Annotated in this window: 44 protein-coding genes, 2 tRNA genes and 1 pseudogene (1 of these 47 running past the window's edge); 38 read left to right on the plus strand and 9 right to left on the minus strand. The window is 61.4% G+C overall.

Features of this window, described 5'->3' with window-relative positions; all coding sequences use genetic code 11:
* From tuf to BLQ28_RS21050, 21 genes and pseudogenes are all read left to right on the plus strand, one after another.
* Positions 1 to 298 (plus strand): annotated as a pseudogene (gene tuf / locus BLQ28_RS20955) (elongation factor Tu); the annotation flags it as partial.
* Positions 299 to 319: 21 nt separating this feature from the next.
* Positions 320 to 395: transfer RNA gene (locus tag BLQ28_RS20960), tRNA-Trp, on the plus strand.
* 103 nt (positions 396 to 498) lie between these two features.
* Complete coding sequence (gene secE, locus BLQ28_RS20965; protein WP_093243502.1) at positions 499 to 882, plus strand: preprotein translocase subunit SecE; 384 nt, start codon at positions 499 to 501, stop codon at positions 880 to 882.
* Between the two features lie 3 nt (positions 883 to 885).
* The gene (nusG, locus tag BLQ28_RS20970) at positions 886 to 1,488 is read left to right on the plus strand and encodes a transcription termination/antitermination protein NusG (RefSeq protein ID WP_093243504.1); all 603 of its coding nucleotides are present in this window, start codon (positions 886 to 888) and stop codon (positions 1,486 to 1,488) included.
* A 134-nt stretch (positions 1,489 to 1,622) separates the two neighbouring features.
* A complete protein-coding gene (rplK, locus tag BLQ28_RS20975; protein ID WP_007831051.1) occupies positions 1,623 to 2,054 on the plus strand; it encodes a 50S ribosomal protein L11 in 432 nt (143 codons plus the stop codon).
* Positions 2,055 to 2,753: a 50S ribosomal protein L1 gene (gene rplA, locus BLQ28_RS20980; RefSeq protein ID WP_093243507.1), complete on the plus strand. Its 699-nt coding sequence runs from the start codon at positions 2,055 to 2,057 to the stop codon at positions 2,751 to 2,753. It abuts the gene before it with no gap.
* 265 nt (positions 2,754 to 3,018) lie between these two features.
* On the plus strand, positions 3,019 to 3,555 hold the full coding sequence (gene rplJ / locus BLQ28_RS20985; protein WP_093243510.1) for a 50S ribosomal protein L10: 537 nt from the start codon (positions 3,019 to 3,021) through the stop codon (positions 3,553 to 3,555).
* Positions 3,556 to 3,598: 43 nt separating this feature from the next.
* A complete protein-coding gene (rplL, locus tag BLQ28_RS20990; protein ID WP_093243512.1) occupies positions 3,599 to 3,976 on the plus strand; it encodes a 50S ribosomal protein L7/L12 in 378 nt (125 codons plus the stop codon).
* 295 nt (positions 3,977 to 4,271) lie between these two features.
* Positions 4,272 to 8,396, plus strand: a complete 4,125-nt coding sequence (rpoB, locus tag BLQ28_RS20995) for a DNA-directed RNA polymerase subunit beta (protein WP_093243515.1) — start codon at positions 4,272 to 4,274, stop codon at positions 8,394 to 8,396.
* Between the two features lie 21 nt (positions 8,397 to 8,417).
* Entirely contained in the window at positions 8,418 to 12,650 is a 4,233-nt protein-coding gene (gene rpoC / locus BLQ28_RS21000) for a DNA-directed RNA polymerase subunit beta' (protein WP_093243518.1), read from the plus strand.
* Between the two features lie 96 nt (positions 12,651 to 12,746).
* Positions 12,747 to 13,358 (plus strand): LemA family protein, encoded by a 612-nt coding sequence (locus BLQ28_RS21005; RefSeq protein WP_093243520.1) that lies wholly within the window; start codon positions 12,747 to 12,749, stop codon positions 13,356 to 13,358.
* 111 nt (positions 13,359 to 13,469) lie between these two features.
* Complete coding sequence (gene rsmB / locus BLQ28_RS21010) at positions 13,470 to 14,801, plus strand: 16S rRNA (cytosine(967)-C(5))-methyltransferase RsmB (RefSeq protein ID WP_093245465.1); 1,332 nt, start codon at positions 13,470 to 13,472, stop codon at positions 14,799 to 14,801.
* A 19-nt stretch (positions 14,802 to 14,820) separates the two neighbouring features.
* Positions 14,821 to 15,420, plus strand: coding sequence for a DUF4390 domain-containing protein (locus BLQ28_RS21015; protein ID WP_371126705.1), 600 nt, complete (start codon positions 14,821 to 14,823; stop codon positions 15,418 to 15,420).
* Positions 15,417 to 17,747 carry a sensor histidine kinase gene (locus tag BLQ28_RS21020; RefSeq protein WP_093243526.1) on the plus strand — a complete coding sequence of 777 codons (2,331 nt, stop codon included), beginning with the start codon at positions 15,417 to 15,419 and terminating at the stop codon, positions 17,745 to 17,747. The genes BLQ28_RS21015 and BLQ28_RS21020 overlap by 4 nt, the downstream gene beginning before the upstream one ends.
* Positions 17,748 to 17,835: 88 nt before the next feature.
* Positions 17,836 to 18,537, plus strand: a complete 702-nt coding sequence (locus BLQ28_RS21025) for a response regulator (RefSeq protein WP_093243528.1) — start codon at positions 17,836 to 17,838, stop codon at positions 18,535 to 18,537.
* Between the two features lie 26 nt (positions 18,538 to 18,563).
* Positions 18,564 to 18,639: transfer RNA gene (locus tag BLQ28_RS21030), tRNA-Phe, on the plus strand.
* 928 nt (positions 18,640 to 19,567) lie between these two features.
* Complete coding sequence (locus tag BLQ28_RS21035; RefSeq protein ID WP_218121948.1) at positions 19,568 to 22,780, plus strand: hypothetical protein; 3,213 nt, start codon at positions 19,568 to 19,570, stop codon at positions 22,778 to 22,780.
* 48 nt (positions 22,781 to 22,828) lie between these two features.
* Positions 22,829 to 23,320 (plus strand): N-acetyltransferase, encoded by a 492-nt coding sequence (locus BLQ28_RS32700; RefSeq protein ID WP_143012533.1) that lies wholly within the window; start codon positions 22,829 to 22,831, stop codon positions 23,318 to 23,320.
* Between the two features lie 103 nt (positions 23,321 to 23,423).
* A complete protein-coding gene (locus BLQ28_RS21040) occupies positions 23,424 to 24,947 on the plus strand; it encodes a hypothetical protein (RefSeq protein ID WP_093243532.1) in 1,524 nt (507 codons plus the stop codon).
* Positions 24,940 to 29,373 carry an ATP-binding protein gene (locus tag BLQ28_RS21045; protein ID WP_093243534.1) on the plus strand — a complete coding sequence of 1,478 codons (4,434 nt, stop codon included), beginning with the start codon at positions 24,940 to 24,942 and terminating at the stop codon, positions 29,371 to 29,373. The genes BLQ28_RS21040 and BLQ28_RS21045 overlap by 8 nt, the downstream gene beginning before the upstream one ends.
* Positions 29,373 to 30,815 (plus strand): multidrug DMT transporter permease, encoded by a 1,443-nt coding sequence (locus tag BLQ28_RS21050; RefSeq protein ID WP_093243537.1) that lies wholly within the window; start codon positions 29,373 to 29,375, stop codon positions 30,813 to 30,815. Before BLQ28_RS21045 ends, BLQ28_RS21050 begins: the two co-directional genes overlap by 1 nt.
* Positions 30,816 to 30,948: 133 nt before the next feature.
* On the opposite strand, the gene BLQ28_RS21055 is transcribed toward BLQ28_RS21050, so the two are convergent.
* Positions 30,949 to 31,722, minus strand: a complete 774-nt coding sequence (locus BLQ28_RS21055; RefSeq protein ID WP_093243539.1) for a GntR family transcriptional regulator — start codon at positions 31,720 to 31,722, stop codon at positions 30,949 to 30,951.
* A 247-nt stretch (positions 31,723 to 31,969) separates the two neighbouring features.
* On the opposite strand from BLQ28_RS21055, the gene BLQ28_RS21060 reads away from it, so the two are divergent.
* The 13 genes from BLQ28_RS21060 to BLQ28_RS21120 are packed head-to-tail and all read left to right on the plus strand — an operon-like array spanning position 31,970 to position 44,111.
* On the plus strand, positions 31,970 to 33,217 hold the full coding sequence (locus BLQ28_RS21060) for an ABC transporter substrate-binding protein (protein WP_093243542.1): 1,248 nt from the start codon (positions 31,970 to 31,972) through the stop codon (positions 33,215 to 33,217).
* A 36-nt stretch (positions 33,218 to 33,253) separates the two neighbouring features.
* The gene (locus BLQ28_RS21065) at positions 33,254 to 34,114 is read left to right on the plus strand and encodes a branched-chain amino acid ABC transporter permease (protein WP_093243544.1); all 861 of its coding nucleotides are present in this window, start codon (positions 33,254 to 33,256) and stop codon (positions 34,112 to 34,114) included.
* On the plus strand, positions 34,111 to 35,085 hold the full coding sequence (locus BLQ28_RS21070) for a branched-chain amino acid ABC transporter permease (protein ID WP_093243546.1): 975 nt from the start codon (positions 34,111 to 34,113) through the stop codon (positions 35,083 to 35,085). Before BLQ28_RS21065 ends, BLQ28_RS21070 begins: the two co-directional genes overlap by 4 nt.
* Positions 35,082 to 35,822, plus strand: coding sequence for an ABC transporter ATP-binding protein (locus tag BLQ28_RS21075; RefSeq protein ID WP_093243549.1), 741 nt, complete (start codon positions 35,082 to 35,084; stop codon positions 35,820 to 35,822). Before BLQ28_RS21070 ends, BLQ28_RS21075 begins: the two co-directional genes overlap by 4 nt.
* Positions 35,823 to 35,829: 7 nt before the next feature.
* Positions 35,830 to 36,525 carry an ABC transporter ATP-binding protein gene (locus BLQ28_RS21080; protein ID WP_218121949.1) on the plus strand — a complete coding sequence of 232 codons (696 nt, stop codon included), beginning with the start codon at positions 35,830 to 35,832 and terminating at the stop codon, positions 36,523 to 36,525.
* A gap of 18 nt (positions 36,526 to 36,543) precedes the next feature.
* On the plus strand, positions 36,544 to 38,046 hold the full coding sequence (locus BLQ28_RS21085) for a class I adenylate-forming enzyme family protein (protein WP_093243554.1): 1,503 nt from the start codon (positions 36,544 to 36,546) through the stop codon (positions 38,044 to 38,046).
* 9 nt (positions 38,047 to 38,055) lie between these two features.
* Positions 38,056 to 38,838, plus strand: coding sequence for a citryl-CoA lyase (locus BLQ28_RS21090; protein ID WP_093243556.1), 783 nt, complete (start codon positions 38,056 to 38,058; stop codon positions 38,836 to 38,838).
* Positions 38,835 to 39,152, plus strand: a complete 318-nt coding sequence (locus BLQ28_RS21095; protein WP_093243558.1) for a YciI family protein — start codon at positions 38,835 to 38,837, stop codon at positions 39,150 to 39,152. The genes BLQ28_RS21090 and BLQ28_RS21095 overlap by 4 nt, the downstream gene beginning before the upstream one ends.
* 24 nt (positions 39,153 to 39,176) lie before the next feature.
* Positions 39,177 to 40,061, plus strand: a complete 885-nt coding sequence (locus tag BLQ28_RS21100; protein WP_093243560.1) for an intradiol ring-cleavage dioxygenase — start codon at positions 39,177 to 39,179, stop codon at positions 40,059 to 40,061.
* A complete protein-coding gene (locus BLQ28_RS21105) occupies positions 40,054 to 40,947 on the plus strand; it encodes an NAD(P)-dependent oxidoreductase (RefSeq protein ID WP_093243562.1) in 894 nt (297 codons plus the stop codon). Before BLQ28_RS21100 ends, BLQ28_RS21105 begins: the two co-directional genes overlap by 8 nt.
* A gap of 27 nt (positions 40,948 to 40,974) precedes the next feature.
* Positions 40,975 to 41,364: a nuclear transport factor 2 family protein gene (locus BLQ28_RS21110; RefSeq protein ID WP_093243565.1), complete on the plus strand. Its 390-nt coding sequence runs from the start codon at positions 40,975 to 40,977 to the stop codon at positions 41,362 to 41,364.
* A 12-nt stretch (positions 41,365 to 41,376) separates the two neighbouring features.
* Positions 41,377 to 42,447, plus strand: coding sequence for a maleylacetate reductase (locus BLQ28_RS21115; RefSeq protein ID WP_093243566.1), 1,071 nt, complete (start codon positions 41,377 to 41,379; stop codon positions 42,445 to 42,447).
* Positions 42,444 to 44,111: a GMC family oxidoreductase gene (locus BLQ28_RS21120; protein ID WP_093243568.1), complete on the plus strand. Its 1,668-nt coding sequence runs from the start codon at positions 42,444 to 42,446 to the stop codon at positions 44,109 to 44,111. The genes BLQ28_RS21115 and BLQ28_RS21120 overlap by 4 nt, the downstream gene beginning before the upstream one ends.
* A 549-nt stretch (positions 44,112 to 44,660) precedes the next feature.
* Here BLQ28_RS21120 and BLQ28_RS21125 read toward each other — a convergent pair.
* Positions 44,661 to 46,412, minus strand: a complete 1,752-nt coding sequence (locus BLQ28_RS21125; RefSeq protein ID WP_093243571.1) for an FAD-dependent oxidoreductase — start codon at positions 46,410 to 46,412, stop codon at positions 44,661 to 44,663.
* 119 nt (positions 46,413 to 46,531) lie between these two features.
* Here BLQ28_RS21125 and BLQ28_RS21130 point away from each other — a divergent pair, with 119 nt between their 5' ends.
* Positions 46,532 to 46,939: a YybH family protein gene (locus BLQ28_RS21130; RefSeq protein WP_093243574.1), complete on the plus strand. Its 408-nt coding sequence runs from the start codon at positions 46,532 to 46,534 to the stop codon at positions 46,937 to 46,939.
* A gap of 102 nt (positions 46,940 to 47,041) precedes the next feature.
* Complete coding sequence (locus BLQ28_RS21135; RefSeq protein ID WP_093243576.1) at positions 47,042 to 47,791, plus strand: TetR/AcrR family transcriptional regulator; 750 nt, start codon at positions 47,042 to 47,044, stop codon at positions 47,789 to 47,791.
* Positions 47,792 to 47,856: 65 nt separating this feature from the next.
* Here the strand turns inward: BLQ28_RS21135 and BLQ28_RS21140 are convergent, their stop codons facing one another.
* The 7 genes from BLQ28_RS21140 to BLQ28_RS21170 all read right to left on the minus strand — a co-directional run bounded on the left by BLQ28_RS21140 (position 47,857) and on the right by BLQ28_RS21170 (position 55,131).
* The gene (locus BLQ28_RS21140; protein ID WP_093243577.1) at positions 47,857 to 48,579 is read right to left on the minus strand and encodes an aspartate/glutamate racemase family protein; all 723 of its coding nucleotides are present in this window, start codon (positions 48,577 to 48,579) and stop codon (positions 47,857 to 47,859) included.
* A 230-nt stretch (positions 48,580 to 48,809) separates the two neighbouring features.
* Positions 48,810 to 49,592: an aldolase gene (locus tag BLQ28_RS21145; RefSeq protein ID WP_093245468.1), complete on the minus strand. Its 783-nt coding sequence runs from the start codon at positions 49,590 to 49,592 to the stop codon at positions 48,810 to 48,812.
* A gap of 14 nt (positions 49,593 to 49,606) precedes the next feature.
* Positions 49,607 to 50,596 carry an alpha/beta hydrolase gene (locus BLQ28_RS21150; RefSeq protein WP_093243580.1) on the minus strand — a complete coding sequence of 330 codons (990 nt, stop codon included), beginning with the start codon at positions 50,594 to 50,596 and terminating at the stop codon, positions 49,607 to 49,609.
* Positions 50,597 to 50,620: 24 nt separating this feature from the next.
* Positions 50,621 to 52,075 carry an indoleacetamide hydrolase gene (gene iaaH / locus BLQ28_RS21155; protein ID WP_256327432.1) on the minus strand — a complete coding sequence of 485 codons (1,455 nt, stop codon included), beginning with the start codon at positions 52,073 to 52,075 and terminating at the stop codon, positions 50,621 to 50,623.
* A 134-nt stretch (positions 52,076 to 52,209) separates the two neighbouring features.
* Positions 52,210 to 53,205, minus strand: a complete 996-nt coding sequence (locus BLQ28_RS21160) for a Bug family tripartite tricarboxylate transporter substrate binding protein (RefSeq protein ID WP_093243585.1) — start codon at positions 53,203 to 53,205, stop codon at positions 52,210 to 52,212.
* Positions 53,206 to 53,220: 15 nt separating this feature from the next.
* Positions 53,221 to 54,591: an MFS transporter gene (locus tag BLQ28_RS21165; RefSeq protein WP_093243587.1), complete on the minus strand. Its 1,371-nt coding sequence runs from the start codon at positions 54,589 to 54,591 to the stop codon at positions 53,221 to 53,223.
* Positions 54,592 to 54,633: 42 nt separating this feature from the next.
* Positions 54,634 to 55,131 (minus strand): nuclear transport factor 2 family protein, encoded by a 498-nt coding sequence (locus BLQ28_RS21170; protein ID WP_093243590.1) that lies wholly within the window; start codon positions 55,129 to 55,131, stop codon positions 54,634 to 54,636.
* Positions 55,132 to 55,319: 188 nt separating this feature from the next.
* On the opposite strand from BLQ28_RS21170, the gene BLQ28_RS21175 reads away from it, so the two are divergent.
* Entirely contained in the window at positions 55,320 to 56,201 is an 882-nt protein-coding gene (locus BLQ28_RS21175; RefSeq protein ID WP_093243592.1) for a LysR family transcriptional regulator, read from the plus strand.
* 395 nt (positions 56,202 to 56,596) lie between these two features.
* Positions 56,597 to 57,671, plus strand: the 5' portion of a protein-coding gene (locus BLQ28_RS21180; RefSeq protein ID WP_093243594.1) for an alpha/beta fold hydrolase. The gene runs 197 nt beyond the window's last position; the window shows 1,075 of its 1,272 coding nt (coding positions 1–1,075); it begins with the start codon at positions 56,597 to 56,599; its stop codon lies off the right edge, out of view.

Genomic DNA, 57,671 nt, shown 5'->3' on the forward strand with positions numbered 1-57,671 from the left:
CTCGATCAAGCCGCACACGCACTTCACCGCCGAGGTGTACGTGCTGTCCAAGGACGAAGGTGGCCGTCACACGCCGTTCTTCAACAACTACCGTCCGCAGTTCTACTTCCGCACGACGGACGTGACCGGCGCGATCGAGCTGCCCAAGGACAAGGAAATGGTCATGCCTGGCGACAACGTCAGCATCACCGTCAAGCTGATCAACCCGATCGCGATGGAAGAAGGCCTGCGCTTCGCCATCCGTGAAGGCGGCCGTACCGTGGGTTCGGGCGTCGTGGCCAAGATCCTCGACATCTAAGCCAAGCGTAAAGAGTACCGGAGGGGTATAGCTCAATTGGCAGAGCGTCGGTCTCCAAAACCGAAGGTTGTAGGTTCGATTCCTACTGCCCCTGCCACCTAGGTGGCACCCCGAAAAAGCCCGTCGCGTCCCGACGGGCTTCGGCGTCTCAAGAAGGCGCATTGAATTGAAGGCCGAAAGGCACAGGAAATCAGCCAACCATGGCCACTTCTCAAATCGAAACCGTGAGCACCGGCGCAGACAAGGCCAAGTTGGCCGCGGCTGTTGTGCTGGCAGTGGGCGCCATCGTGGCGTTCTACCTGCTCTCGCGCCAGGGCTCGCTGGCCCAGTGGGCTGCGCTGCTGGTCGGCTTGGCCGCCGCGGTGGGCGCCTTTGGCAGTTCGGAGAATGGCCGTCAGTTGTGGGCCTTCGGCCGCGACTCGTGGCGCGAGGTCAAGAAGGTCGTGTGGCCGACCCGCAAGGAAGCAATGCAGATGACGGCTTACGTGTTCGCCTTCGTGGCGATCATGTCCGTCTTCCTCTGGCTCACCGACAAGACGCTCGAATGGGTGTTTTTCGACCTCATTCTGGGCTGGAGAAAGTAAGCAATGACCGACGACGTAGTTGAAACCACGCCGGAAGAAGAGAACACTCCGATTCTGGCTCCTGCCGCCAATCCCGACCTGCGTTGGTACGTGGTGCATGCCTATTCGGGCATGGAAAAGGCCGTCGAGCGCAACATCACCGAGCGCATCAACCGCGCCGGCATGCAGGACAAGTTCGGTCGCATCCTGGTTCCGACCGAGGAAGTGGTCGAAATCAAGAACGGCCAGAAGCGCACGACCGAGCGTCGCTTCTTCCCGGGCTACGTGCTGGTCGAAATGATCATGGACGACGAGAGCTGGCACCTGGTGAAGCACACCAACAAGGTGACGGGTTTCGTGGGCGGTGCCAAGAACCGTCCGGCTCCGATCTCGCAGAAAGAGGTCGAGGACATCGTCAGCCAGATGCAGCAGGGCACCGAGAAGCCCCGCCACAAGGTGGAGTTCATCGTCGGCGAGTTCGTGCGCGTCAAGGAAGGCCCGTTCACGGACTTCAACGGCACCGTCGAAGACGTGAACTACGAGAAGAGCAAGGTGAGCGTGTCGGTCATGATTTTCGGCCGCTCGACGCCTGTCGAACTCGAATTCAGCCAGGTCGAAAAGACCTGAGCCTCGGGTCGAAAGGCCTGAACCCATTCTGGCTGCGCGTTGTCCGACTCGGCGCGCGGCCTTGATCGAAGAGTCGTTAAACCCCGGGGAGCCTCGGCGAGAGCCAAGGCGATATCACCCGCAAGGAGCAAAGCATGGCGAAAAAAATCGTCGGCTTCATCAAGCTGCAAGTGCCAGCTGGTAAGGCCAACCCGTCACCACCCATCGGTCCCGCACTGGGCCAGCGTGGTTTGAACATCATGGAGTTCTGCAAGGCGTTCAACGCGCAAACCCAAGGCGTCGAGCCGGGTCTGCCGCTGCCGGTGGTCATCACCGCGTTCGCTGACAAGAGCTTCACCTTCATCATCAAGACGCCCCCGGCGATCACCTTGATCAAGAAGGCCATCAAGCTGGAAAAGGGCTCGGCCCGTCCGCACACCGACAAGGTCGGCAAGATCACGCGCGCTCAGCTCGAAGAAATCGCCAAGGCCAAGATGAAGGACCTGACTGCTGCCGATCTGGACGCAGCGGTTCGCACCATCGCCGGCTCTGCCCGCTCGATGGGCGTGAATGTGGAGGGCGTGTAAATGTCCAAGATCACCAAGAAGCAAAAGTCGCTCGCCGGCAAGGTCGACAGCAACAAGCTGTACGCCCTCGTTGAAGCCATCGACCTCGTGAAGGAAGCCGCCACCGCCAAGTTCGACGAATCGATCGACGTGGCCGTGCAGCTCGGCATCGATGCGAAGAAGTCGGACCAGGTGGTGCGTGGCGCCGTCGTGATGCCCAACGGCACCGGCAAGACCAAGCGCGTGGCCGTGTTCGCCCAAGGCGCCAAGGCTGAAGAAGCCAAGGCTGCCGGCGCCGACATCGTCGGCATGGACGACCTGGCTGCCATGGTCAAGGCTGGCGACATGCCTTTCGACGTCGTGATCGCTGCCCCCGACGCGATGCGCGTCGTCGGTACGCTCGGCCAGATCCTCGGCCCGCGCGGCCTGATGCCCAACCCGAAGGTTGGCACCGTGACGCCCGACGTCGCGACCGCTGTCAAGAACGCCAAGGCTGGCCAGGTCCAGTTCCGCGTCGACAAGGCCGGCATCATCCACGGCACGATCGGCCGTCGTTCGTTCGATACCGACAAGCTGCAGGGCAACCTGGCTGCGCTGATCGACGCTCTGGTCAAGGCCAAGCCGACGACCAGCAAGGGCGTGTACCTGCGCAAGGTGGCTGTGTCGTCGACCATGGGTCTGGGTGTCCGCGTGGACACGCAAACCATCTCGGCGAGCTAAAGAGATTTGCCCGACCCCTGAGCTGACGTGAAGGGGGAGGGCGGATGTGGTGGGTCGCGGCGGCTTCGGTTGCCGCGGGCCATCCAAGACCGCTGGTGTGCAGGGCGCTGCACTTAATCGCCGGATCGATCCTTCCGGTATCCAGCGCAGATGGCGATCCCACTGCAAGGAATCAAGGAATTTGATTTTTTGTTCCGAACAGTTGGTCGCTGCATGAAGCGCGATCCCAGGCCCCGGCCGAAGATCGCATTAAAAGGAGTAGACCTTGAGTCTGAATCGCAGTGAGAAAGAAGCGGTCATCAGTGATGTGACCAGCCTCGCCGCTAAAGCTCAAACGCTCGTGATGGCGGAATACCGTGGCATCACGGTTGCCGATATGACCAAACTGCGCAGCGAAGCTCGCAGCAAGGGTGTGACCCTCAGCGTGTTGAAGAACACGCTGGCACGCCGTGCTGTCGCTGGTAGCGCATTTGAAGTCGTCGGCGACCAGATGACCGGTCCGCTGATCTACGGCTTTTCCGAAGACGCAGTGGCTGCCGCCAAGGTGGTGGCCGACTTCGCGAAGACCAACGACAAGTTGGTGATTCGCGGTGGCGCGTTTGGCGGCAAGGCCCTGGACGTCAACGGCGTGAAGCAACTGGCCAACATCCCTTCGAAGGAAGTGCTGCTGGCGCAATTGCTGGGCTTGATGCAATCCCCGATCTCTCGTACCGCCCGCGTGCTCGCGGCGCTGGCCGAGAAGCGCGGTGGTGGCGAAGCTGCACCCGCTGCCGATGCACCGGCAGAAGCGCAGGCCGCCTGAGCCTCGCGTTTGAAATATTCAACCCAATTGTTAGGAAACAAAAATGGCATTCGATAAAGACGCATTTCTGACCGCGCTCGACAGCATGACGGTCCTGGAACTCAACGACCTGGTGAAAGCCATCGAAGAGAAGTTCGGCGTGAGCGCCGCTGCAATGGCCGCTCCGGCCGCTGGTGGTGGCGGTGGCGCCGCTGCTGCTGCCGAAGAGCAAACCGAATTCAACGTCATGCTGATGGATGCTGGCGCGAACAAGGTTTCGGCGATCAAGGCAGTGCGCGAAATCACCGGCCTGGGCCTCAAGGAAGCCAAGGACCTGGTGGAAGCCGCTCCCAAGGCTGTCAAGGAAGGCCTGTCGAAGGCTGACGCTGAAGCCGCCAAGAAGAAGCTGGAAGAAGCCGGCGCCAAGGTGGAACTGAAGTAATTCAGACCCCCTAGAGGGCTGGAGGTGCCTGAAAAGGCCCTCCAGCCTTTGCCGCTTTCAGAGCGCACCCAAAAGCCGGCTCGTTGCCGGCTTTCCCGGAGACCCGAAAGGCTCCGGAAAAGCCAAGAACGAGACGTTTTTTGAGTGTCTTCTGACCCCGACTGCAGAAGACCCCTTGGTTCGGGCGATGTGCAACGCATCGCTGTCCGCCAACGGCTGGTAGTGGCCAGCCGCCAAGCAGTGGTGCCTCGGCACTGCTGACAAGTCGCTGAAGATCTCAAGCACCGGAGCTCTCATGGCCCAATCGTCCGCGTACAGTTACACCGAACGCAAGCGCATCCGAAAAAGTTTCGGTAACCGCGACAGCGTCGTCGAAATCCCCTACCTGCTGCAGATGCAGAAAGACGCGTACACCGCGTTCCTGCAAGCCGGCATCGCCCCCAAACAGCGCACCGTCGAAGGCCTGCAGGCCGCGTTCGACGCCGCCTTCCCGATCGTCTCGCACAACGGTTTTGTCGAGATGAAGTTCCTCGAGTACAACCTCGCGAAGCCGGCTTTCGACGTGCGTGAATGCCAGACCCGTGGTCTGACCTTCGCCTCGGCCGTGCGCGCCAAGGTCCAGCTCATCATCTATGACCGCGAGTCGTCGACGTCGCAGTCGAAGGTGGTCAAGGAAGTGAAGGAACAAGAGGTCTACATGGGCGAAGTGCCGCTCATGACCGACAAGGGTTCGTTCATCATCAACGGCACCGAACGCGTGATCGTGTCGCAGCTGCACCGCTCGCCGGGCGTGTTCTTCGAGCACGACAAGGGCAAGACGCACAGCTCGGGCAAGCTGCTGTTCTCGGCCCGCGTGATTCCTTACCGCGGTTCGTGGCTCGACTTCGAGTTCGACCCGAAGGACATGCTGTACTTCCGCGTGGACCGTCGCCGCAAGATGCCGGTCACGATCCTGCTGAAGGCCATCGGCCTGAACCCGGAATCGATCCTCGCGAACTTCTTCGTGAACGACAACTTCCGCCTGATGGACAGCGGCGCGCAGATGGAGTTCGTCTCCGAGCGCCTGCGCGGCGAAGTCGCGCGCTTCGACATCACCGACAAGTCGGGCAAGGTCGTGGTCGCCAAGGACAAGCGCGTCACCGCGCGCCACACCCGTGAGCTGGAACAAGGCGGCACCACGCACATCAGCGTGCCCGAAGACTTCCTGATCGGCCGCGTGATCGCACGCAACATCGTCGACGCCGACTCCGGTGAAATCCTGGCCAAGGCCAACGACGAGCTGACCGAAGCGCTGCTGAAGAAGCTGCGCACCGCCGGCGTTCAAGACGTTCAGGTGATCTACACCAACGAACTGGACCAGGGCGCGTACATCTCGCAAACGCTGCGCATCGACGAAACCGTCGACGAGTTCGCAGCGCGCGTGGCCATCTACCGCATGATGCGCCCCGGCGAGCCGCCGACGGAAGACGCCGTGCAAGCGCTGTTCCAGCGCCTGTTCTACAACCCGGACACGTACGACCTGTCGCGCGTCGGCCGCATGAAGTTCAACGCCAAGGTCGGCCGCGACGAATCGACCGGCCCGATGGTGCTGACCAACGAAGACATCCTGGCCGTGGTCAAGATCCTCGTTGACCTGCGCAACGGCAACGGCGAAGTCGACGACATCGACCACCTGGGCAACCGCCGCGTGCGTTGCGTCGGCGAACTGGCCGAAAACCAGTACCGCACCGGCCTGGCCCGCATCGAGAAGGCCGTGAAGGAGCGTCTGGGTCAAGCGGAGCAAGAGCCGCTGATGCCGCACGACCTGATCAACAGCAAGCCGATCTCGGCCGCGCTGAAGGAATTCTTCGGTGCTTCGCAGCTGTCGCAGTTCATGGACCAGACGAACCCGCTGTCCGAAATCACCCACAAGCGCCGCGTGTCGGCCCTTGGCCCGGGTGGTCTGACGCGTGAACGTGCAGGCTTCGAAGTGCGCGACGTGCACGTGACCCACTACGGCCGCGTGTGCCCGATCGAAACGCCTGAAGGCCCGAACATCGGTCTGATCAACTCGCTGGCCCTGTACGCCCGCCTGAACGAATACGGCTTCATCGAGACGCCGTATCGCCGCGTGGTGGACAGCAAGGTCACGAACGACATCGATTACCTGTCAGCCATCGAAGAAGGCAAGTACGTCATCGCCCAGGCCAATGCGACCCTGGACAAGGACGGCGTGCTGACCGGCGACCTGGTCTCGGCGCGTGAAGCCGGCGAATCGATCCTGGTCGGTGCCGAGCGCATTCAGTACATGGACGTGTCGCCCGCGCAGATCGTGTCTGTGGCTGCTTCGCTCGTGCCGTTCCTGGAGCACGACGACGCGAACCGCGCGTTGATGGGCGCCAACATGCAGCGTCAGGCCGTTCCTGTGCTGCGTCCCGAAAAGCCGATGGTCGGTACCGGTATCGAGCGCGTCTCCGCGGTCGACTCGGGCACCGTGGTCACGGCCACCCGTGGCGGTATCGTCGACTACGTCGATGCGACCCGCGTCGTGGTGCGCGTGAACGACGCCGAAGCGGCAGCCGGTGAAGTCGGTGTGGACATCTACAACCTGATCAAGTATCAGCGTTCGAACCAGAACACCAACATCCACCAGCGTCCGATCGTCAAGCGCGGCGACAAGATCGCCAAGGGCGACGTGGTGGCTGACGGTGCATCGACCGACCTCGGCGAACTGGCCCTCGGCCAGAACATGCTGATCGGCTTCATGCCCTGGAACGGCTACAACTTCGAAGACTCGATCCTGATCTCGGAACGCGTCGTCGCCGAAGACCGCTACACCTCGATCCACATCGAGGAACTGGTGGTGATGGCCCGCGACACGAAGCTGGGCGCAGAAGAAATCACGCGCGACATCCCGAACCTGGCCGAGCAGCAGCTCAACCGCCTCGACGAATCCGGCATCATTTATGTCGGCGCCGAAGTGCAGCCGGGCGACACGCTGGTGGGCAAGGTCACGCCGAAGGGCGAGACCACGCTGACGCCTGAAGAGAAGCTGCTGCGCGCCATCTTCGGCGAGAAGGCTTCCGACGTGAAGGACACCTCGCTGCGTGTGGACCAGGGTTCGCAAGGTACCGTGATCGACGTGCAGGTGTTCACCCGCGAAGGCATCACGCGCGACAAGCGCGCCCAGCAGATCATCGACGACGAGCTCAAGCGTTTCCGCCTCGACCTGAACGACCAGCTTCGCATCGTCGAAGCCGACGCGTTCGACCGTATCGAGAAGCTGCTGACCGGCAAGGTCGCCAACGGCGGCCCGAACAAGCTGGCCAAGGGCACCAAGCTCGACAAGGCCTACCTGTCGTCGGTCGAGAAGTTCCACTGGTTCGACATCCGCCCGGCGGAAGACGAAGTGGCGACGCAGCTCGAGTCGATCAAGAACTCGCTGGAGCAGACGCGCCACAGCTTCGACCTCGCGTTCGAAGAAAAGCGCAAGAAGCTCACGCAGGGCGACGAGCTGCCCGCGGGCGTGCTGAAGATGGTCAAGGTCTACCTGGCCGTCAAGCGCCGCCTGCAACCTGGCGACAAGATGGCCGGCCGCCACGGCAACAAGGGTGTGGTGTCGAAGATCGTTCCAGTCGAAGACATGCCGCACATGGCCGACGGTACGCCGTGCGACATCTGCCTGAACCCGCTGGGCGTGCCTTCGCGGATGAACGTGGGCCAGGTGCTCGAAGTGCATCTGGGCTGGGCCGGCAAGGGCATCGGCCAGCGCATCGGTGACCTGCTGCAGCAAGAGGCCAAGGTGGCCGAGCTGCGCAAGTTCATGGAGCAGCTGTACAACGGCTCGGGCCGCAAGGAAGACATCAGCTCGCTGAACGACTCCGAACTGCTCGAAATGGCAGCGAACCTGCAGAACGGCGCGACCTTCGCGACGCCTGTGTTCGACGGTGCGTCGGAAGAAGAAATCCGCGGCATGCTGAAGCTCGCCTACCCGGACGACATCGCCAAGCTCAAAGGCCTGACCGATACGCGCACGCAGGCGTACCTGTTCGACGGCCGCACTGGCGACCAGTTCGAGCGTCCCGTCACCGTCGGCTACATGCACTTCTTGAAGCTGCACCACTTGGTCGACGACAAGATGCACGCCCGTTCGACCGGCCCGTACTCGCTCGTCACGCAGCAACCGCTGGGCGGCAAGGCGCAGTTCGGCGGCCAGCGTTTCGGGGAAATGGAAGTGTGGGCGCTGGAGGCTTACGGCGCCGCCTACGTCCTGCAGGAAATGCTGACCGTGAAGTCCGACGACGTGCAAGGCCGTACCAAGGTGTACGAGAGCATCGTCAAGGGCGAGCACTCGATCGAAGCCGGCATGCCGGAATCGTTCAACGTGCTGGTCAAGGAAATTCGTTCGCTGGGGCTCGACATCGAGCTCGAGCGTTCTTAATTTGAAAAGGGAAAGAGTCTTATGAAATCGCTACTCGACCTGTTCAAGCAATTCACGCCCGATGAGCATTTCGATGCCATCAAGATCGGCATGGCTTCGCCCGAGAAGATCCGTTCGTGGTCTTTCGGTGAAGTGAAGAAGCCCGAGACGATCAACTACCGCACGTTCAAGCCCGAGCGCGACGGTCTCTTCTGCGCCAAGATCTTCGGCCCCATCAAGGACTACGAGTGCCTGTGCGGCAAGTACAAGCGCCTGAAGCACCGCGGTGTGATCTGCGAGAAGTGCGGCGTCGAAGTCACGCAGACCAAGGTGCGTCGCGAGCGCATGGGTCACATCGACCTGGCCGCGCCCTGCGCCCACATCTGGTTCCTGAAGTCGCTGCCGTCGCGTCTGGGCCTCGTGCTCGACATGACGCTGCGCGACATCGAACGCGTGCTGTACTTCGAAGCCTACGTGATCACCGACCCCGGCATGACCCCGCTGAAGAAGTTCGGCATCATGTCCGAGGACGACTACGACGCGAAGCGCAAGGAATACGGCGACGAATTCGTTGCCAAGATGGGCGCCGAAGGCATCAAGGACCTGCTCGAAGGCATCGAGCTCGACAGCGAGATCGAACGCCTGCGCGGTGACCTGACCGGTTCCGAAGTCAAGGTCAAGAAGAACTCCAAGCGCCTGAAGGTGCTGGAAGCCTTCCGCAAGTCGGGCATCAAGCCCCAGTGGATGGTGCTGGACGTGCTGCCCGTGCTGCCGCCGGACCTGCGTCCGCTGGTGCCGCTGGACGGCGGCCGCTTCGCGACCTCCGACCTGAACGACCTGTACCGCCGCGTCATCAACCGCAACTCGCGTCTGCGCCGCCTGTTGGAGCTGAAGGCTCCGGAAATCATCGCGCGCAACGAAAAGCGGATGCTGCAAGAGGCTGTCGACTCGCTGCTGGACAACGGCCGCCGTGGCAAGGCCATGACGGGCGCCAACAAGCGCGCGCTGAAGTCGCTCGCCGACATGATCAAGGGCAAGAGCGGCCGCTTCCGCCAGAATCTGCTGGGCAAGCGCGTCGACTACTCGGGCCGTTCGGTCATCGTGGTGGGCCCGACGCTCAAGCTGCACCAGTGCGGCCTGCCGAAGCTGATGGCGCTCGAGCTGTTCAAGCCCTTCATCTTCTCGCGCCTCGAAGCCATGGGCATCGCGACGACGATCAAGGCTGCCAAGAAGGAAGTCGAATCGGGCACGCCGGTGGTCTGGGACATCCTGGAAGAGGTCATCAAAGAGCACCCGGTCATGCTGAACCGTGCGCCTACGCTGCACCGTCTGGGCATCCAGGCCTTCGAGCCGATCCTGATCGAAGGCAAGGCCATCCAGCTGCACCCGCTCGTCTGCGCGGCATTCAACGCCGACTTCGACGGTGACCAGATGGCCGTTCACGTGCCGCTGTCGGTGGAAGCGCAAATGGAAGCCCGCACGCTGATGCTGGCCTCCAACAACGTGCTGTTCCCGGCTTCGGGCGAACCGTCGATCGTTCCTTCGCAGGACGTGGTGCTGGGTCTGTACTACACGACCCGCGACCGCATCAACGGCAAGGGCGAGGGCCTGATCTTCTCCGACATCGGTGAAGTGCAGCGCGCGCTCGACGCCAACGAAGTCGAGCTGACCGCCCGCGTCGCCGTGCGTATCACGGAGTACACGAAGAACAAGGAAACCGGCGAATTCACGCCGTCGACCTCGCTCGTGGACACCACCGTGGGCCGCGCGCTGCTGTCCGAGATCCTGCCGAAGGGCCTGCCGTTCTCGAACATCAACAAGGCGCTGAAGAAGAAGGAAATCTCCAAGCTCATCAACGTCTCGTTCCGCAAGTGCGGCCTGAAAGAGACCGTCGTGTTCGCCGACAAGCTGCTGCAAAACGGCTTCCGCCTGGCAACCAAGGCCGGTATCTCGATCGCCATCGACGACATGCTGGTGCCCGCTGAAAAGCACGGCATCATCGAGCGCTCGGCCAAGGAAGTGAAGGAGATCGAGCAGCAGTACGTCTCCGGTCTCGTGACCTCCGGCGAACGCTACAACAAGGTGGTGGACATCTGGGGCAAGGCCGGCGACGAAGTGTCGAAGGTCATGATGGCCAAGCTCTCCAAGGAGCGCGTCATCGATCGCCACGGCAAGGACGTCGAGCAGGAGTCGTTCAACTCCATCTACATGATGGCCGACTCGGGTGCCCGCGGTTCCGCTGCGCAGATTCGCCAGGTGGCCGGTATGCGGGGCCTGATGGCCAAGCCGGACGGCTCGATCATCGAGACGCCCATTACCGCGAACTTCCGCGAAGGCCTGAACGTGCTGGAGTACTTCATCTCCACCCACGGTGCCCGTAAGGGTCTGGCCGACACGGCGCTGAAGACGGCGAACTCGGGTTACCTGACCCGTCGTCTGGTCGACGTGACGCAAGACCTGGTCGTGACCGAACAGGACTGCGGCACGCACAACGGCTACCTGATGCGCGCGATCGTCGAAGGCGGTGAAGTGATCGAGTCGCTGCGCGACCGAATCCTGGGCCGTACGGCTGCGGACGACGTGCTGCATCCGGAAAACCGTGCGGTGCTGCTGAAGGCCGGTTCGATGTTCGACGAGGACACCATCGAAGAACTCGAGGCGCAAGGCGTCGACGAGGTCAAGGTGCGTACCGCGCTGACCTGCGAAACCCGCTTCGGCATCTGCGCGACCTGCTACGGCCGCGACCTGGGCCGTGGCGGCCTGATCAACATCGGCGAAGCCGTCGGTGTGATCGCTGCGCAGTCCATCGGCGAACCCGGCACGCAGCTGACGATGCGTACCTTCCACATCGGTGGTGCCGCTTCGCGCGCTGCCATCGCTTCGAGCGTGGAAGCCAAGTCGAACGGCTCGATCGGCTTCAACGCCACGATGCGCTACGTGACCAACAGCAAGAGCGAGCTGGTCGTGATTTCGCGTTCGGGCGAGATCGTCATCCATGACGAACACGGCCGCGAGCGCGAGCGCCACAAGGTGCCGTACGGTGCGACCCTGACGGTCAAGGCCGACCAGCAGATCAAGGCTGGCCACGTGCTGGCCAACTGGGACCCGCTGACCCGCCCGATCATCACGGAATTCGCCGGCAAGACGCAGTTCGAAAACGTCGAGGAAGGCCTCACGGTCGCCAAGCAGGTGGACGAAGTGACCGGTCTGTCGACCCTGGTCGTGATCGACCCGAAGCGCCGCGGCGCTGCCAAGGTCGTTCGCCCGCAGGTCAAGCTGATCGACGCGCAAGGCCAGGAAGTGAAGATTCCGGGTACCGACCACTCGGTGACGATCGGCTTCCCGATCGGCGCTCTGGTGCAGGTGCGCGACGGCCAGGACGTGGGCCCCGGCGAAGTGCTGGCGCGTATTCCGGTCGAAGGCCAGAAGACCCGCGACATCACCGGCGGTCTGCCGCGCGTTGCCGAGCTGTTCGAAGCCCGTTCGCCGAAGGACAAGGGCATGCTGGCCGAAATGACCGGTACCGTGTCGTTCGGCAAGGAAACGAAGGGCAAGATCCGCCTGCAGATCACCGATCCGGAAGGCACGGTCTGGGAAGACCTCGTGCCGAAGGAAAAGAACATCCTGGTGCACGAAGGCCAGGTGGTGAACAAGGGCGAATCCGTGGTCGACGGCCCGGCGGACCCGCAGGACATCCTGCGCCTGCTGGGTTCGGAAGAACTGGCGCGCTACATCGTGGACGAAGTGCAGGACGTGTACCGCTTGCAGGGTGTGAAGATCAACGACAAGCACATCGAGGTGATCGTTCGCCAGATGCTGCGCCGCGTCGTGGTCGACAACATCGGCGAGACCGGCTACATCTCCGGCGAACAGGTCGAACGCAGCGAAATGCTCAACACCAACGACGCCCTGCGCGCCGAAGGCAAGATCCCCGCGACGTTCACCAACCTGCTGCTGGGTATCACGAAGGCGTCGCTGTCGACCGACTCGTTCATCTCGGCTGCTTCGTTCCAGGAAACGACGCGCGTGCTGACCGAAGCCGCGATCATGGGCAAGCGCGACGAGCTGCGCGGCCTGAAGGAAAACGTCATCGTCGGCCGCCTGATTCCCGCAGGCACCGGCATGGCGTACCACCAGGCCCGCAAGGTCAAGGACGCCATGGACGAGGCCGAGCGCCGCGCCATCGCCGAGTCGGAAGCTGCCGAACTGGCAGGCTCCGGCGAGAGCGATGTGACCAGCACGGCCGACGCCAGCGAAGGCGCCGCGACCGAATAACTGGTTAGCATCACCGGCCATGACCGGTACCCCACGCCCCCCGACCGCTCACGGTTGGGGGGCGTTTTTCTTTGTGTTTTCCATGGGACTTTGTCGATGAGCCTGTTGCCCGAATCGTTGGCCAGCTGGATCGTGATCGCGGTGCTGTTGTTCTGGTTTGTCGGCGCTTACAACCGGTTGGTGCGTTTGCGCGCGGCCGTGCTGCAGTCTTACGTCACGCTCGACGCCGCATTGAGCAAGCAGTTGGACTTTGTCCAGGCGAGCATCACCGCCGCGGCGCCGGCCGAGGCGCCGTCGAACGAACTGTTGTCGTCGATCGCGCCGCTGCAGGCTTCCACCACCCAGTTGGCCACGCTGCTGGGTGCGACGCGACAGCGCCCGCTCGATGCGGGCGGCATGGCCGCGCTGGCCACCGCGCTGCGGGTGTGGATCGGCGCATGGCAGCGCCAGCATCCGGATGCGGTGACGGTCTTCGAGGCCGACGGCACGCTCTCGCGTCCGGCGCAACCGCAACCCGGCGCCGTGACCGCAGCGGTGGTGTCCAGCACCACTGAGCCGATCGCATGGCCCGAGCCGTCGGCTGCCGCAGAGATTGCACGTGGCCAGTTCAATATTGCGGTGAAGCACTACAACGCCGCCATTGCCCAGTTTCCGGCGCTGCTGGTGGCATGGGCCGTGCGTTTGCGTGCGGCCGCGCCCTTGCTTTGACACGGACTTCTTTCTTTACCTTTCGAGGCGTCCTGCCTTTGGCTCGCCCATTACCATCGCCTCAACTTGGCTGAACTACCTTCCGACTCTTCCAGCAACGCCGCGCCGCTGCTGCAACCGCCGCTGTGGCGCCAACTGCAATTGACCGCGGCGGCGCTGGCGTCGATCCGCGCGGGCACCTCGGGCTCTGTGGCGTTCGATGCCGTCGAGCCCGCGTTGCGGCCGGGCGTGCAGGCGCTCGGCTTCCAGGTGCTTCGCTGGCTCGGTCGTGCCGAAGCGCTGCGTCGCCACCTGGCCAAGCGCACGCCGCCGCCGTTGCCCGACGCCTTGCTGTGTACCGCGCTGGCGCTGGCCTGGGATGCCGAACGCGCACCCTACGAGCCCTTCACGCTGGTCGACCAGGCGGTCGAGGCGGCCAAGCGAAACCCCGCCACCCGGGCGCAGGCCAGCTTCATCAATGCATGCCTGCGCCGCTTTTTGCGGGAGCGCGACGAACTCGTCGCCATCACCGACAGCGAGCCGGTCGCGCAATGGAACCATCCGCGCTGGTGGATCGAACGCCTCAAGCGTGACCATCCGCGTGAATGGCAACGCGTGCTGGGGGCCGATAACGCGCAGGCGCCGATGACGCTGCGCGTCAATGTCCAGAAATCCAACGCGGCTTCCTATCTGTCGGAGCTGGAAGCCGTGGGCCTTGCCGCCACCCGTGTCGGCCCCAGCGGCCTGCAACTGGCCCGCGCGCGGCCGGTGCAGCAGTTGCCCGGTTTCACCGACGGGGCCTGTTCGGTACAGGACGCCGCCGCCCAGATGGCCGCGCCCTTGCTGCTCGAAGGCCTGCTGCCCGCCAAGCCGGGCGCCGCGCCGCTGCGCGTGCTCGACGCCTGCGCCGCACCCGGCGGCAAGACCGCGCACCTGCTCGAACTGGCCGGCCCGGATGCCGTCGAAGTGATCGCCCTGGAGGTCGATGCCGTCCGCAGCCGCCGGATCGACGAAACCCTGGCCCGCCTCGGCCTGAAGGCCAAGGTGGTGGTGGCCGATGCCGCGCGCCCCGCCGACTGGTGGGACGGCACGCCTTTCGACGCCATCCTGCTCGATGCGCCATGCACGGCTTCGGGCATCGTCCGCCGTCATCCCGATGTCCGCTGGCTGCGCCGCGAGAGCGACACCGCCCAGCTGGCCGCCCAGCAGGCCGCGCTCCTGGCTGCGCTCTGGCCGCTGGTACGGCCCGGCGGCCGTCTTCTTTACTGCACCTGTTCCGTCTTCCGTGAAGAGGGTTCGCAACAAATTGATGCGTTTCTTGTACACAACACCAACGCACGATTGCAGCCGTCGCCGGGCCATTTGCTGCCTCAAAGCGGGGCGAATGCCCGTGGCGTCCCGGACAATCCCTCTGGTGACCACGACGGCTTCTTCTACGCCCTGCTTGAAAAGCACCCGCACTGAGCGGCGCTGGCCGGTCCTGCTGGCCGTGCTGCTCTGGGCCTGGGTGATCTGGACGGCATGCCTGCCCGCGCCGGCGGCGGCCCAAGGCCGGCCAGGTGCCACGATCACGCAGATGCGCCTGGAGCAGGCCGATGACGGTGTGTACCTCGGCGCGGCCGTGCAGTTCGAATTGCCCTCGCTGGTCGAGGAGGTGCTCGACAAGGGCATCGCCATCTACTTCGTGGCCGAGGCCGAGCTCTTCCAGGAGCGCTGGTACTGGACCGACCGCAAGGTCGCGCAAGTGCAGCGCCACATGCGGCTGGCCTACCAGCCACTCACGCGGCGCTGGCGGCTCAATGTGTCGCCGCTGCCCATCACCGGCGCGGTCGGCATGGGCATCTCGCTGAATCAGAATTTCGACACCCTCAGCGACGCGCTGGACGCCATCAAGCGCATCGGCCGGCTGCGGCTGGGCGACGTGGCCGAGATCGGCGACGAGCCGTTGCACCAGGTGACCTTCCGCTTCCGGCTCGACACCTCGCAACTGCCGCGTCCCTTCCAGATCGGCGTCGTCGGCCTGGCCGACTGGAACATCTCGGCCGAACGCACCGCGCGCCTGGCACTGGAGAAACAACGGTGAGCACCAAACCGCGCAGCGGCGCGGCGGCCACGCCCGCCGCCAGCCGCTCGCGCGCGATGCGCTGGGCCGTGGGCGTGGGGGCCGCCATGGTGACGGCCATCGGCCTTGTGCTGATGTTCCTGCTGGCCCAGGCCACCAACAACCGCGAGCTGTACGAGCGCAACTACGTGCGCCTGTTCGGCATCAACGTCGTGGTGGCGGTGCTGCTGGTGCTGGTGATCGGCTGGGTGGCCTTCCGGTTGCTGCGGCGCTTGCGCCAGGGCAAGTTCGGCAGCCGCCTGCTGATCAAGCTGGCCGCGATCTTTGCGCTGGTGGGGGTGGTGCCGGGGGCGCTGGTCTACGTCGTGTCCTATCAGTTTGTCGAACGCTCGATCGAGAGCTGGTTCGACGTCAAGGTCGAAGGCGCGCTCGACGCGGGCTTGAACCTCGGCCGCGCCACGCTTGATTCGCTGTCCGACGACCTGGCTGTGAAGACCCGCAGCGCCAGCGCGCAACTGGCCCAGGTGCCCGATGCGAGCGCAGGCCTGGTGCTGGAGCGCATCCGCGACCAGCTCGAAGCCAGCGACGTGGTGCTCTGGACCGGTTCCGGACAGCTGATCGCCGGTGCCGGCGCCTCGCGCTTCCAGCTCAACCCCGAGCGGCCGACCACCCAGCAGTTTCGCCAAGTCCGGCCGGAGCGGGCCATCGCCCACATCGAAGGCCTCGATGAAACCGCGGTGCCCGGCGCCGCGGCGCCCATCGCGAGCGTGCGGGCACTGGCCATGGTGCAGCGGCCGGGCTTCGACTTCGACACCGCGCCGCGCTATCTGCAGGTCACGCGACCGCTGCCGCCGGCCGTGGTCAAGAACGCGCTGGATGTACAGGAGGCCAACCGCGAATACCAGGAGCGCGCGCTCGCACGCGGCGGGCTGCGCCGCATGTACATCGGCACGCTCACGCTGAGCCTGTTCCTGGCCGTGTTCGGCGCGGTGCTGCTGGCCGTACTGTTCGGCAACCAGCTCGCGCGGCCGTTGCTCGTGCTGGCCGACGGCGTGCGCCAGGTGGCCGCCGGCGACCTGCGGCCCACCGCGGTCCTGCAAGGAAAGGACGAGCTGGGCGGCTTGACGCGCTCCTTCGCCGTCATGACCCAGCAACTGGCGGACGCCCGCGGCGTGGTCGAGAAAACCATGGGCGAACTCGATGCCGCCCGGGCCAACCTGCAGACCATCCTGGACAACCTCACTTCGGGGGTGATCGTGCTCGACGCCAAAGGCACCGTGCTGTCGACCAATCCGGGCGCGACCCGCGTGCTGCGCGCACCGCTGGCCGCCTACGAAGGGCAGGCACTGATCGACGTGCCGGGCCTGGCCGATTTCGGCGCCAAGGTGCAGCAGCAGTTCGACGAGTTCCAGGTCGAGCGCATGCAGCACGGCCTCGACCACTGGCAGCATGCCTTCGAGCTGCACGCCAGCGGCGCCGACCTGCCGCAGCAAGACGGTGCCATCAACATCGTCGCGCGTGGCGCCGAGTTGCCCGGGGCCGCACGGCTCCTGGTGTTCGACGACATCTCCGAAATCGTGTCGGCCCAGCGCGCGCAGGCCTGGGGCGAAGTGGCGCGCCGGCTCGCGCACGAAATCAAGAACCCGCTGACGCCCATCCAGCTATCGGCCGAACGGCTCGAGATGAAGCTCTCGGGCAAGGTCGCTCCGCCCGAGCAGGCCATCCTCGTGAAGTCGGTGAAGACCATCGTCGACCAGGTCGATGCCATGAAGCGGCTGGTGAACGAGTTCCGCGACTACGCGCGCCTGCCCGCAGCCGATCTCAAGCCGGTCGACCTCAATGCCCTGCTGGTCGACGTGCTCCAGCTCTACAACGCCGAGAGCCTGCCGATCACGCTGCGCTCCGAGCTCGACGAGCGCTGCCCGCCCATTCGCGGCGACGCGCAGCAGATCCGCCAGGTCATACACAACCTGTTGCAGAACGCCCAGGATGCCGCCGAGGCTGCCGCGAGCGGCACGGGCAAGACGGGTGAAGTGGTCGTTCGCACGCGGCTGGGCGATTCGGGCCAGCGCGTGCGGCTGACCGTGCAGGACAGCGGCCCGGGTTTTGCCGAGAACATTCTCAAGCGCGCCTTCGAGCCGTACGTCACGACGAAAACAAAAGGTACCGGTTTGGGCCTTGCCGTCGTCAAGAAGATCGCCGACGAGCACGGCGCGCGCATCGAGCTTTCGAACCGCGTTGTCGACGGGGCTGTGGCAGGGGCGCAAGTCTCGCTATCATTCGCGCTGGCAAGCGAGTCGCGCGCAGCGGCCGCTCACACCGAAGATTCGAAGTCTTCCGCCGTCTGAGCGCGAGCAAATACATCGCTCGGGCGATGGACGGGCCAGCGGACCCTACCTACTTTGCAGACACCAGCGCATACAACAAGCAGCACTCATGGCAAACATTCTCGTGGTCGATGACGAGCTGGGCATCCGGGACCTGCTCTTCGAAATTCTCAATGACGAAGGTCACAACGTGGAGCTAGCGGAAAACGCCGCCGAAGCCCGCGCTGCGCGCCAGCGCGCGCGGCCCGACCTCGTGCTGCTCGACATCTGGATGCCCGACACCGACGGCGTCACGCTGCTCAAGGAATGGTCCACCGCCGGCCTGCTGAGCATGCCCGTCATCATGATGAGCGGGCACGCCACCATCGATACGGCAGTCGATGCCACGCGCATCGGCGCCTTCGCATTCCTCGAAAAGCCGATCACGCTGCAGAAGCTGCTGAAGGCCGTCGAGCAGGGCTTGGCCCGCGAGAGCGCACGCCGCGCCGCCGCTGGCGTGGTGCCCGCGCCGGTGGGTGGCCACCAGCCGGCGGCCATCACGACAACGGGCGATAGCCTGCTGATGGCATCGCTCGCCTCGGTGCCCGTGCCCGACGCCGGCCCGCAGTCGACCCAGAGCTTCGACCTCGACCGTCCGCTGCGCGATGCGCGCGACGGTTTCGAAAAAGCGTACTTCGAGTTCCACCTTGCGATGGAGAACGGTTCGATGACCCGCGTCGCCGAGAAAACCGGCCTGGAACGCACTCATCTTTATCGCAAACTCAAACAACTTGGTGTGGATCTTTCAAGAGGGCGCAGAAGCGCTGTATAATTTGAGGCTGCACACAATGCAGCCGAGGCCCGGTAGCTCAGTTGGTAGAGCAGCGGATTGAAAATCCGCGTGTCGGTGGTTCGATTCCGCCCCAGGCCACCAAATTTTCCTTTTAGGATCAAGTAGATAGCCCAATCTTCCTAGGTTGGGCTTTTTGCTTTCTGGCGTCGTGTAGGCACCATGTAGGCAAACTAGATCATCTCAAAGCAACGCGTTTCCATGACCTATGGCGAGCGGGCATTGCGTGTGGTTTGACCTAAGGCATGCCAAGCTCGCGATTGGTAGGCCACAGCGCACGTGGGAATGCATCAAGTTCGATGCCCTCGTCGTCGGAGGGGGGCTAGCACGCTGACTCTATCCAGTCGTCGGCGTCCTGAGAGATGGTCGCGATGGACAGTTTCATTGATCCAGGAATAATGACCTGAGCGGGGGCACCCTCCCACTGCAACGGTTTGGCCTTGAAGTCGACGGGACGCAGGTTCATGGACAGAAGCGCCGGACGGATGATTAGGACGGCGTTGATGTCAAGGGCATCAAAACGTCGACCGTCCTTGACGACGTAACTGCCCCTGAAGGGGTGAACCCGAACGGTATGTGATCTGTCTTGGCCAAGATGGCGCCTAGGTTTGCCGTGCGGCCTCTTCGCAATCGCGAAAGTAGCCGTGGTAGCTGAAGCGGGCATATCCGAAGGGCGACTACGCGGGCGGTTGCGATCGAGAGTCTGTAGCCAGCGAACTCATGGCCTTGTCAAATTGCAGTCATTGCACTGGTGCTTTACCCGTTGTGCCGAACGTCGCAGTTGCGTGTGTAGCTCATGCATTTGAGCTGCTGCTGAAAGAAACTGGTTGTGGCCACGAAAGTGCATCAACTTTGTCGCGCCTAACCGCAGTTTTCACTCAATCTTCAACTTGTACCGTTGCCGCACTTCGTCGGAGCGGCCGCAAACCTCGTCTGAAATCGAAAACTGGCAACTTCTTGCCTAGGAGGCAGTTGCTGGATTCCTCTATGGCAATCCCCTACTATTGAACCCATGAGGAATAACGCGGCGGGAAAAAGTGAGGGCATCGAACAGGTGCAACCAGCTGGAGTTTGGCCCTCCAAATTCATGCGCGAGCTTCGTCCGGAGATCTATTCGGACACCAAGGACAGGGAGGCCTATGTTTTAAGCGCCCCGGTTCTTGAATACCATTTGGATTCCATAACCTCCCGCAATCAGACGCACGATTTCGAAGTGTTCTGCCGCAAGCTCTGCGAACGAACCATCTGCCCAAATCTACGCCCCCAAACAGGCCCCGATGGCGGGGGCGACAGCAAAGCTGACACAGAGACTTATTCGGTTGCCGACGAAATCTCCGGCCTAACCTATGTAGGCGTTGCCAATGGCTCTGAAAAATGGGCCTTCGCCTTTAGCGCCAAATCAGCCTGGGCAGATAAGGTGCGCAAAGATGTCCAGGGGCTTATCGACACCGGCAGGACGTACGACCAGATCATTTGCGTTACGAGCCGCTTCGCCAAATCCAAGAACCGTGCGGCGCTCGAGCAGGAGCTTTCCGAGAAATACGGCGTGCCGGTGACGATCCATGACCGCACATGGATCGTCAAAGAAGTCATTGAGAACGCCCGTATCGACCTTGCCGTCAACTACTTGAAAGTCGGCGAAACCATCAAAGCGCCGACGAGGCTCGGCCCGAAAGATTACTCCCGTACCCAGCAGCTGGAGGACGTTGAGCGGGAGATCCAAGACCCCGAAGCTTTTCGCGGCATGGAGCAGCAACGTGCCATGGAGGCCCTTGTAGCCGCCAAGCTTTCCAGGGCGCTGGAAAGGCCGCGCGTCGAAACGGAAGGCCGATTCAGCCGCGCCATCCGCCTCGCGGAAGCCCATGGCAGCTTCAGGCAAAAGCTTGAGGCCGAGTATGAAAAAATCCGGACCGATTTCTGGTGGTTCGATGATTTCCAATCGCTTAACGCTGCATACGACCACTTTCAGGACCGAGCGATTCAATCCGACCATGTCAAGAATCTGGAGTTCTTGTGCAACCTCAATCAATTGCTTGTGAACGCCCTCATTCACAAGCACCTGACGCCGGCGGAGTGTCGCCTTGGCGAGCGGACAGCCAAGCTGGAGCAGGCGCTGACGTTGATTGCCGATGATCCAGATCGACCGAACAACAGTCTGGAGGCGCAAACCGCACTCCTGCGCATCGCGCTCAACAAGCTCATGCTGGCTCACAAGCCCGACGAGCTGCCAAGCATATGGAAGGGCCTAACCGTAATTCTGGAGAAGGCTGAAGGCCTTGGAGAGTTTGATGCCGATGGCTTGGTCTCTTTCATCGAGGCTGTCGGCAATCTAGGTGGCAACGATCACGTATACGGCGCGCTCGTCGAGAAGCTTGCCGAATTTATCGGCGCACGAAAAGGCGAAGGGGAAGGGGCGCTCGTTCTCCTCAAACGCGCCCAGAAGCTGGATTTTTCGGCCCGTTTTGACATGATCCGTTGGGCAGGCAAGGCCGCATTCGGCCTGTCGAAACGGGAATACGCCGATTCCCTCATCGATGCGATGCACCTTCTCACTCTTGGCTACCGCAGCGCGGGTTTGCTCTGGGCAACGCGAGCAAGCTGCATTTTTGCTGCGGCATCCTTGGTTATTCAGGGTGAGGAAGAGCATCAGTTGCCGCGCGTCTTCACGGTCACGACGAAGGTCTGGGCCTGGACGGCGCTCGAGCTTTGCCACTTGCCTGATTGCCTTCAGGCGATTCAGCTGATGAACGGTTGCATCGCTTCGATGCCTTTAGCCGAAGAGGAAAAGTCGAAGATACGGAGCGAGATCCAGGAACTGGATACCGCTTTGGGCTGTTACTTTCTCAACCTCCAGGAAGACGATCTTCGAAAGCTCGAAGCAATCCCCGACATCCTGGAGGCATTGGGCCTGTTCATGGCCCGGACCGGACTGCTTTTCTCGCTGGGATATAGCGATCTGCTTCGTGAGGACGGGAGCCTGCCGAGGGAAGAGCCGGACGAAAATGTGTGGCAGATCCTCGCGATGTTGAAGAGCCAGGCTCTTGCCGAGCGCCTTCGCGGTCCGCTCATCGTGAACAGCGAAGGCCCGCAGATTTTTGCGACCACGATTCTCGGCATGAAAGTCGAGGTCTTGATTGACGGCAGCGAATCCATCGCTGTCGCGGAGCTGGTGCTCGGTTCGCTAGAGGCCTTCTTTGCGACCATCATCGAGCAGCGCGTGGTGCCTCACACCGAGCTATTCCGGATCACTATCGCCCAGAGCGATGGCATCCAGGAGCCCGTTGTCGAAGCAAACGCGCTCGATATGACGTGCACGATCACGTGGCCGCGCGGGTTTCCAGTCGCACAGCTGGAACGCCAGCACGACGTGCGGAAATTCTTTATGTCTGTTTGCGGTCACGTACTCAGCACGGCTTGCATTGTCGAAGACATGGCGGCGTTGCTCGAAAACCTGTTCAGCGATGCAGCCGCCCAGCAGCGCATGATCATGATCGCCACGGCGCAGAACAGCTATCGCCGCTTGACCTCTCGCGGTTTCACACGACTAGACGATTGGAGCAACCTTGTCCGGCGCTCCTATCCATTTCGCGGGCAACAGACGGAACTGCCGCGTATTGAACGTCCCGCGAGAGGAGAAACGTCGGCGAAGCCGGATACCGGGATGCCTGAGTTCAAAGATCACAAAGAGGTGGCCGTCAGCTCTGTGATCAACGTCCACGCATGGGATCAAGCGAAATGGCGCGGCTGCGGCTATCTTCAGTTCGGAAATCAACATCCCCCTGTGATGGCGGTGCTTTTTGAGAACGAGGCTGCTGCGCGAAAGATCTTCGAGCACTGGCGCGAACGCTTCGGGTCTGTCGATGCGAATGAAGAACTTGCCGTCTCGATCATCCGTAACCTGCCGCAGGCCAGTCCCCATCACTACTGCATTCAGTTTTCGTCCAGCCTTGCCGAAGCGGGCATGAAATCGCCGCGTCCTGCGTTCATGGCGACGCGCTCCATGACGATGGAGCCGGGGGATGGTGTCAACCTTGAGAATTTCCTGAATTCATACCGACAGTTCAAAATCTTCAACCTGATCCCCGCCGTACTTGCCTCGTCTCCTAGGTTCCTCTTCGAGCTTGGAATCCTCAAGAGGAATTTGACGGTCAAGTCGGCATCGGACGTTCGCGAAAACGATGTCGAGTGGATGGCACTCCGTATTCATGGCAAAAAGGCAGTCTGAACGAACTTGTCCCATCTACACATACGTCCAAATTGCTGCCTAGACAGCATGAATCAAGTCACTGTCAAGTCCCCCGCGGATTGCGGCGCCGCTGAGCTTCGTGATTTCGTTTCGCTAGTCATCCAAGGTGGCGAAGTCTCTCCGCTCGGCCTGTCAGAACGTGTGGCCAACGCGAGAAGTCTCAGTTTTCTGCGTCGCGACGGCGCGCTTGTAGGCGTCGCAGGTCTCAAGAGACCTGAAGCTAGCTATCGCCGCCGAATTTCCTTGCGTGCTCAGCTCGAACTCTCGGAAGATTCGCTTCCGCTTGAGCTTGGTTGGGTTTTCTTGCTGTTCAGCGTGCGTGGCGCAAGGCTTTCGTTGCCCCTCTGCGAGCCTCTGATTCAAGCGGCAGGCTGTGCCGGCATCTTCGCGACGTCGCGTACCTCAAATGTCGGTATGCACGCGACGCTCGCCAAGCTTGGCTTTCGGCGTGTGGGGGAAGATTGGTTTTCCAAGCAGGCCACACAAAAACTCTGCCTCTTCGTGAGAGATGCCACCTAACCCGTCGGTCGAGCAGATCTGCGCCGGCGGGCTACGGTTTCTGCCTCACCTGCCGTAAGTTCGGCGCGCATGGCCTCCGCCTCACCCATTATCTGCACTCCCAATGTCAGAGTTATTTTCGCGCGATGAGATCGAACTGAGGCTAGCTGAGCTGCAATCGCGTATCGGTTCTGCGCTGGCGCCATACGAGGCAAGCGCGGCCGCACGGGATCTGCTGGAGCTGCTGCGTGCCGTCGAGGAACTCATCAACCTGGGCACGGTTGATTGGGACGATGACGTCTTTGAGGAGCAGCTGTACGGATTTCCGGTCTTCCAGAGTGGCCAACATTTGCTCCGGCTCGCGCATGTCCGCAAACACCTTGCGACACGATTCGACAGTGCGCTCGTCGCCCGGCTCTCGTTGCTGATCCTTCAGGGGTCTGACATTGGCGTGGCCTTCGCACGCCATGGAGTACTGGAGGCAGCGAGCGGCTTTCTATCGGTGGCCGCGATGATGGGCTATCTCCAATCGCGACGTCGCCACCTCGTGGGCCTGCTGCATTTGGTCCCGACCGCATGCCGCGGCTCTCAGCTCCTCAAGCTGCATGAGGCGCTCAACGTCTTCTTGCCCATTGTGGAGTTCAGCGCTGCGCCGATGATGGGTGCGCAGTACGCCTTGATGGTGAAGCTTGCGCAGGAGCGCCTAGGCATTCCGGAGGATCCGGCAGCTGAGGTGGCGATGTTGGACAGCCTTTTCCTGGAGCCGGAGCGTGCCTCCATCTTGGAGATGCACGAGTCCACAGATGGGTTGCAGTTGCTTGAGGCCAAGGAGCCGATTCGACCCGACCGGCTGTTTTCGGCCGCGGAGTTGAGGAACGATATCCTGCACACCGAAGCGCTGTACGCCGAATTCAACCTATGCGACACCGAGTTCGCTGTCGCGGCGGCGCTGGTGCGCCGTCTGTCCAAGGACTTCGTTGACGATGATTATTGGATTCGTATTTCCCCCACAGAACTGGCGACGCTGACTGCTGAGGCGGGTGCGTCGCCGGCTCTCATGGCGGCGCTGACATGCGAGGCCACCACATACATGGAGTGCCTTTCGACCTATGCGCCATTCGTTCTGGTTGACGGTCGTTACCTGTCTACGGTTTCACTGCTGAGCCGCTTTATCTATTCTTGGCGGGCGCAGGTCCTTGAGCGCAAGAAGCGCTTCCAGATCCGGGCGGGCTTCATCTTCGAGGACTCGGTCAGGGCTGCGCTGGAAAAGCAACGGTTTGTCGTGCAGGACATCGTTCGCATCAACCGGCAGGAATTCGATGTCGTGGCGCTGCGGGACAACGTTATCTGGAACGTCCAGTGCAAGAACAACTTTATCGGGCTGTCTCGCGTCGACTCCGATGCTGTCGCCTTTGCCCGATACAACCGAGGCCTTGTGATGTCGTACGAGCGGGCGCTGGTGAAGGAGCGGAACCGCGAGCACCTGTTGAAAATGAAGCTGGCCAGCGGTGCGGTGCAGCACATGGTCGTGTCCCGCTTCCCGGTGGTGACGAATAATCTCCGCATCGTCGTTTTCAACCACATCGCGCATTTCGCGACGCGGGCCGACGCTGTACTGGCGGCCGAAAGGCCTGCGATCAATGACTGAGAACATCAAGAACACGGCGATCACCAGTGCCGGCTACCTCTATCAGAACCGGCACGGCCTCAGGGTCCTGTGTGATTGGTTGGACGCACCGACCCGCTACACCCGAGTGAAGTTCGAGTGCGACGACGAGGTCGAGGCGCCGACGGGGTTGGACGATATCGTCATCGAGCGCAGCGATGGCCGTCAGGACCTGCAGCAGGTCAAGTTCACGCCGAACCCGGACGTGCATCTGCTCTCCTGGGATTGGCTGCTCGAGAAGACCGGCAAGACCGCGCGATCGCGGTCGATGCTGCGCAAATGGTTCGACGCCTTCAAGAAAGTGGAAATAGCGCGAAGGGGCGAGTTCTCGCTCAAGACGAATCGCCGACCCGACGTCGAGATCGAGGCCTGTCTGGAAGAGGGCAAGATCGTGTTCGCCAATGTGCCTGAGCCCAGGCGCTCGACGCTCATAACCGAGCTAGGTAGCGGACCGGACTGCGAAGTGTTTTTTGGCCAGTTGCAGATCCGGCACAGCGATAAAGGCTTTGCCACGCTGGAACAGGAAGTCGATGCCCGCTTACGGCCTCATGGCACTCCGGAGGGCATTGCGGTCCTGAAAAACCGTGCGCTGAACTGGGCGACACAGAAGAAGCTGCCGCTGCCCGATGGCTGGATCACGTTGGCCGAGGTGCGCGCGATCTTGCAAGCGATCCCGCCAACGCCGTTGCCCGAAGACTTTGCTGTGCCCAAGGGGTACGAGGTGCCGGATCTGGGCTTCCACCAGGGGTTCGTCGACGACGTGCTGGCGGCTGCCGGCAAGGCGTTGGTTCTCACGGGTCCGCCCGGACGGGGGAAAAGCACTTACCTGAGCGCGCTGTGCGATACGCTCGCCGATCAAGGCGTTCCGACGGTCCGCCACCACTATTTCCTGTCCACGACGGAACGCGGACGTGACCGCGTGCACAGCCATGTCGTCGAGGAATCCATCAAATCGCAGGTCAAGCGATTCCATCGGGATGTCCCGAACACGGGCGGCGGATTGCGCGCGCAGCTGGAGGCATGTGCGGCGCACTACAAGACCCTCAACAAGCCCTTTGTCCTGATCCTCGACGGCCTTGATCACGTCTGGAGGACCAACGCCGAGGATAAGCGACCGCTGGACGACCTTTTCGCCCAAGTGGTGCCGTGCCCCGACAACATGGTGCTGCTGGTGGGCTCACAGCCGGTCGCCGACGCCCAGCTTCCGGCGGATCTGCTGGTCGCCGCTCCAAAGTCCGGATGGCGGACGCTGCCGGCAATGTCCGGTGATGCCGTCCTGGCCTATCTACGCAAGGCAGTTAGTGAAGGCAGGCTTGATACCGGCTTTGACCACGAAGAGACTGCTGAGCGGGAATTGCAGAGCGCTGCCGCCACGCTCCGCGCGAGGACCAACGGTCATCCCCTGCATGTGATCTACGCCAGCGCGGAACTCGAGCATACGGGGGGGCAGCTCACGGTCTGGGCTGTGGCGCAGCTCAGCGGCGAGCTGGGTGAGGACGCGAGATCCTATTACGCGTCCCTCTGGGAACGACTGACCCCGAGCTTGAAGGACACCCTGCGACTGGTCTGCGCCTTCCCGTTCTTCTGGCCGAGGACGGCCTTTGGCCAGATCGCCGATGCGGTCAAGCTGGCGGTGCCGGAGGTGCAGAAGGTCGAACATCTACTGCACTCGTCAGCAGCCGGCCTCAAGGTTTTCCACGAAAGCCTGGCGGTGTACGTGCGATCCACCGACGGGTATGGCGACCGGGTCGCCGAGCTGATGCCCGAGGTCGCGCTTTGGCTGGAGACATTGGCGCCTCCCGCATTGCGCGTGAACTGGCTCTGGACAGTACAGGCCAAGCTGGGTGACCCAAAAAACCTGATCGCGGGGCTGACGCGCGACTGGGTCTTGCTTCGGCTGGAGGAGGGATATCCCGAGTCCCTGTTCGAGACACTGCTCACTGACGCGATGATTGCTGCGCTTGACACATCACGATTTGCGGACGCCTTCCGGCTGCAGCATCTCAAGGCGCGAATGGTCGATGGCAGCCAGTATCAGATACAGGCCGATGACATGGCCAGCCTAGTCTCGTTCACGCTGGCGTTGGCCGCAGACGCCAGCGTTGTCCGTGAGGCCATCTCTTCTAGGCACGAGGCCGACACCCTGCGGGTTGCAGCCCTGGGCCTGGCTCTGCGCGCCCGGGGAGAACATGTCATCGCCGAAGTCTGTGGCGACGAAGCATTGCGCCGTTTCCAGGGGGCCAGCCGCTTCTCAAATGAGTACCTGTCGAGCAGCGGCCGGGATTCATTCAGATTTCTCGCCGATGCGTTCGCGCGGCTGGGCGCCATCGGCGGCACCGCCGATGGACGCGCCCGGTTGGTATCGAAGGGGCATCGCGACACATGGCTGCCGTTGATTCGGCGAATGGTTGAAGAAGGGGAGTTGGATGAGTTGATGACACTCGCCACGTCGCTATCCGACGGCAGGCGCAAGGACATCGTGAGCGACGCTTGCATCCGTGCAGCGGCACGCGCCGGAGCAAGCGTTGTCGAGCGAGGAGATTTCGCTTCCTTGGCCCGCACGCCCCTCGTCGCAGCGGTGGAGGCAGCGCACACGCAGGTTTCCAAGCCGCTCAGTGCAGCGATCCCGATCGATTGGCTGGGCAGCGACTACGACCAGCGCAAGCGTGATCTGGCCGCGCTGACGCACCACTGGTTCTTCAGCGCCGTGCACATGGGTTTGTGGATGGCCGCGGAGGGCCAGACTGAGTTCAGCTACATGCGCGCCCCAATCTACGACGGCCGGGAAAACATCACCGATTTCCTCGACGCGCTAACCGGCGTCGCGAGCCAGGTTGCTCATCATTGGTGGCGTAGCGAGTTCGTGGACTTCCACGAGCTTTACGAGTTGCTGGATCCGGTCCAGTTCCAGCCATTCCGGCAAAGCTATGACCGTCAGTGGGCGGCTAGTGAATTCAGGGCGGCGCTGCATCAGATCGCCTGCGATATTCTGCTTGGCAGCGTGCTGTTGGACGGTCGTGACGATCCTGACTTGAGTGAGGAGACGATAGCGGCAGCTGGAGCCTACGAATGGTTCGACGGCATGTCGTTTCGCGAGCAATACTTCGGCGGCCGGCTCACTAGGATGTCCGACGACGCAACTGCGGCCTTCGTGCAGGGGCAGCGCGTGCTATTCGAAGCTGAGGTCCGTGAAGAAACCAGCGTGTATCTGCAGGCGCCCTTGCAACTGTGCGGTATCGCGCTCGCCCATGGTCTGACGACGCAGGCGCGTGAACTCTGCCGACAGACCTGGGAGCTGGTGACCGGCTACTCGCACCGCAAGGATCCGACCTTGGGCAATACGGTTGACGCAATCGCCTACCTGGTAGAGGCTGCGCCGGCGGAGGCCCAAAGGTTGCTGGCGCGACTGGGTCCTCAAGTACATGCCGTCATGGAGTACACCGACGGCAAGGGGACCCGTCATGTGCTGGCCGAGACTGACGCACTGCTGGCGCGGCTCAAACCTTCGGCCCTGGTGAGGAAATACGAGGAGCACATGGCCGCAGGTCAATGGTCCCACGCGGAAAACAGCTTGAATGCCTATGTCGAACAGGGCGTCAGGGCCGGGTGGCCGATGGATGCGCTTATGCGTACCGGCCTTCATTCAGAGATCGGCGATAAGCTCGGGCAGCTCGCTCGCGGCGGGGTTGCAGGTGCGGCTGAGCGCATGCAGATCCTGACGGAGCATGCAGGATGGGATATCGGTCGACTGCGGCGAAAAGATCGCGGCACCGGCACCGGCACCGAGAACTCAAGCAATAAGCCGTTCGATGTGGATGTCGCGGCGTTCGAGCCCGAGCAGTCCGGCGAGCTGATGGAGAAGATGGCGCTGGATTACGACGAGCGCAGGACCGTGCTGCGAGCCTGGTTCAAGTACTGGGCAGATAAGGGTGAGGGCCAGCGGCTGCTCAATGCGCTCGACTCCTCACTGCTCTCCGGGGAAGGCGGCACACGCGATTTGCTGGTTCTGTCCGATCTGGCTTTTCACACGCGACGCAAGCTGAGCGGGCCGAAGGCAGCCTGGAAGTACCTCGTGCAGGCACAGATCAACGGCGGTGGTTGGATCGCGTTCATGGAAGGCGCCCAGAAAACCTGCGCCAGGCTCGACCTGGTGGTTCAGTTCTATCCGACACGCTGTGACGAGTTCGTTATTGCGACGACCTATGGCCCGTTTCCAGACCCTGAGAGGCCACGCATAGCGCCCGACGAGACGATGGTTTACTTCTATGTGAAGCAAGGACGCACTGCCGATGCGGTCCACTTCGCTGAGACCATGGTCGATTGTGTGATCGACGACACGAGAACGCTGCCGCTTCCGACGCCACGCTGGGCTATCGAGCTCACGGCGGCTGCCGATGAGGCGGCCTGATGGATGAGCTTCGCATCCTCATCACACGACTTGGATGGCCGGCGACGTCCGCCCGATGGTGGACCATGCAGGTGCTGGCGGCGCGCCTCGGCGATCAGGATGCGGGCGCTGCGACTGAGCATGCGCTGTTGACCTATCTGCAGGGGCGCCAGCTCGAAACCGAAGTGATCGAAGCGCTTTGTATCTTCTGGATGGCCGCGCGGCGCCACGGCTACGCACCGGTTGCGGAAGTGTCGCGCAGCATTCCCAAGCCATCGGTGCTGTCCAACCTTTTCCTGGTTGATCTCGGGTTGCCCGCATGTGCCATTGACGCCGACCTGTGCGAGGTGCCGCAGGACTTCGAGATTGCTGGCGATTTCCAGGGCATACAAGGTGTGGAACTCCCCAGGATTTTTCAAACGACTCTCAGAAGGCTGGAGCGTCAAACTGGTCGTCCGTACGTGCGACAGATGGCCTTCGAGTGGGCGCGGAACCGTTCGTCCTATCAGGACACACCGTTGCAAGGCGATGCCGGACATTTCATTCGCCCCCTCGGCGAAGGCTTTCACGCCCACCTTTCCGCGCGCGCTGCGCAGCGCGCAATTTCTGCTTACCTGCGCACGCTGGCTGTGGCACAGCACATGTGGCGTCAGCCACAGGACCTGGTGCGGGAGACTGCGCTTTGGGCACTGCCCATTCATCCCACACTCGCCTTCCTGAGGCCGGAGCGACCTGCATGGATGCCGGTGAGGTGCGAACTCGTTGGCGAAGCGGCGCCCGTCGAGGCCGAACTCCGTCGCTTCGTCGAGCGCGTCGCGCTCGCTCGACCTGGCGACGAGCTGATTGCGCTCAGGTCGCCGATCGAGATGACGATGGGGCGTTGTGTGGAGTTGTCGTTGGTGCGATGGCTACAGGCCCCAGGGAGCCGGATTGCTGAAGGCGACCTGGCCACTTATCTCGAAGCATTCTGGGATCACGGCCTAACGCTTCGGAGCCTGGGCACCGACCCGCTCGCTGTAATCACCCTGATCGAGTCCGCACCATTGACACGCCTGTTGGATGGCAAGTCGAGAGCGTTGCCGCTGGCCGGAACGATGGATCTCGCGCGCATGGGCTACCTGCAGCACGACCTCTATCCGTCGCATCTTCTGCTTCCGACGCTAGCAGGAGCCGCGCGCTTCGATGTTGCTCCCTTTGCTGCAGGGCTCGAAATCCGGTCAGCCGAGAAGGTTTTAGCCGACTATGCCTATTGGAATGCGGGCTGGGGACCGGTGTATCCGAAGCAATTGAGTGGCAACTGCGGCGCGGCGCTCGTATCACGTGGCACAGACTATCGCGCGCTTCAGGGTGGGGAGGGCGAGGCAGTTCGATCGTTCTACCTTTGGCAGGTGCGTACGCTCCACCGCAGTGACACGTACAGTGCGTTCAGCGAGACCACGAAGTCGGGGGCATTCTTCGTCTAGCAAGCGAGCTTGCCGAGCGACATCCTGAAGGTCGTGACCACTAACAAGAAATAGGGGCCGTACTTGCCTCAATGACCCAAGGACCATCCAAACATGGGCTCCGACCCACGCAAGGACGAATTTCAACAGCCTGTTAGACGGAATTCGAGGAAGAAAGCGCGAACGCCATTGAATAGCTGAACCTCTCAGCCGGATGCAGGCCGGTCGTTACTTCGACCAGTTCGCTGTTTAGATAGTAGCGCCGCACGATAAACAAGCCTGCAGATCCATCGGCGACATCTAGCGTTGTTGCGTTGGTACCGATGATCAGCGCACCGTGGATGTCCTGCTCGACTCTCGTGATCTGCACGTCGTAGGTTTGCTCTATCAGGGAGTGGACGGGGGTCTTGGGTCTGGCTGTCAATCCGCGAAGTTTGCTGTAGCGGGATGCGACATAGATCGCAACGATAGCGATAGCCACTCGCTCTTGATCGCCAAGGTAGCGGACGCCGGAGAGTCGCAGCACTTTTTCGCCCGGCGCACAAGAGAGAAGTTCGCAGATCTGGCCTTCTGCAGCAATCTGCTGTTTCTCCGTAACTACAAGCTCGGTGCCTCGAGCGTACTGGCTGAGATCTGCAAACGTTCCCATCGTCTGCACATAGCTCGGCGCAGGCGTGGAACGAAGGACGGTTGTTCCAATTCCTTGCTGCTTTGACACAAGCCCGATCCTGGTGAGCCTGCCGACGACTTGTCGGATCGCATAGCGGCTCAAACCCGTCTGCTCACAGAGCTCGGTCTCCGACGGCAAAAGAGCACCTACCGGCCATTTACCCGAGGCGATCTCCCGCACAAGCGTCTTCTCGAGGCGTGTGGTAGCTGAGTCTTCAGGGCGAGGCCCTGGAATTGGTTGTGTCAGGGCGCCGGTCATTGCGAATGCGTTCGATTCTTCACGCTTGGTCAGGAGCTAAGTGTAAAGGGACCCAGTTGCAAGGGGGGTGCCCGCGTTCCCTCACGGACCCCGCAGAAAAAGCGTTGACAACTTGCTTCGGGGCTCTGTACATTGCAGCTTATTCGAATGTTTGAATGTTCGAATGATAGCGAGTAACGACAAAGCGATGCGATCTCACGGTTGATGAGTCCGAACCGAATCGCCGCGATCAAAACCTGGAGACGACATGCCTTTATCGCCGAGCACGCTCGTACGCGCCGTGAGCGCGCTTTCCCTCACCCTTCTGTCGTGGACTGCGTTGGCGCAGCAGGAGCCACTGCGGATCGGTCTTCTTACCGTCAAGACGGGGGTCTTGGCCGGCCCGGGAAAGCAAATGGAAGACGGTCTGCGCTACTTCCTGAAGGAAAGGAGCAACCTGCTTGCGGGCAGGCAGATCGAGTTAGTAGTGGCCGACAGCGTAGGGCAGGCAGCGGTTGCCCGTAGCAAGGTGCAGGAACTCGTCGAGCGGAGCAAGGTCGCGGTGATCATCGGACCGCTTGCCTCTACCGAGCAGCTCGCTATCGACGACTATGTTAGAGAGGCCAAGGTGCCGAGCATCATGTCTTCTGCATTAGCTGAAGACCTCACGCAGCGGATGGTAAATCCGTGGATGATCCGTGCGACGGGGACAAGCGGCCAACTTGCTCATCCGCTTGGCGATTACGCGGCCAAAACTCTTGGCTACAAACGCATTGCCATCATCGCGACAGACTTCGCATACGGTCATGAAGTGACTGCAGCGTTTCAGCGGGTGTTCGAAGACAGCGGCGGCAAGATTGTTCAGAAGATCTGGGTGCCACCTACGGCGACCGACTTTGCTGCGTACGTCACGCAGATAAAGAAGGATATCGATGCTGTCTACTCCAGCTTCTCGGGGGCTAGCGCCAACGCTTTTGTGCGGCAGTATGCAGAGTACGGACTGAAAGCAAAGATTCCCCTCTTGGCAAGCCAAACCACGGTGGATGAGAGTCTTCTCAAAGAGCAGGGGAGCAACGCGCTCGGCATCATCTCCGGCGCTATCTACTCCGCAGCCATTGAGTCCCCAGAGAACCAAAAGTTCGTGGCCGAATTCCGTGCGCAAACTGGTGCAGAGCCTGGCTTTTACTCTGTTGGCGCATATACCGCTGGACTTCTTCTCGAGGCAGCGCTGAAGACCACAAAGGGCCGCACGGATGACCGTGAAGCGCTGATGAGGGCACTACGCACAGCCAGGGTCGAGGCAAGCCCGCGTGGTGAGATTGCGCTCGATGCGTACGGGAATCCAGTGGCGTCTTCTTTCATTCGAAAGACCGAGCGCAGAGAAGGCCGGCTGCAGAACACAGTCATCAAGACCTATCCCAGTCAATCGCAGTTCTGGACATACGACCCGAAGAAGTTCCTTGCAGATCCTGTCTATTCCAGGAGCTTTCCAGTCGCCAAGAACATCGAGCAATAGTTGCTCCCAGCCCAAGAAATCAATTGAGGTAGCACGATGACCTTCTGGTTGCTGCAGGCGTTGAACAGCATTGCGTTCGGCGGAGTTCTGTTTCTCTTGTCGGTGGGCCTGTCGCTCATCTTCGGGCTCATGAGGATCCCCAATCTCTCGCACGGAGCCCTCTTCATGCTCGGGGCCTACGTCGGCTATGCAACTCTATCGGCAGGAATGCCCTTCTGGGTCGCCGCCATTGCGGGCGCTGTAGCCTCAGGTGCAGTGGGAGCCGCGATGGAGTTCTTCCTTCTTCGAAGGCTGGCATCGAACGAGAAAGCCCAAGTCCTACTGACGATCGGCATGACGTTCATCATCTCGGATTCGATCATCGGGATCTGGGGAGGGGATCCTCGCTCCATTGATGCGCCCGAATTTCTGCGCGGTGCGGTGGATATTGCGGCGATCACGGTCCCTCCGTATCGGCTTGCGCTCGTTGCTGTCGCTTGCGTCGTTGCCGTCTCTCTCTGGGTTGCTATAGATCGCACTCGCATTGGTGCGATGCTGAGAGCAGGAGTGGACGACCGGAATATGGCCCGTGCCGTCGGAATTCCTGTCTACCGTCTCTTCACTCTGGTGTTCACGCTGGGGGCGGCTTTGGCTGGATTGGGTGGGGTGCTTGCTGGACCAGTGCTTTCGGCTTATCCGGGTCTTGATCTCGATATGCTGCCGCTCGCGCTGATCGTTGTCATCCTGGGAGGAGTCGGAAGTCTCGCGGGAGCTTTATTGGGAAGTGTAGTGATCGGATTCATCTACACACTCGGACAGGCCCTTCTGCCAGATCTTGCATATGTGATTCTGTTCTTACCGATGGTGATCGTGCTTGCTGTTCGTCCACAGGGTCTTTTCGGAAGGGCGGCTGTATGAATCGCTGGCTTCTTCTCATACCCGTCGTCTTGTACGCCTATGTGCTCGGTGCCGACGACTACTACGTGATGTTCGCTACGAGAGCAATGATCCTGGCGATCTTCGCGTTGAGCCTTAACTTGCTAGTCGGCTACGGCGGCCTCATGAGTCTGGGGCACAGCGCATTCTTTGGTATTGCCAGCTATACAGTAGCGTGGCTCATTGTGAAAAAAGAATGGAACCCGGGGGAGGCTGTACTTTGCGCGCTCGCATTATCTACGTCTGCAGCTGGATTGTTCGGTGTTCTCGCGTTGCGCGCTCGCGGCATAGGCTTTCTCATGATCACGCTCGCGCTTGGGCAGATCGTGTGGGGTATTGCAGTGCGATGGGTCGATCTGACGGGTGGCGACAACGGCATCCGAGGTGTAGTCCGCCCCGTAGTTTTCGGGGTTGAACTGGACGATGCGCGCAGCTTCTATGCGTTCACCGGAGCTATCTTCTTCGGCGTCTGCGTCGCGATAGGCTGCATCGTTCGCTCTCCGTTCGGCGCCAGCCTACGTGGTACGCGAGATCAACCCCGGCGTATGAGTGCCCTCGGATTCAATGTATGGCTGATCCGCTGGTCTGCGTTCGTTTTGGCAGGGTTCCTTGCAGCAGTGGCAGGAATCCTTGACGTCTACCTGAACAAATTCGTGAGCCCGGAGGTGGTATCGCTCTCGCTCTCTGCGCAGGCATTGCTCATGGTCATAGTGGGCGGTAGCTCTACGTTGATGGGGCCAGTTCTGGGGACGATCGTTGTGCTGGTATTCGGACACTTCGTGGCCGCGGTTATCGATCGTTGGACCACCGCACTCGGGGTTCTCTTCGTAGCCATCGTGATGTTCATGCCGGATGGGTTGCTTCCAGGTGCGCTCAGATTGTGGGCGCGATCGAGAGGTGGTGCCGAAGGGGGATCCACTGTGCGTACGCCCATTGCCGAGGAGCGCGCATGACCCCAGCTCTGGAAGTGACCGGCCTTACAAAGAACTACGGTGCTCTGAGCGTCATAAAGGACTTCTGCATCCGAGTTGCGCCGGGAGAAAGAAGACTGATCCTGGGGCCCAATGGCGCGGGAAAGACCACGCTGTTCAATCTCATCAGTGGCGATATCTCGCCAAGCGCAGGAAGCATTCGAATGTTCGGGGAGGATGTTTCGCGTCTCGCAACGTCGCGTCGGGTGAGCTTCGGGTTGGCTCGCACCTACCAGATCCTCACGCTCTTCCCGAACGACACCGTGCTGCACAACGTCAAGCTCTCATTGCTCGGGAAGAATCGAATTCGCTGGCGGGTATGGCAGGACTTCGATGCACTAGAAGATCTGAATGATCGCGCAATGGCTGTGCTCGAGAAGGTGAATCTGGCGCCGCTTGCACGTTTGCCGCTGTCTTCTACGTCCTACGGCGAAAAACGCCGGCTGGAGATTGCACTTGCTCTCGCACAGGCGCCACGAATACTCCTCCTGGACGAACCGCTTGCTGGCCTTTCTTCCGGTGAGCGGGAGCATGTTCGGGCACTCCTCGAGAAAGTGCCACGCTCGATCGCAATCGTAATGATTGAGCACGATATGGATGTTGCGCTTTCATTCGCCGAGAACATCTCCCTAATTCACTATGGAAAGCTCATCGTCGATGGAAATAGGGCTGATGTGGCTGCCCATCCTCGAACGCGGGAGATCTATCTTGGTCACTAGTGCCCTCATGTTGGAACGGCTCAACGTCTTCTATGGTGAGAGCCATGTCCTTCACGACCTCTCATTCAGCGCTGCAGAGGGACGAGTCCTAGCGCTGCTAGGCCGCAATGGCGTCGGGAAGAGTACGTGCATCAACGCTATTGCCGGTTTGCTGCCAATGCGTTCCGGAGAGACCCGTGTATTCGGCGCCCGAATCAATGGTCTCGCGCCCGAACGAATTGTCGCGCTCGGGGTTGGACTGGTGCCTCAAGGGCGGCGTGTGTTCTCGACGCTCACCGTCAAAGAGAACCTCCAAGTGGCGTGGCGTGCAACTACAGCTGAACGCAGATGGTCACTTGAGAGAGTCTATGAAATGTTCCCGCGCCTGAAGGAGAGGCAATCGAACCTGGCGGTCAACCTTTCCGGGGGCGAGCAGCAGATGTTGGCCATCGGGCGCGCACTCATGACAAATCCACGCCTACTGCTGCTCGATGAGCCTTCTGAAGGTCTAGCACCACTGGTGGTTCGGGAACTAGGCCAAAACCTGATGCGCCTCAAGGCCGAGGAACTCTCCATCGTAGTCGTGGAGCAGAACGCTGCGCTCGCCCTCGACATCGCGGATGACGCCGTGATCATGGGTTCTGCGCAACTCGCATGGACAGGGAGAGCGGCGGATCTGAAAGCCGCACCCCATCTACTAAATCGCCATCTCGGCGTTTCTTGAAAATCATTGCAGGCTTATATGTTTCCAATTCAGTTTTTTTTCCGGGCCGCTGAGCGTTATCCAGACAGAGTGGCGGTGAAGTCTTCGGAAGAAACCATCACGTATCGGCAGCTCGTGCATCGCGTTGCGGCAAGCGCTGCGGGAATTCATGCCGCAGATCCAACCTATCAGGCTCGCATTGCTGTAGGTGGAGCCAACTCAGTCCATCATCTGGTTGCGATCCTCGCAACGTTGGCCGCGGGAAATATCTGGGTCCCCTTGAACCCGCGCAACGGTACACCGGAGTTGTTGCGGATGGTCGAATTTACGTCACCATCCCTTCTCCTTGTCGATCGAGATTTGGCACTGAGGCTCAAGGATTGTGGGCAAAAGATGGTAAGTCTGGAGCGAGGTCTTGAGGGGTGGAGTCGTCAATTCATGGACGAGAGGGTGCCAGTGCCAACTGGCGCACTCAGCGATGTTCAGGCGATCAAATTCACTGGTGGTACCACCGGCGTGCCAAAGGGCGTGATGCAGACCTATCGGGCTTGGAGCACCACAATCGTGACGCAATGGCGCGAGTTCGGCTTCGATGAGAACGATAGATTCCTGATCTCGGCGCCTCTGACTCATGGCGCATCAACCTACCTTCTTCCGATCCTTGGGGCAGGTGGCATGTTGGTATTTCCAGATGAACTGAAGCCAGCGGCAATCCTCGAAGCCGTCCAGAAGCACGGTATCACCACCGTCTTCATGCCTCCGACCCTGATCTACGCAGTGGTTCACGAAATGGAGTTGAACCCGCGCGACACGCAATCACTGAAGCGATTGATATACGGCGCCGCTCCCATGCCATCACAAAAGGTGCGCGAGGTGCAGCGTGTTCTGGGGAACGTGCTAGCCACCACCTATGGGCAAACTGAGGCTCCGCAGATCATCGCGTGCCTGGGCTCTCAGGAACTCGCCGATCCACGAAATATCGCGTCGGTCGGTCGGCCCACACTAATGACGGACGTGAGGATCATGGGCAAAGAAGGGGAAATGCTGCCCCCAGGGGAGGAGGGCGAAGTGGTTGTGCGCGGCGACCTGGTGATGGCGGGGTATTGGCGCATGCCCGAGGAGACTGCGTCCACCATTCGAGACGGCTGGCTTCATACGGGTGACATTGGACTTTTTGATGAGCGCGGATTCCTTTTTCTCAAGGATCGGGCACGTGACGTCATCATTTCAGGAGGATTCAACGTCTACCCGAGCGATGTTGAAGCTGTTTTGGGACGACATCCCGCGATATTCGACTGTGCCGTCTTCGGCGTTGAGGACGAGAAGTGGGGAGAGGCCGTGCATGCGGCCGTGACCCTAAGGCCAGGCATGCACGTGGAGAAGGATGACCTGATTGAGCTGGTGAAGGCGGAACTGGGGTCTGTGAAAGCTCCAAAGGAAGTGCATGTTCTTGAGGCGTTGCCCAGGAGCTCGGTTGAAAAGACGTTGAAGTCTGAGCTTAGGAAATCCGTCCTGAATGCAAGAAGCACAGCATCAAGCTGAAAGAGCCGCATGAAAAATATCCCGACAACTGCACTGTGTCGCCATGAGAACGAGGCTATCTGGTATCGCGAGCAAAATCTCGTCGAGGATCTGCTTGGAAAACGAAGTTTCACAGATGTTCTTTTCGAACAGATCCTCGGACATCGACCAAATCAGAACGAGGTGGTTCTGGCGGATGCCGTACTCGTCATGCTGATGGATCACGGCTTGACGCCCAGTGCGATCGCTGCCCGGCTTACCTATATGAGCTCCCCGGAGAACATTCAAGCTGGTGTTGCCGCGGGTCTTTTAGGTGTTGGCAGTCAGTTCATCGGCACCATGGAGGACTGTGGACGCATCCTGGCAGATTTGCGTGGCGCACCCGACTTGCAAATTGCTGCGCAAAAAACAGCTTCTCTCTATCGGACGGAGCGGCGCTCTCTGCCCGGATTTGGACACCATCTGCACAAGCCCGACGATCCGAGGGCGAAAAGCCTGATTGAGTTGGCGAGAGTGATGCAAATTGCCGGCGCGAATGTCACCGCGTTGCTGGCTCTCTCTGATGCTGTCGATGCCGCAGTGGGAAGGCACATCACTATCAACGCCACAGGAGCGGCCGCTGCAGTACTAGGTGACCTTGGCGTTCCCATTGCGGCGATGCGTGGCTTTGCCGTGATCTCACGTGCCGCCGGACTGGTTGCACATCTGGTTGAAGAGAGTAAGAAGCCATCGGGTCGATTTATCTGGGAGCTCGTGGATCGGGAGATTCCGTATGTGGCCGAGACTCCGTTAAAGAAGGAGATCAAATCATGATCTTCGCGATCTTCTGCACGGATCGAGCGGGGACCTTTGAACTGAGAAGAAGCATTCGACCCACGCATCGAGACTACCTTCATTCAGCGAAGGGTGCCGTTCGCTTAGTCATGAGTGGGGCAACCCTCTGCGAGGACGGTAAGACCATGAATGGTTCGTTGATCGTCGTTGAAGCGGAATCATTTGCCGATGTCGAGAACTTCGCGGAGAACGATCCATATCGGAAGGCGGGCCTCTTTGAGAGCTGGTCGATACGACCTTGGGATTGGACTTTCGGAAATCCTGCCGGCACACCCTCTATCAATCCTCTCTGAATCGATCATCTTTAGGAGAAATGCATGCGTAATTTGAATGAAAGCAATATCACGGAGGCGGTTCTGGAGAGCTTTTCCGCCACGTCCGACGATCGCCTGAGAGAGATTCTTGGTGGCTTGATCCGGCATTTGCATGATTTTGCGCGAGAGGTGAATCTCACGGAAGAGGAATGGATGAAGGGTATTCAGTTCCTGACCGCCACCGGTCATATGTGCGACAACGTCCGGCAGGAGTTCATCCTGCTATCGGACACGCTGGGGCTCTCTCAACTTGTCGTGGCACAGAACAACAGTCGTCCCCACAGTGCCACCGAACAGACCGTATTTGGTCCGTTTCACGTTGAGGGTGCGCCGCTCCTTCCGAGCGGGACCGACATCGCAAATGGACGACCCGGCAGCCCATGCTTCGTCCAGGGCAGAGTCTCAGCCCAGGGCCAACCGGTGGCCGAGGCGCGTGTCGACGTATGGCAGTCCGATGGCGATGGCTTCTATGACGTGCAAGACAGTGATTGGAAAATCGAAGAAACCAGTTTGCGTGCGACCTTCATCACGGACGCGAATGGATGCTTTTCGTTCCGCTCACTCTTGCCTGCAAGCTACCCCATACCAACAGACGGACCGGTTGGGGCGATGCTGAGCGCCACCGGGCGACATGCCATGAGACCGGCCCACATCCACTTCATGGTCGAGAGGCCGGGATTCGATCGACTTATCACTCACGTATTTGTCGAGGGAGATGAATATCTCGAGTCGGACACCGTCTTTGGCGTGCGCAGTACGTGTGTGGGAAATTATGTGCGTCGCGAAAACGAACGAGCACCGGATGGAAGCCTGGTAGAAGGACCGTTCTACACGCTCGACTACGAGTTCGTGCTAGATCCGGTTCGCACGGAGGTGTCCCATGGCTGAACGGATTGGCTGGATTGGTGTCGGGAAGATGGGGTTGCCAATGGCGACACATCTTGTCAAAGCAGGCCACCAGGTGCTGGCGTTTGATCCTGTTCTCGAGAATATTGCGGTCCTGGAATCACGAGGTGCCCAACGCGCCATTTCTGCCAAGGAGATAGCGCGCACAGCGAGCGTTATTTTCATTTCGGTGCCCGATGACCAAGCTTTGCGCGCCGTTGCTCTCGGCGAAGAGGGACTTATTGCGCAGGCCGAGCCGGGTACTGCGCTGGTTGATACAAGTACGGTTTCTTCCGCTGTTTCTGCTGAAGTAGGGCGAGAGGCGACCGCCCGAGGCATCGGCTTCATCCGCGCGACGGTCTCGGGAAACAACCACTTGGCGGAGGCTGCAATGTTGACGGTCCTGGCCTCCGGACCTCGATCGGACTTCGAGCGAGTGCTCCCGTTCCTTCGGCTGTTTGGCCCACACCAGCACTACGTGGGCGGCGACGAACAGGCGCGTACGCTCAAGCTCGCTATCAATCTCATGGTGGCAGGAACGGCCACGTTGATGGCAGAAGCTTTGACGCTCGGTCGTTTAGGTGGTGTCGAGTGGAATGTGATGCTGGACGTGCTTGCTGGTAGCGCGGTAGGTTCCCCGATCGTCAAAAGCAAGGCGCAGCAGCTGAAAGCGAGGGATTTCTCGGCGACGTTCACTGCGCGTCAACTCGCGAAGGATCTCGATCTCATCCTTCAGTCCGGGAAGGCTCTGGATGCCGCGATGCCGCTGACGGCGCTGGTGGCGCAGATGAATGGTTCGGTCATCGAAAACGGCATGGCCGATGAGGACTACATCGCCATCGTGAAAGTCATCGAACTACTTTCAAGGCATGGAGTGCAAGCGCCGTAAATTCGTTGAAAACTAAGGAGAAGAACGATGACAAGGAACGATGAAACTATCGAAAGAATCCGTCAGCTTGATGACGAGCGCTATGCAGCAATGGTGGCGAAGGATGTTGATTCGTTAGAAAAATTGCTGGACGACAAGCTGATCTACATGCATTCGAGCGGAGTGGCGGACACCAAAGCCACGTACATCGAGGGCTTGAGCACGGGAGTGTGGGACTACCACGGCATTGATCGTGAAGAGCTTCGGCATCAGATTGACGGAGACGTCGCACTGATGTTCAGTAGGCTCTTTATCCGGATGACGAATCGCGGAACCTACAAAGAGTTTGGAAGCCACGCGCTCGCAGTCTGGGTCAAGAAGAGCGGTATCTGGCGACTGTTGGCGGTGCAGTCCGGCGGCTTGCCGCCTGTCGGCTAGGAGTCGTCCCAGATGCAGCCATTTTCCTATGAACAGAATGCCTCTCGTGTGCTTTTCGGAAACGGCACACGCAAGCGATTGAAGGCGGAAGCCGAACGGCTCGGTCTTGCAAGAGTTCTTGTACTCTCCACGGCGGCGCAGTGCGAAATCGCAGAGCAGATGCGATCGCTCCTTGGTGATCTCGCCGTCGGCGTTTTTTCCGAAGCTGCCATGCACACCCCTGTGACGGTAACCGAGCGAGGGATGGCGTGTGTGCGCGAGCTTGATGCAGACGGGGTCGTGGCGATCGGTGGAGGATCGACTGTCGGCTTAGGAAAGGCTATTGCAATTCGGACGGGCCTTCCGCAAATTGTTCTGCCAACTACCTATGCAGGCTCGGAGATGACGCCGTTGATCGGCGAAACTTTCTTGGGTGTCAAAAAAACGCAGCGTACAAGCGATGCGTTGCCAGAGGTCGTGATTTATGACGTTGACCTCACGCTTTCTCTGCCGATCCCAATGTCAGTCAAGTCCGCACTGAATGCAATGGCTCATGCGATCGAGGCACTGTACGCTCCTGACGGAAATCCGATCACCGCGCTCGCTGCTGAGGAGGGCGTACGGGCCGTTTTTAGCGGGATTTCTCGGCTTTCCCTCGGCGCCGATGACGGTGAAGTGCGCTCCGAGTTGCTCTATGGCGCATGGCTTTGCGGAAGATGCCTGGGCGAGGTCAGTATGGGGTTGCACCACAAGCTTTGCCATTCCCTCGGCGGTGCGTTCAACCTCCCTCATGCAGAGATGCACGCCATTCTTCTCCCATATGTCCTCGCGTTCAATGCGCCGGTGATTCCTGACGCAATCACGCGACTGAGGCATGCGTTACGGAGCGACGATCCGGTGCGGACGCTATTTCAGCTGCAAAGAACCTGTGCGGTGCCGCTCGGGCTGCGTGAGATCGGTATGCCGGTATATGGAGTTACGCAGGTCGTTGATCAAGTGTTGGCCAACCCCTACAAAAACCCTCGCGAGCCCAAGCGTGTTGAGCTGGAGACACTGCTTTTGAGAGCGTGGGCCGGCGAGGCAGAGGGAATTGCCGCGCGATGACGCAATTCGACTTTCTCATTGTTGGCGGAGGCACCGCTGGGGCGGTGCTGGCATCACGGCTTTCAGAGGACCGCGCTTGTCGCGTGCTGTTGGTTGAAGCCGGGGCCGACACGCCGCCGGAGGCGACGCCCAGCGATATCAACGACACGTTTCCGAGTTCCACGCTGAATCCCGATTACTTCTGGACCGGACTTGAGGCAACGCTCACTCGGGGCGGTTCGTCGCGGCCGTATCCGCAGGCACGGATCATGGGCGGTGGCTCCAGCATCATGGGGATGTTCACGCTGCGCGGGATGCCGGATGACTACGACAGCTGGGGCCGTAGGGGGGCGGGCACATTCTCATGGAAAGAGGTCGTACCCTTTTTCGAGAAGGTCGAGGGCTATCCATCGTCAGCAGGAAGAAATTCTGGAACGTATCCCGTGCGACGCACGCCGCGCGAGGAATGGCCGGCTTTTGTTCACGCAATGGAACGCGCGGCCGGCAGTCGCGGTTTCCCTTTCGTTCCAGACATGAACGCTGCGCCTGGAGACGGCTTTTTCTCCATGCCCGCCAGCCGCGACGAGACTGTCCGTTCAACCAGCGCCGGGGCATATCTGACTAGGGAGGTGCGCTCGCGATGCAATCTGACAATCATGCCAAGCACGCGTGTCACGCGTCTGGCAACGGAAGGTAGGCGCGTTATCGGCGCTCATGTGGACCGCAATGGAATGTCTACCACCATTTCCGCCGGCAACGTAGTTCTGAGTGCGGGTGCGATTCACTCCCCCGCACTCATGATGCGATCGGGCATTGGCGACGGGGGGGCGTTGTCCGCTCTGGGTATTCAAGTTGCCGCCGAACTTCCTGGCGTGGGGCGCAATCTGCAGAATCATTGCTACATGTTTTTTGCGTTGACATTGCCTCGTGGGAAACGGCTACCGCATGCGCTGCGGCGATTCGCCGTCGCTGGGCTGCGCGCATCCTCCGGCCTTGCAGATTGCCCTGCCGGTGACCTCATGCTGTTCATGCTGGGGCGGGTGAGCGGAAAGTCCTTTGGCACAGATGTGGCCATGGTGGCTCCGGCACTGTATTCCCCGTTCTCCAAGGGACGCGTGACGCTTGCGGCTGCCGATGCAAGCCGGCACCCGCGTGTTGAGTTTTGCATGCTTGACGATCCGCGCGATGCGCCGCGTATTGTGATGGCTGCAAGACTAGCCGAGAGCCTGCTGCGCGATTCATTGGTCGCGGCCTCCTACAGTGAGGCCATGCTGTTGCCCGCAGGAATGGCGATGAACCAGTTCAATCGCGGAGGGTTGATGGGGGCCTGTATTTCGACGGGCGCTCAGTTGGTACTGAATGCTCCTGGTCTCTTGCGTCGAGCTGCAATGCGGCTGGCGTTTAAAGGCGGAAAGTTCTTGTCAGCCTCCCATTCACAATCTCTTTCCGAGTCTGATCTTCTGTCCGCTATATCGCCGATGGGGCACCCGGTCGGTACGTGCGCAATGGGTGAGGTCGATGATCCCTATGCAGTTGTCGATTCGAACTATCGGGTGCATGGCGTCGACAACCTCTTCGTAGCCGATGCCTCAGTCATGCCCACTATTCCCAGCGGAAATACGAACTTGCCGACACTGATGCTCGGAGAGCATGCAGCGCACAAGATTCAACGATTGAAGCTATAGGCACACGTTCGACGGGTCTTGGTGGGACGCTTGGGCACGCTGGCCTACGATCGGGCGACCTGCCGCGGCTGTACATATGAGGCTACCTAAGCGCGATCCACTCGTCGTGTTGGCCGGAGCCCGAGTGCCGCCGCAACGGGAAGTGCATGTGGCTGCTGGGGCGCTTGGCGCCGGATCATAAGACCATCGCCGAGTCCAGGCGCCAGGACTCGAAAGTTGGTACCCAAAGACCCATGCGAACTCGAAGGACATCCCCGAAGGACGCCGATTCAGCTGGCCGGTCGCATCACCGAGTTGCAGCCTCATCAATGACAAGCTTCCACCCCATCCTAGTCTGCGACTGTCGTCGAGATAAGACGACTGCGGGCGTACGTCGGTACCAGCAGCCTCGGCCTCGATGCGCAAGTCAATGCAGAGCGTGCAGCGGCATGAGAAGAAAGGCGCCAACGAGCAGCATGCCGAACTTTTCGCAGCGTCTTCGAATTTTGCGTTTCTCCTTTGAGGCATCGAAGGCCGATGTGGCTCCCGGAGCCACGAATTCCTACCGCATCAGGGGACCAACTCCAACTCGGCGGCCATCAGCGTGCGCTCTGGACCAATCGTTGCGGTCGGATACTTCGAGTGAACTGCAAGATGGCGCCCCACGATGTAGCCAAAGGTCATGCCTGGGCCCAGTGTTGCGCCTCCGCCTGGGTAACTGCCTCCGAAGATGCTCGCCATATCGTTGCCTACCGCATAGAGTCCCGAGATCGGTCGGTCCTGCCCATCGAGGACGCGGGCCACCTCATCGGTCTTCAGTCCGCCGAAGGTGCCGATGTCCCCCGGCATGATGCGTACGGCGTAATAAGGTCCCAGACCCACCGGTCCAATGCAGGGGTTGGGCGCATGGGTTGGATCGCCTTGGAAGCGTTCGTAGGCGGTTTCTCCCTTGTGGAACTCCGGGTCCTTGCCCTCTCGCGCTGATTCATCAAAGCGAGCAATAGTTTGCGGCAGTGCATGCGCATCGATGCCAGCCTTGTGCGCGAGCTCTTCCAAAGTTGCGCCACGCATCAGGTAGCCCGATCGCAGGTATGGGAACAGTGGTACGGGGAAGGGCTTGGCAAAACCGAGGCCGTAACGGCGCAGCGCTTGGTGGCTGGCGATCAGGTAGGTGGGCTGGCCGCTTTTGATCAGGGCCGCACCGAAGGCGTGGTAGTTGGTGCCCTCATTAGTGAAGCGCCGGCCGTCGGCACGGACCGCGATGATGCCTGGCTTGCTGCGATCCATGATGTGGGTAATGCGAGTGCTGCGTCCGGAACCTAGAGGGACTTCCGATACTGGCATCCACGAGCCGAGGTTCGGCAAGCTCATGTCGGTTTTTCCGCCAATCGCTTCGGCCATGCGAAGACCGTCTCCCGTGTTGGCTGCCGGCGCCATCGTTAGGTGGTCGTTGGCCGATGGTGCGTGGGGAAATACCTGCCGACGCCTTGCCATGTCGCTGGGAAATCCGCCAGTGGCGAGCACAACGCCATGTGTGGCACGCACACGTGTTGGTACGCCTTCGTGCATCACCAGTGCGCCGCGGACTTCGTTCCCGTCGATCAGCAGCTCAGTCACGGGCGAGTCAAGCCACACCGGGATGTCGAGGTCGAGCATCGACTTGTAGAGCCGCGCGGCCAGTGCCGCACCGTTGAAAAGCCGCATGTTACGACCATGTAATGCCAAGTCGCGTCCGTACTTTGCAAGGCGTTTAAGCGTATACCAAGCCGATGTCGCCGAACGCAACGCGTTCAGGAAATGGCGCATGTCAGGACCTGAGCCAAAAGTTAGTCCGACGAACGTCATGCCGCGGATCGGCGGGGCCAGCAGCGAGGCATGGCGGCCGAGCTCGCGCGCATCGTAGGGTTCGGGAAAAATGGGCCGACCGCCCATCGAGGCCCCGTCAGCTTCGGCGTGATAGTCGGGGAAGGCGCTGCCGAGCACGAAGCGAACCGCGGTTTCGCGTTCGAAGAAATCCACCATCTCCGGTCCGTACTTAAGGAAAGCGTCTACGCGAGGGCCGTCGAAATATCTTCCGGCCTCACCTTGTACATAGCGTCGTGCTGCCTCAGCCGAGTCGACGATGCCCGCGCGATGCGCAAGAGGATTGCAAGGTACCCAAAGGAAGCCGCCGGAGAGCGCCGTGCTGCCGCCGAACACTGGTTGCTTTTCTACCACCAGCACGCTCAATCCCTGTTTGCGTGCGGTCAACGCTGTGGCCATACCGGCTGCACCCGTGCCGACCACGAGTACGTCAAAGCTCGCCTCTGCAATTTCTTTCATGTCCTTGTCCTGTCTCGACGTCGTTGATGTTGACAAAGTAGACAAGTATTTGACTATTGTGTCAATTATGGGTTCAATCGATCGTGTCCACGATCTGTGGCGACTGAGAAGGAAACTCTGTGAGTCAAACAATCAACCAGGCGCTCGAGACAACGCAGCGAAGCTGGAACGCCGCGGCCAGTGAGTGGGACGCGGATGCGCTGGCGGCCCTCTACACCGAGGATGCTGTGCTGTTTGGGGGATTGCCTGGGCAGTCGATTGGTCGTGAGGCTGTGAGAGGCTATTTCGGCTCGTATACCGGTGTGCTGGCGTCCACTTCGCTGACGCTGTTCGACCAGGTACTGATGGAGTTGGGGCCCGAACTGTATTTTGCCCAGGGGTACTGTCGCTTCGAGTTCATGCACGTCAGTGGAAAAAGGTCCTCCACTGTGATGCGGACCACCTGGGTACTGGTGCAGCATGACGGCAATTGGAGGATCCGGCTGCACCACTTCTCGACAACGCCAGAGAGGCCGCCGATCGACTAGTAGGGGGAATGCTTGGCGGTGCGGCTTGAGGTCCGGCAGTGTCCGCTTGAGTGCCGATTGAATATGATGACCTGGCCCGAACACAGCTCCATGAGCCCACCCATGAAAAAAGATTCGACCGCGGCTAAGCCACGGCCCAGCCGCAACGACGCGCAGCGCCAGACAATTCTCGATGCGGCGTCGCTGCTGTTCATCGAGAAGGGCTTCGGGGGAACCAACTTCAACGACATCGCGGATGCGGTGGGTGTCACGCGCACGGCGCTCTACTACTACTTCCCGAGCAAGGAGACGATCCTCGAGGCCCTGACCGAGGACATCACCGAGAAGGCCGGCAAGCTGGCGCAGACCGTGTCCCGTCGCGACCAGATGCCTGCGGACGAGGCGTTGCGTCAATTGATCTTGCGCCACGCCGGACTCATCCTGTCGCATCCTGTGCAGTTCCGCGTCGTCGAGCGTAGCGAATCCGATTTGCCCGAACTTCGCCGTGCCGCCGCTCAGAACGCACGTCGCGCTGTGCTGGATCATTTCGTTGCTGTGATACAGCGAGGCATTCAATCGGGCCTGTTCCGGCACACCGATGCCCATGTCGCGGCTTTTTCCATCATCGGCATGTGCAATTGGTGTGCTTGGTGGTTCGACGACAGGGGGGCAATGTCGGCGGACGCAGTGGCAGCCTCGCTTGCCGACTTTGCGCTGCGTGCACTCTCCGCTGGCGAGCCGTTGCAGGCCGGCGGTGCAGATCCGCTGCAAGCGGCCGTCGACCAGATTCGCGATGCATTAGGGGTTCTCGAAAAGCAGATCAAGCCGGCTACACGTCGTGCGTCGGCAGCGATAGGCTCGTCGCCAAAATAAGGGGGAATGCGCCGACCCTCGTCAAATCGCGCGAGAGGGGCAAGAGACGTCATGGAGACAACACATCACGTGATGTCGAATGCGGCTCTAGCAATGGCCTGAGCATGAATAGTTGCACTGTCGAAGATCGGAACTGACTTTTCTGGCAGCCTGTGCTTGATCAGAGAAAAGTCGGTGCATCCGAGAATGACCGCCTCGGCGCCAGCTGAACTGAGCTCTAGAACGGATTCTGATATGACCGCAATGCTCTGAGGGCTAACGAGGCCCCAGAGGAGTTCATCAAAGATGATGCGATCGAGTTGCTTTTGCAGTGCGTCCGAGCATGAGATCAACTCAAAGCCGAGTGTTTGACTCATACCTTGATACAGACCGGAAGCTTTGGTTCGAGAGGTTCCAAGTAAGCCAGCCTTCCGAACTCCGGCATCTGCCACGCGGTGACATACAGGCTGCACGATGTCGAAGATCTGCACTCCGATTTGTTGTTGAATTTCTTTGGCGAACGTGCTTCCAGTATTGGATGTAACAGCAATAAAGTTCGCACCTCCATCTAGGAGGCGAAGCGAAGCGTCGCACATGAGTTTGGCTATCGCGGCCGAGTCGTCTTCCAATGTTTGGTTCAGGAGTTGACGAAGATTCAATGTATAAAGAAGCGATTGAAAGCTGTCGTCTTCGGAGCTAAGCGGCGCGGCTTGTTCATGCATTGTTCGGTAGTAGATGATGTTGGCTTCGACACCCATACCGATGAGTCCTGGGACTCGCTTCTGCCCTGTATTTGGTTTGAAATTCATTCTTGTGCACGTGGTCGTCGGATACAAATAGGGGGGCCTGCGAGAAACCTCAGGGAGTACTTGCCCGAAAGGCGTCGCTATTTGTGCGATGCGTGATCGCTCGATGCTTGGCAACACAAAACCGGTCGCTCCTGAGAAAGCGCTGCGGCTTTGCGGAAGGCGAGACGATCAATCCATGTCTTGGGCTCGTGTCCACACGCCGAAGTCTTCCTGGCAGAACAGGTGTTGGATCACCCGAGGAAATTCGCCTGCGGATGACCCGCCTGCAGCGCACGCCGGGCATACATCGCGAAGGTCGCCGCTACGATGCTCGGTTTCAGCAGGAAGTCGTGAGACTCCTGCGCCAGCGCATCCGCCACGGGCCGGATGGTGCCCGCCGCTGCTGCCATCAACTGGCGGCGCGCGGCCTGTTCCAGCAGCACCGCCATGTAGGTGGCTTCCTCGACGTTCGCGCAGGCGGTCAGCAGGCCGTGGTGCGCGAGCAGGATGCTGCGCTTGCCACCCAGCGCGCCAGCGATCACTTCACCTTCCTCGTCGGCAATCGGCAGGCCCGGCCATTCCTTCAGGAACGCGCAGTCGTTGAAGAAGGGCGTCTGGTCCATGTGCGCGACCACCAGCGGCTCCTCGATCATCGAGAGCGCCGAGGTGGCCGGCGGATGCGTGTGGATGATGCAGGCCACGTCCGGCCTCGCGCGGTACACCCACATGTGAAAACGCGTCGCGGGGTTTGCCATGCCTAGGCCTTCGAGCAGCCGGAGCTCGTCGTCGACCACGATGATGTCGTCGGGCACGATCTCGTCGAAGGCCAGGCCGATCGGCGTGGTCGCAAAGCGCCCCTCGCCGAGTCGGACGGTCATCTGGCCGGCGAGTGTTTCGCAATGCTCCTGCTGCGCGAGGTAGCGGCAGGCAATGGCCATCTTCTGCGGGATGCTCCAGTCGGGTGTCTGCCGAAGCGGCGCGCCGAGTTGGCTGTTGACGGTGTCGCGCAGTCGGGCGCGTGCGGTGTCGTTCATGGGAAGGTCCGATGTCATGCGATGCAGGTGGCAATGAAGCGCTCCGAGCGCTCGGCCGCGCGGCGTGACAGTTGGGTTGAAAGGAAGGTGAAGCCGTGGATGCCGCCGGGGTAGACAGCCAATTCGCCTGTGTTGCCGGCCGCAACCCACTTCATGTACATGAAGAGGTTGTCGTCCAGCAGCGGATCGGCCGTGCCGATGGTGAAGAGCGCGGGCGGCAGGAACCGCAGGTCGGCATAGAGCGGCGACACCACCGGGTCATCGGGCTCGAAGTTCGTCAGAAAGCGCGACAGATGCACCTTGAACGTCGGCAGGTTCAGGATCAGTGTGTCGTGACCCTGGCGCATGCTGGGCGTCAGCGAAAGGTCGTAGCCGCCTTGCGAGAGGTTCAGGCCCGCCAGCGCGGTGTAGCCGTGCCGGTCGCGTAGGCGCAGCGCGCAGAAGGTACTGAGCGCCGCTCCGGCCGATTCACCGCCGATCACGATGCGGTCGGTTCCGTAGGTCTCGCGCGCGTTGCGCACCAGCCACCACGCGGCCGCTTCGCCATCGGCGGCAGCGGCCGGCAGCGGGTGTTCGGGCGCGAGACGGTAGTCGACGCTGATAGCAACGACACCTGCGTGGCGGGCGATGCTCTCCAGCATGCCGTCCTGCCCGCGCGCGGAGCCCAGGCAGAAGCCGCCACCATGGAAATGCAGATACACGCCGCGCACGGCCGTGCCCGCGGGCGGAAAGATCTGCCGCAGCAGCAAGGGGCCGCCGGGGCCGTCGATGAAACGGTCTTCGGCGCGCAGTTCCGCGCTTGCTAGGATCGGGCTCACGATGCCGCCGCCCGGAGGCATGCTGCGTTCGATCTCCAGCGGCAGCTCCCAGCGCGCCGGCAACTCGGAGGTAGCCTGGCGCAGCCGCTCGTTCATATCCCGGGTTTCGGAGTCGATGGCCGCATCCGCAAACATGCGGGGATCGATCTGGATCAGGTGTGCCGTGGCGTCTTGGTTGGGTGTCATCGGTGTCATGGGTGGTAGGGAAATTCAGAGGCGTGGCGCTGGCGGCTTGCCCAGCAACTGCTCGATCGCGAGGCCGATAGCCAGCAGCCGCCGGTCGCTGCCCAGCGGGCCGTCGATCTCCAGGCCCACCGGCAGGCCGCCCGCCGTCATACCGGCGGGTTGCGCGAGGCCCGGAATGCCAGCGTTGCTGCCGGGATCGACATTGCGGATCAGCACCTGGAAGAGCGCGGCCGGGCCACCGGGTTGCGGCACGCCGTTGATTTCCACCTTGCCGGTGAAGGCCGGGTCGATCGGGGGCGGTGCGATAGGGCAGGTCGGGAACAGCACGCCTTCGACGGCATGCTTCGCGAAATAGTCCTTGTAGAGCGCGATGAGCTTTGGCCGGTGCACCTGGATCGCCTCGTCGTAGGCCGCTTTGGGCATGGCCTTGGCGATGTCGAAGATGCCCTTCACGTCGGGGCTCTGGACCTGCGCGATCACCTCGTCAAGCGTGAGCCGAAGGCCTTCTTCCTTCAGGTACGCCGTGAGGTCGCGGCGATAGAACTCGTAGAGCGCGACCGGCATCGAGACGCGCTCGTTGAGCTCGGGCACGCCTTGCAGGTCAGCTTCGACGAACACCACGCCAGCTTCGCGCAACTTGCGCACGGCGGTGTTCATCACCGCCTCGACTTCAAGGTCGAGGTTCTCCCAGAAATAGGCATGGGGCAGGCCGAGCCGGAGGCCGGCGAGCTTGGCGGAGGTGAGTGGGTGTGTCGGTTCACCGGTGACTACAGCATCGAGCAGCACCACATCGGCCACCGTGCGCGCCATCGGGCCTGGCGTGTCGCGCGTTCGTGAGATCGGCACGATGCCTTCGCCCGGATAGCGCCGTTCCGCGCCGCCATTGCCTACTGAGGGCCGCAAGCCCACAAGTCCGCAGAATGACGCCGGATGCCGCACGGACGCGCCAGTATCGGTGCCCAGCCCTGCCGGTGCGATGCGTGCCGCGATACCCGATGCGGTGCCGCCGGACGAGCCGCCTGGAATGCGGGTGGTGTCGTACGGGTTCTTCACGAAGCCGAAGGCCGTATTACTCGAGGTGCTGCCGAAGGCCAGCTCATGTAGATTGGCCTTGGCGAGCACGATGGCGCCCGCGCGGAGCAGCGGCTCTAGCACCGGCGCGTTCTTTTTCGGCACGGAGTCTTTCAGCGCCGGTGTGCCGGCCGTGGTACGGATGCCCTGCGTGTCGATGTTGTCCTTGATATAGAGCGGCAGGCCGGCCAGTGGTCCGAGCTTGTTGCCGCGCGCTCGCGCTGCGTCCACGGCACGGGCCGCCTTGAGTGCGCCGGCGGCGTTGAGCGTGATCCAGCTATTGAGCGAGTGCAGCGCATCTGCGCGTGCCAGCAGGGCATGCACGTAGGCCTCGGAGGTCAGCGCGCCGCGCTCGAAAGCAGCGAGTGCCTCGACTGCGGTGAGTTCAGACATCTCGGCGGCCGACATTCCAGCGGCTGACTTCTTCGGCAACTCGCCGCCTGCGAGTGCGGGGCCAGCGGTTACGGCGAGCGAAGCACCGGCTGCCTTCAGGAAGCCCCGGCGGTCGTGAGGTGTGGTTTTGTGCATCGAGTCTCCGTCTGTCAGTCGAGTGAGATGCCGCGCTCGCGAATCAACTTCGCATAGGCGATGCGATCGTCGTTTGCAAGCCGCGCGAATGCGTCGGGGCCGTCCTGAAGTGGCACGAAACCAAGTTCAATGATCTTGCTGCGCGTGTCGGTCTGCGTCATCACCTGTGCCAGCGCACCGGCGAGGCGAGCCTTCGTATCTAGTGGCAGAGCAGCGGGGCCGACCAATCCAATCCACGGCGTCGCCTCGAATGCTGGAAAGCCAGATTCCGCAAAGGTTGGCACGCCTGGCAGCGTCGGGTTGCGCTCACGCGTAGCGATGGCAAGGGGCTTGAGCGTGCCTGCTCGGATGTGCTGCGCGCTGGTGTTCACGTCGATGAACATCAATGGCACGCGGCCACCCAGCACGTCCTGCACTGCCGAGCTCGCACCCTTGTATGGCACATGCACCACCTCTACGCCGCTGGCCTGCTTGTAGGCCTCCATGGCGAGGTGCAGCGGGTTGCCGATCCCTGCCGAGGCATAGGCGTAGGTGCCGGGGCTGGCGCGCAGAAGCGCGGTCAGTTCCTTCAGGTTCGCGGCCTGCACCGACGGGTGCACTACCAGCAGTAGCGGAATTCGCGCGACCAGCCCGATGTATGCGAAGTCCTTGGCCGGATCGTAGGCCATCCGCTTTTGCAACGCGGGGTTCACTGCGAGCGCGCCCACGTCGAGCACACCCACCGTGAGGCCGTCGGGCGTGGCCCTTGCCACCACGTCGGCCGCGATCATCCCCGAGGCGCCAGGTCGATTGTCGACCACCACGGCCTGGCCCAGCAGCGTGCCCATGCGCTCGGCCACCGCGCGCGACAGAGTGTCGACTGCGCCACCCGGCGAGAAACCGTTGATCAGCCGTACCGTGCGCGCGGTGTTTGGTGCAGGCGGCGCTGCCTGCGCCAATGCACGGCGAGCGCCCTGCGTGGCCAGAGAAAGCGTGAACAGGGCGGCGGGAAACAGGTGGCGTCGATGCATGGCGGGGCTTTCGTTTCAGATAGGTTGCGGAGCGGGCGATGAACCTCGTGAGCGAAACAACATGCGGTACGACGCTGCGAACAGCACCATGCTGCACAACGTGGCCGGCAGCGCCACCAGCGCCAATGCCCGGCCCACGGAAATCGGATGGCCGCTGCCGAGCCCGTCGCTGACAGCACCCACCAGCAGCGGCCCCAGCCCCGCGCCAACCACGCTGAACAACAGCGCCTGCAGCGCCATGCCCTGCGCCCGCATGCGGTTTGGCAGCACGATCTGCGCCGGCACCGGCCCGAGGCTCATCACGCCGCTCAGGAAGAAGATCGCGCAGCCATACACCGCGAGCGAGGCGGTGTAGCTGACGGCAACGAACAGCCCCAGCACGCTGCCCAGCAGGCCGATCAGGCAAATGCCCGTCACGCCGTAGACCCGGCGCAGCGGGTTTGCCGGACTGCCCGCGGTGGCCAGCAGCGAGGCCAGCACGGTGCCGCTCGCGCCGCAGACGATGAAGATCGGTCCGAGCGTCTGGCCTGCGCTGGCCGGCGCGAGGGAGAACAGGCGGATCACGTGTGTCGGAAACCACGCCGCGACGCAGAAGAACACGATCACCGCGCAGGTCAAGCCAAGCGTACAGACCAAGAAGTAGCCGTGCTCGGTGAACAGCACGTGCACTGTCTCGCGGATGCTGCGCACGCGATCGACATCGTCCGCGCGGCCCGACAGCAGCACTGTGCTGCGCCGTGCCGGCTCGCGGATCAGCAGCGCCACCGCGGCCGCCAGCAGCAAGCCTGGCGCTCCGACCACGAGGAACACGATCCGCCACGGCTCGAGCGCACCCAGCCTGGGCACATCAACCGAGGTGACGTCGCCGAAGTGGCCGAGCACAGCCGCCCCCAGCACCAGCGCGAGGCCGCCGCCGATGAAGGGCCCGAGGATGAAGAAGCCCGTGGCCCGTGCGAGCTTGTGCCGCGGAAACAAGTCCGAGAAGATCGACATGGCTGCCGTCGGCAACCCCGCTTCGCCAATCGCCGTGGCGGCGCGCATGGCGAGCAGGCTGGCAAAGGACTTCACCACTCCCGAGCCCATGGTCGCGAAGCTCCACAGCCCAACGCAGACCCACGCGATGCGGGCGCGCCGGCCGCTGTCCACCAGCCACGCGATGGGCACGCCCGCCATGGCGTAGAACAAGCCGAAGGCCAGGCCCTGCAGCAGGCCGATCTGCGTATCGCTCAGGCCCATCGACGCCTTCATTGGCTGTACCAACAGGCTGATCACCTGGCGGTCGATGTACGAGAAGACATGGCAGGCAAGGAAGAGGGCGACCACCAGCCAGGGGTAGACGGGAGCGTGGGCGGGCTCAGGGCCGGCGGGTTGTGGGGCGAGTTGCATGGAGCTTGTCTCTTTGTTTTTTTCGCGCGGGCTCAGGTGGCGCTAGCGCACGCGCGAGCCCATCTCGCGGTCGGCTGCTGCGCCCTTGATCACCTGCGTCAATTCGTTGAGCTCGGCGATGCGGCCGTTTTCGATCCGGAAGAAGGCCAGCACCTCGGCCTCCATCGATTCACCGCTGGTCTTGACGATGTGCACGCGGTGGCGGTCAGCGAGAAGCCCTGGTGTGTAGGCTGCATCGATCACCTCGAAGCGCAACGACTTCGTGGCGCTGCGCAGAAATCCGACATGCGTCAGGAACTCGTCGAAGCGCAGCGTCTTGCCGTCAACGTTCTGTACGTAGCCTTTCGAGAAATAGCGGCGGATCTGCACGTCGTCGTTGAAGGTGTCGGTGTAGAACTTCTCGACCGCGCTGCGCAGTGCGGCGCCCCGCAGATCTGTCCAGCTCGTGTCGAATCCCCCGGATGGGTCCGCTTGCGCCGGGGCAATCATCATCAGCGTGATCGGAATGAGGGCGGCGAATGCGCGCAGCGTGCGATACATGGGCAATCCGTGGGAAGGTGAAACGAATAGCCATGCTCTCCGTTTGCGCTCTTGGATGAAACGGACTCGGGCACAACACAGAGATAACCAGATGTTATTGCTGGTGAGTCGCCCGGCGGCGAGTCTTGGCGCACACTGAGCCAGGCTTTGCCTCCCGAACCCTTCATTTCACTTCTCCTGCCGGCGCTATGGACACCACAGACCATTCCTTGCGACAGTTCGTGTTTGCCGCGCGTTCCCCCTCACTGCGCAAGGCAGCCGAAACGTTGGCTATTTCGCAGCCGGCGCTGAGCAAACAGATTCGGCGACTCGAGGAGCAACTCGGCTTCGCGCTGTTCCGGCGGCACGGGCGCGGTATCGCGCTTACTGCATCGGGCGTCGAATTGCTGGCGCGCCTCGAACCTGCCTTCGACCAGATCGACAGCGCGCTGGCAGCTGCTACTTCCGTCGGCAGATCGACAAACTACCTGAGCATTTCCACGGTCAACACGCTGGCTGCCTATCTCTTGCCTGACCTTGTCGTCGCTCTGCGCCAGAGTGGGTCATCGGCACGGCTCACCCTGCTGGCGGCCAGTTCGCAGGAGGTGGTTGAGTCCGTGGTGCGGGGTAAGGCCGACATGGGCTTCGTGTACGACGTGGCGATCGACTCCGAGGAGGTTGAGCGCATCCTGCTGCTCGACGAACTGCTTGTGGGCTATCGGCTGGCTGGGAGTGGTTCGCCGTGCGAGATTGCTGTGGCTGAACTCGCGAATCTTCCCCTGATCCTGCCGCCGCATCCCTATGTGCTGCGCCGCATTGTCGAGCGTGAATGTGGTCGTCCGTTGCATCCGGCGATAGAGAGCAATTCGGTGGAACTGACGCTCGATCTCGTTGCCGCGGATTGCGGCATGGGCATCTTGCCGGCACAGCTGGGTTCAACGATGGTTGACTCGCGTGGCCTTGAGCGCGTACGCATCATTGGTGGGCGCTTCGAGCGTAAGGTTGCAGTCATTCACCGGCGTCAATGCGGCAACCAGCTGGTCGAGCAGGCGATCGGCATCGCACGAAATCTGGTCGCCTCCGTGAGGTAGGACTCTTCAGCCGTGGCTCTTTCCACCATCCGCATGTGTAACGGGTGTGCTTGAGGGTTTGGCAATCACGGCGGAGTTGGCCTCGCTTGCCGACCTTGCGCTGCGTGCACTCTCGGCCGACGAGCCTTGACAGCCCAGCACAGATCCGCTGTAAGCGGTCCTTGAGCAGATCTGTGATGCCTTTGGGCGTGCTCGCAAGGCAGGTCAAGTCGTCTCCATGCCGCGCATCGGCGGACTCATCGAGTTCTAAATCATGGGAATGTTGTCGCCTTCGTCAAATCGTGGGGGTAGGAGGAGGGTGAAGTCACAATGGTGTCAAATAATTTGACTGATGTGTGAAATCTGCCTAATATTGCATCCCATCAATGAGGCGCCGTGCGTCGGCGAGACAACAGATGAGTGCAATAGCTTCTTCCGCCCAGGCCACGGCCGGTTTCCTGAACACAGACTGGAATCCGCGCGACGTGCCGCCCGGCACGATCACCACGAATGTCGTATTGCGCACGGCAGACAGGGCCGCTACGAGTGGCTCGCTTTACGAGCCTGCGGTGCCGAGCGACACCGTCGTTTGCGTGATGCATCCGCGCGAGTTCATGGCCTGTCACTACCTGATTCCGGACATCGTCGAGGCCGGCTATGCGGCTTGGTCGCAGGCCCCTCGCTCGGTCGGCAACGACCTGCGGCTCGAACACGAATTCGCGCTGCACGATGTGGCGGCAGGGCTTTCCCACTTGAAGTCGCGCGGCTTCCGCCGCATCGTGCTGCTCGGCAATTCCGGCGGTGCGGGACTCTATGCCTTCTATGCCCAACAGTCCGCGCTCACAGGGGTACAGCGCGTGGCCAAGACGCCCGGTGGCAAGCCCACGCAATTGGCCGAGCTCGAGATGCCAGCAATCGATGGCTTGGTGTTTGTTGGTCCGCACCCCGGGCAGGGCGCACTTCTCATGAACTGCATCGACCCCTCCGTCGTGGACGAGTCAGATGCGTTGTCGGTCGATCCTGCATTGGATCCGTTGAATCCGGCCAATGGCTACGCAGGGTCGACGGACACGCGATACGAGGCCGCCTTTGTTGAGCGCTATCGCATTGCGCAGCGCGAACGCGTAGCCCGCATCGACGCCAGGGCGCGCGAGCTGATCGAGCGCCGTCTCGCGGCGCGCCAGCGCGTCAAGGCTGCGGGGGCTTCCGCCGCCGCAGAGGATCGCCGTATCGCTGCCCACACGCCCATCATCAACGTCTGGCGTACTGACGGAGATCTGCGCTGCTTTGACCTCTCGCTCGATGCCTCGGATCGCAAGTTCGGCTCGCTCTGGGGCGCGGATCCTTATGCCTCGAATTACGGCGCGGTGGGCTTCGCCCGCCAATGCACGCCGGAGAGCTGGCTTTCGACCTGGTCGGCACTGTCTTCCAATGCCAGCCTGGCGAAGACGGCAGCGGCCATCACGCAGCCTGTATTGATCGTCGAATACA

The organism is Variovorax sp. EL159 (genome assembly GCF_900100965.1).
In the GTDB taxonomy this organism is placed as follows: Bacteria; Pseudomonadota; Gammaproteobacteria; order Burkholderiales; family Burkholderiaceae_C; genus Variovorax.

Excerpts from the sequence above, each read along its gene's own strand:
- secE (WP_093243502.1), top strand. The coding sequence starts at position 499 with ATGGCCACTTCTCAAATCGAAACCGTGAGCACCGGCGCAGACAAGGCC.
- nusG (WP_093243504.1), top strand. The coding sequence starts at position 886 with ATGACCGACGACGTAGTTGAAACCACGCCGGAAGAAGAGAACACTCCG.
- rplK (WP_007831051.1), top strand. The coding sequence starts at position 1,623 with ATGGCGAAAAAAATCGTCGGCTTCATCAAGCTGCAAGTGCCAGCTGGT.
- rplA (WP_093243507.1), top strand. The coding sequence starts at position 2,055 with ATGTCCAAGATCACCAAGAAGCAAAAGTCGCTCGCCGGCAAGGTCGAC.
- rplL (WP_093243512.1), top strand. The coding sequence starts at position 3,599 with ATGGCATTCGATAAAGACGCATTTCTGACCGCGCTCGACAGCATGACG.
- rpoB (WP_093243515.1), top strand. The coding sequence starts at position 4,272 with ATGGCCCAATCGTCCGCGTACAGTTACACCGAACGCAAGCGCATCCGA.
- rpoC (WP_093243518.1), top strand. The coding sequence starts at position 8,418 with ATGAAATCGCTACTCGACCTGTTCAAGCAATTCACGCCCGATGAGCAT.
- BLQ28_RS21005 (WP_093243520.1), top strand. The coding sequence starts at position 12,747 with ATGAGCCTGTTGCCCGAATCGTTGGCCAGCTGGATCGTGATCGCGGTG.
- BLQ28_RS21025 (WP_093243528.1), top strand. The coding sequence starts at position 17,836 with ATGGCAAACATTCTCGTGGTCGATGACGAGCTGGGCATCCGGGACCTG.
- BLQ28_RS21035 (WP_218121948.1), top strand. The coding sequence starts at position 19,568 with ATGAGGAATAACGCGGCGGGAAAAAGTGAGGGCATCGAACAGGTGCAA.
- BLQ28_RS32700 (WP_143012533.1), top strand. The coding sequence starts at position 22,829 with ATGAATCAAGTCACTGTCAAGTCCCCCGCGGATTGCGGCGCCGCTGAG.
- BLQ28_RS21040 (WP_093243532.1), top strand. The coding sequence starts at position 23,424 with ATGTCAGAGTTATTTTCGCGCGATGAGATCGAACTGAGGCTAGCTGAG.
- BLQ28_RS21045 (WP_093243534.1), top strand. The coding sequence starts at position 24,940 with ATGACTGAGAACATCAAGAACACGGCGATCACCAGTGCCGGCTACCTC.
- BLQ28_RS21050 (WP_093243537.1), top strand. The coding sequence starts at position 29,373 with ATGGATGAGCTTCGCATCCTCATCACACGACTTGGATGGCCGGCGACG.
- BLQ28_RS21055 (WP_093243539.1), bottom strand. The coding sequence starts at position 31,722 with ATGACCGGCGCCCTGACACAACCAATTCCAGGGCCTCGCCCTGAAGAC.
- BLQ28_RS21060 (WP_093243542.1), top strand. The coding sequence starts at position 31,970 with ATGCCTTTATCGCCGAGCACGCTCGTACGCGCCGTGAGCGCGCTTTCC.
- BLQ28_RS21065 (WP_093243544.1), top strand. The coding sequence starts at position 33,254 with ATGACCTTCTGGTTGCTGCAGGCGTTGAACAGCATTGCGTTCGGCGGA.
- BLQ28_RS21070 (WP_093243546.1), top strand. The coding sequence starts at position 34,111 with ATGAATCGCTGGCTTCTTCTCATACCCGTCGTCTTGTACGCCTATGTG.
- BLQ28_RS21075 (WP_093243549.1), top strand. The coding sequence starts at position 35,082 with ATGACCCCAGCTCTGGAAGTGACCGGCCTTACAAAGAACTACGGTGCT.
- BLQ28_RS21080 (WP_218121949.1), top strand. The coding sequence starts at position 35,830 with ATGTTGGAACGGCTCAACGTCTTCTATGGTGAGAGCCATGTCCTTCAC.
- BLQ28_RS21085 (WP_093243554.1), top strand. The coding sequence starts at position 36,544 with ATGTTTCCAATTCAGTTTTTTTTCCGGGCCGCTGAGCGTTATCCAGAC.
- BLQ28_RS21090 (WP_093243556.1), top strand. The coding sequence starts at position 38,056 with ATGAAAAATATCCCGACAACTGCACTGTGTCGCCATGAGAACGAGGCT.
- BLQ28_RS21095 (WP_093243558.1), top strand. The coding sequence starts at position 38,835 with ATGATCTTCGCGATCTTCTGCACGGATCGAGCGGGGACCTTTGAACTG.
- BLQ28_RS21100 (WP_093243560.1), top strand. The coding sequence starts at position 39,177 with ATGCGTAATTTGAATGAAAGCAATATCACGGAGGCGGTTCTGGAGAGC.
- BLQ28_RS21105 (WP_093243562.1), top strand. The coding sequence starts at position 40,054 with ATGGCTGAACGGATTGGCTGGATTGGTGTCGGGAAGATGGGGTTGCCA.
- BLQ28_RS21110 (WP_093243565.1), top strand. The coding sequence starts at position 40,975 with ATGACAAGGAACGATGAAACTATCGAAAGAATCCGTCAGCTTGATGAC.
- BLQ28_RS21115 (WP_093243566.1), top strand. The coding sequence starts at position 41,377 with ATGCAGCCATTTTCCTATGAACAGAATGCCTCTCGTGTGCTTTTCGGA.
- BLQ28_RS21120 (WP_093243568.1), top strand. The coding sequence starts at position 42,444 with ATGACGCAATTCGACTTTCTCATTGTTGGCGGAGGCACCGCTGGGGCG.
- BLQ28_RS21125 (WP_093243571.1), bottom strand. The coding sequence starts at position 46,412 with ATGAAAGAAATTGCAGAGGCGAGCTTTGACGTACTCGTGGTCGGCACG.
- BLQ28_RS21135 (WP_093243576.1), top strand. The coding sequence starts at position 47,042 with ATGAAAAAAGATTCGACCGCGGCTAAGCCACGGCCCAGCCGCAACGAC.
- BLQ28_RS21140 (WP_093243577.1), bottom strand. The coding sequence starts at position 48,579 with ATGAATTTCAAACCAAATACAGGGCAGAAGCGAGTCCCAGGACTCATC.
- BLQ28_RS21145 (WP_093245468.1), bottom strand. The coding sequence starts at position 49,592 with ATGAACGACACCGCACGCGCCCGACTGCGCGACACCGTCAACAGCCAA.
- BLQ28_RS21150 (WP_093243580.1), bottom strand. The coding sequence starts at position 50,596 with ATGACACCCAACCAAGACGCCACGGCACACCTGATCCAGATCGATCCC.
- iaaH (WP_256327432.1), bottom strand. The coding sequence starts at position 52,075 with ATGTCGGCCGCCGAGATGTCTGAACTCACCGCAGTCGAGGCACTCGCT.
- BLQ28_RS21160 (WP_093243585.1), bottom strand. The coding sequence starts at position 53,205 with ATGCATCGACGCCACCTGTTTCCCGCCGCCCTGTTCACGCTTTCTCTG.
- BLQ28_RS21165 (WP_093243587.1), bottom strand. The coding sequence starts at position 54,591 with ATGCAACTCGCCCCACAACCCGCCGGCCCTGAGCCCGCCCACGCTCCC.
- BLQ28_RS21170 (WP_093243590.1), bottom strand. The coding sequence starts at position 55,131 with ATGTATCGCACGCTGCGCGCATTCGCCGCCCTCATTCCGATCACGCTG.
- BLQ28_RS21175 (WP_093243592.1), top strand. The coding sequence starts at position 55,320 with ATGGACACCACAGACCATTCCTTGCGACAGTTCGTGTTTGCCGCGCGT.